Raw genomic sequence first — 57,671 nt, forward strand, 5'->3', positions numbered from 1 at the left:
ACAACCATTGCAGGAATTTTTGCTGATCCTCCAGTAAATCAAATTGATGCAATCTTTTCCCTAAATGCCAGTCGGCAGTGTGTAATATCTTCATAGCGGCTTTTTTCTTCCCAAAAACAAATTTTGCGAATTGGGTGGATCAAAGCAATTTTTGGGGCCGTCATTTCGCATCTCGGAATTACTCCTTTTTAAATCCCCTACAACAAACCGAACTATCCATGTTTAACACCCCATTTAGCAGTAAGGTCGGAAAAATGAAGGGACCTTTCCTGCTTCCAGTTTTTTTCAGGGAGTTCATTCACAAAGCAGAAAGCAAGTTCAGCTAAATTTGTGTTGTTGAAACTATAGAATTGATGCCAAAAATATATTATAGATAAGCTCTTTAGCTAGCATGCTTGTGTTTTGTGATTTATCATTCGGCTTAGAGCGTGTTTAAAAGCACATCATCCGGCTGCAAATTCGAATTATTGGAAGCGATTTTGGATAATTTCTCAACAATAGCGCTGCTATTCTCTCAAAATAACCCTGTATCGCTTCTGCAATACTTCAAATTATCGCTGCGAATTGTGGCTTTTAAACACGCTCTTACTTCGAATTTTCGGTTAGCTGGTGTGGGTTTAAACAGGCATTAAATCAGCTATTTATATATTTTCGAAGAACAGGGATTCCCTATGGTTTTAACTTTTCTCCCTTGTAAAGGAAAATTATAGTGAATTCCTTTCTTGATTTGATTTTATCCCCCAAAACCCACCTGATTTCGGGAAATTATTTTCCCTGTTTATAAAAGGGTTTAGGGATCTTTAGCACCTCCTGAAAAGATTTTTCGGATGCCTGAAGCAATCGGGTACCAGCATTTTCCTCCTGCCATTTTTGTATTACAATTTTTCATTGGAGGGGGGAAGTGGTTGTTTTTGGCGATATCAGATCTATTTTTTACTTATCTTCCTGTAAATCATATGAGGTTACACTTTTTATGCCTATTGCTGGTATTAGCGCCAGTTAAAAAGGCTTTGATGGCCGGGGATCGGCCCAATATCATCTTCATTATGATCGATGACCATTCCTACCAAACGATTGGGGCTTATGGAGGGCGATTGCAGTTTTTAAACCCTACCCCTCAACTGGACAAGCTGGCAGAACAGGGAATGCGCTTTGAAAGGTGTTATGTGGAGAACTCCATTTGTGCTCCAAGCCGCGCGACCTTACTGACCGGAAAGATGAGCCACCAACATGGCAAATATTCCAATAAGCAAAATGTGGTCTTTGATCACCATCAGCAACAATTTCAGAAGCTTTTGCAAAAAGCAGGTTATCAGACGGCCATGATTGGGAAGATTCATCTGGACGGAGATATGCAGGGTTTTGATTATTGGGATGTTTTGTTGCGGCAGGGAGAATATCTCGACCCTCAATTTTTGTCCCCTAATGGAGTGGAAGTCGCCAAGGGTTATGTGACCGATATTGTTGTGGATAAGGCTTTGGATTGGCTTCAAAATGGCCGTTCGGAGGAAGAACCTTTTATGTTGATGGTGCATCAAAAGGCCCCTCACCGGCCATGGATTCCGGCTAAAAAGTATCTGGACCTTTATGAGGAGATTGAAATTCCTGAACCGGATAATTTTTGGGATGATTATGAAGGGAAGGCTTCTGCCGCTGCTCAACAAGAAATGACCATTGCGCAACACATGAGGCTGTCTTCAGATTTGAAAATTGAACCGGAGACCAGTCCGCGTTACCAACGTATAGGGTTTGATGGTCGATTCTCACCACGTCATGAAAAGTATAGGGAATTATCCCTTTCTGAGGAGGAAAGCACCAGACTGTACTATCAGCTGTATATGAAGGACTATCTGCGTTGCATAAAGTCCGTGGATGATAATGTGGGTCGTCTGTTGGATTATTTAGATCATTCCGGTTTGGCCGAAAATACCGTGGTGGTTTACACTTCCGATCAGGGGTTTTATATGGGGGAGCATGGTTGGTTTGATAAGCGTTTTATGTATGAAGAGTCTTTCCGTACCCCTCTGATTGTGCGTTGGCCTGCTGTCATTAAGCCACAAAGTGTCAATCAGGAATTGGTCCAGAATATCGATTTTGCAGAAACTTTTTTGGACTTAGCCGGATTGGATATTCCCGCGGACATGCAGGGGCAAAGTATTGTGCCATTATTGAGGGGGAAGCAGCCCAATGACTGGCGTGATCATTTGTATTACCATTATTACGAATATCCAGGGCCACATGCGGTGAGAAGGCATGAAGGGGTGGCAGGTAAGCGCTATAAATTATACGATTTTATGGAAAAGATGTCCTGAATGGTGAGGAGTGGGAGTTTTATGATTTAAAAAAGGATCCTTCCGAGATGAATAATCTTTACGGGAAAAATTCCGCACAAAAAAAAGTAGATGCTCTGAAATTGGTGCTGAACGATTTAAAAATTAAATATCAGGTGCAGGAAGATCTGATTCCATAAGAAGAAAGGCGGGAGATATTAATTTTTGTTTTGTATTAATAGTGATCTCTCCCGCTTTTTCTCAAATTAAATAGCACCAATATAACTGGTCAGGTTGGAGTTGGAATCCAGTTCCATTTTTTTTCTGATCCTATATCGGGAAGTATGCACACTTTGAAGGGAGATGTTCAAAATTTTTGACATCTCATGACTATTAAAATTGAGTTTAATCAGTGCACAGTGTTTAAGTTCCGTATTGGATAAATTGGGGTGCTTTTTACAAAGGGTCTCGTAAAATTTGGTGTTTACTTCGGTAAACCTTCGGTTAAATTCCTCCCAGGAAGTATCATTTCCCTGAGCATATTTCATTTTTAAAGTGGTAAATTCTTTTGGGGATGTTTTTTTAACGGTTTCCAGCAGGTTTTGAATAGCATCTTCTTTTTCAATCATTTTGAGGGTGTAGGCTGTAAGTTCCTTGCTTTTTAACTCTAGTACCGCATTATTTTTCTCATTGTCCATCTTTCTTACTAAAGACAGCTGGTGGATTTTGTTTTTTTGTCGAGAGACAATATACATCGCCACAGCTGCTAAGGATATAAAGCCAAAAACCACCAAAATAGTCAGTAATTTCCTATTCTTATTTTCAATTAGTGCTTGCTGATTTTCAATTAGCTTTTTATTGTTGGCAATTTCTTCCAGGTATTTATTCTTGATCGAAAAAAGGCGTTGATTGTGCTTACTGCTGGCACTGAAAAGGTCCACGAAACTATCTTTGGAAGCTTCCAGGTATTGATAAGCTTTGGTCAAATCTCCTTTGGCTAAATATAAAGCGGATAGCTTTTCCAACAGCTCTGGCTTTAGTTCAAAATGTACTGATTTGGCATTCATCAGCTCCAGGCTTTTTTGATAATAGAATAAGGCACTGTCCAACTCCCCCAATTCCTTCTTTATATCACCCAGAAAAAACATATTCGTAATGATATAAGGCTCGTTTTTTTGTTTTAGGAGGGTTTTGGCCTCCAGCAGAATTTTTTCAGCGGCAGCCAAATTTCCCAATTTCATTTCACAAAAACCTCTGTCGGTCATGACATAGGGCATTTTCCTTTTGTTCTGATGTACCCAGGCACAGGAATCTAAATATTCCATGGCCAGGGTATATTCCCCGCGATTTCTCCAGAAGTTGGCATAACTGAAATAAGAAGAAACAAACTGACTTTTCTTAATCTTCTTTCCTTCGAAAAGGGTTTTTGCCAAATTTACCGAGGTCCTGAGATGGTACTGCGTTAGAGAATCTTTATTATAAATGTCATAAAGAATACCCAGGTTTCGGTGAATGGTCACCCGAAGGTTATGGTAGTTTTGTTTTTCCGCAATAATGAGGGCATTCCAAAGATGGTCAAAGGCAAGGTCATATTTTCCCTTGTATCGGTCTTTGTCGCTCATTTTGATCAGGCTAATGACGCGGTCCGCCGAATCATTGAGCGTTGTTTGATCTTTATAAATATCGAAAAAATCTGCCGGGCTGTCCTGATAGGTGCTGTCCACATTTGGGATTATACACCAGGCCTTTGGGCTGAAGGAAAAAAGCAGCCCTGAAAGGCAAAAAATGAAATAGCTAAATGCTGATAAAAAATTAGACATGCTTAAAAAATATGCTTTGCTCAAATCTAATGAATGATTGGAAGAATAAAAATTCATGAAATAAGAATGAATATATTTATTTTTTGGAATTTGTTGACATGGAGAGGGTTATGATTTTTTGGTTTGCACTCGTCTAGTTTTTGAATAATGATTATCCATCTTCTGATGGCGTAGGGCTTAGTGGAAAAGCTTAAAAAAAAAAGGAAGTAAGTTAGACAATACTATTTCTATTAAACTGAATTATACTTATTACTAAATTTAGGGAGTTAGAACATGTTTAAAACCGCACCATCCGACTGCAAATTCGAATTTTCGTTACGAATTTTGGCTTTTAAACACGCTCTTAGGCTATAGGGTATTTGGGAATTGTGATCATTTTTTACTGCTTTTTTAATAGTCCAAATTTGAGTGAGCTTGCTTTTTCCTCATTCATCTGTTTTGTAAGATTAAACGCGAAGCAGGTAAGATTCCTTTAAGTTTCTCGCTGCTAGCAAAAGTAGAATTTTACCCTAATTTTACACCGCTAGTTTTAGGGCGCACTATAAATTCCATTTCCTTGGGTGATTTTATTGCTGAGCCATTATGCTTCTCCACTATTTTGGCATTAAGTGGAGCCCTTCCTTTTGACGAAGCCTCGCAATGGAGTAAAAATTCTGTCCATTAATGAGGAAATGCCCCCTAGTACTTCTGAATATATTTAGTTGGGGATGAATCCCCCCGATTTCGTGCGCTTTTTTGGATGATCTCTTAGAGAGGAATTTCAAACTTTGTTGCCGTAATGCCTCCTAAGGGGTTTTTTTTTTGAGCATGCCACCATTGTTTACCAATAGGATGGGGCTCTTGAAGAGATAAAATTTTTGACTATGAACATCTTCAGAAAACTGTCATTACTGTTGATCTTGTTTTCGATCGGCGGTAAGTTGGCTTGGGCACAAAAGCAGCCCAATGTACTTTGGATCCTTACGGATGATCAGCGTTTTGATTCCATCGAGGCGTTTAATAAAATGCTCACTGGCAAGAAAGAAAGCAAGCTGGGTTATGTGGAGTCTCCACAGGTAGATCGCCTGACCGAAATGGGTACCACTTTTATTAATACTTATTGTCAGGCGCAGGCCTGTGCGCCTTCCCGTGCCTCGATGCACTATGGCCGTTATACTTTCCGTTCTGGTATTTATGAATTTGAATATCATAATAATAATGCCGAACACTGTCGCCCAACCTTGCCCGAGCAAATGGTGGATTTGGGGTATCAAACGATGCATGTTGGGAAACTGGGGGTAAGAGTTAAAACGGTAGAAAATGGTAAAGTAAAACCTCATAAGATTTACCAAACGGATATTGATTTTCGTGTTACACAGGATCAGGGTTTAACAGACTGGGGGAAGAATTGGAGAAGGGAAGTGGATGGTGAGAAGCTGGAGGAACCCAGGGCTTTGGAGTTCCTTGTGGAGGCGGACGGAACCGTGATTTATATGGATGAAAAGTTAGAGCAGGACAAGCCTGCCTATGAGGGGACGATGGAGAAGATGGCGGAAAAATATGATTTGCTTCGTCATTATGTTCCACGAAATGGAGGGACTTTTCAAAAGAAAATGGTGCTCTCGGGGGTAAGTTCCCAACCAGCGGGTAAAACCAGAGATGGTTTTTATGCTTCCGTTTTCGTGGATTATCTTAAAAATGCCGACCAGGAATTCAAGGTGGGCCAACAATCATATGAGGGAGTGGATTCCTCCAAGCCTTTGTTTGCACATATTGGTTTCGATTTCCCCCATACGCCCGTTCTTCCACCTGCTGATTATCGCGAACGCTTTCAAAAGAAAAAGTATAGGATTCCATCATTTGATAAAAGTGAATTCGATAACATGCCGGCACAATTAAAAAAACAGGTGAAGGCAGGTTATTCCGATCACTTTACGGAAGAGGAAAAGCAGAAAATGGTGCAGGATTATTACGCTTTTTGTGCCTATGGGGATGATTTAATTGGCCAGGCCGCTGATGCATTTATCGATTATAGTGAGCAAAATCAACAGGAATGGATGATTGTTTTTGTTTGTGGAGATCATGGCTGGAAGCTCAATGAACATGGGGCGGTCTCAAAGTTTTCGTCCTGGAAAGTGGACGCCCACAATCCTATTGTAGTGGTGTCTTCCGATAAAAAAGCCTATCCAGCTGGCAAAGTAGTACGAGATTTCACCGAATTTGTAGATGTGGCCCCTACTGTTTTGGCTGCAGGAGGAGCGGATTTGAATGCAGCGAAATATGATTATCTTGATGGTCTAAATTTGGCAGAAGTGGCAGCCTCAGAAGTGGCCACCAGAGATTATGTCATCGCAGAAAGCCATTCGGTGACGGGCCCACGCGCTTTTATTCGAACTAAAGACTATGTGTTTTCTATGCAAACTCGACCTCATAAAAAGAGAGGGCAGGATATGGAATGGGCACTAAATGCATCTTATAAAGACCTGGATCCCGCACTTTACCATATGCCTTCTGATCCGGAAGAAGTAAACAATTTGGCTTTTAGCAAAGCCCATCAGGAAGTAGCGGAAAAATTTAAAGAAAAACTGATTAGTATTATTTTTGGTGATCAAAGGGTTGAGGTCGATTGGGGGAAAAAGGCGGATGGAACAAAAGTGTACCGAAGTAATTTTGCGCCGGGATCTCATGATCGTAAACTTACCCTTTAATGGCGTTTCTTGATTCGGATGATGCACCGACAGCTTTAACCCGAATTTTTCACCGCTAAATTAAGTGGATCACCTTAACTAACTTTTTATTAGCTCAATAGACTCATTTCTGCTGATTTTTTTATAGCCCAAATTTGGGCAAGCTTGCTTTCTCCTCATTCATCTGCTTCGTTGGAAAAAACTCGAAATAGGAGACTATTCCTTCATTTTTCCCGCCTTGCAGCTAAAAGAGGATTGAAGCATGAATAATCCGGGTTAAGCCGAAATAATCACCGCTCATTTCACCAAATCAATTAAGGGGGGGGCATCAGTTTAATACAGGTGTTTAGCTTTGGTATTTAATAGCTCAAATTGGAGGAAGCTTGCTTTCTCCTCATTCTCTGCTTCTTTGGGAAAAAATGAAATAGGAAAAAGCCCTTCATTTTTTCCGCCATGCAGCTTAAGCAGGATTTAAATACACGCAAGGAGAGGTCGTATGAGTTTGTTTTTACACCCTTTCAGTAGATGATAATTGATAGATGATAGAGGAGTGTAAAATAGCGGTTTTATTGATAAGATTTTTATTATCGATAAGTGAGAATAATTTTAAAATCTCCTCATTAGAATGTTCTGTATTCAGACATCCAAAGCCTCCATTAGGAGGCTTTTTTCATTTTTGAAATCTAATAGGACCATTTTTAATAGGCGGTTGATCAGCCAAATTTGACTTCAGGGATGTAAAAATAGTGCTCTATTATTTTTTGAAATAATCCTCCCTGATTTCAGGGACAAAACCAATATAAGTTCCAATAACATGAATTTGGAGTCGTATTGCGTGGTTTTAAAAATGCCCTTTGGCCCTCACTAAGATAAAGCATAGTACGAGGCAATACTGATAATATGGTGAATCAAATTGAGGGAAAACTAGATTTTGCTATAAAAATGCCCCTCCTGAGCTGCTTTGATTTGGAAAAATAATGAACAGTAAAAACATCTAATTTTTTACCCCCCCTGACTATCGGCTTATTGTAGGAAATTCATCCATGAACAGAAAGGATTTTTTTATGAGAGCGCTATTTTTTGTGATATGGCTTTTTGCCAGTTTACCTCTTTTGGGAGAGGGGATTCAAAAGGAGACTTATCGGTCTACCATATCAACGAGCAGGTATGAGGTACTTGACTTAACTTTTAGGTCCAGCTATAACCGCCAACTTAACCCATTTATTGTTGATTTTGAGGCAATGGTTACCGCTCCCTCCGGTAAATCGATGAGGGTTCCCGGCTTTTATAATGGTGATAAGGAATGGATTATACGCTTTTCTGCTGATGAAGAAGGAATTTATAAATATGTGACTTCTTCCGAAATTAAAACTTTGAATAATAAGAAAGGAAGCATTAAGGTAGGCCCGAATACAGCGCCTGATAAAAAAGGAGGAGTGGTGATTAGTAAGCAGCATCCACGGTATTTTGAGTATCAGGATGGTAGCCCCTATTTTTTAATGGCCTACGAATGTGACTGGTTGTATGCATTAGACTATAAAAATGAGCAAGGGATTCCAAGAACCTGGAAATTGTTGGAGCAATTGGAGGAAAATGGTTTTAACCAGGTAGTGATGAATGTTTTTAGTTATGATATCGATGCCCCGCATGCCGCATGGACTAAAGATGAAAAACTAAAGGATTTTCCGCAATACGATTTTGGTGCCCCTCAAGACATTTTTCCTTTTCTTGGAAATAATGAGCAGCCTGATTTTTCCAGATTGAATGTGGCATTTTTTCAAAAACTGGACCGCACCATTTCAGCATTAAATGATAAGAATATAGTGGCGCATTTAATGATCTATGTCTGGAATAAAAAGGTGAATTGGCCCGATATGTATACGGAGGCAGATGATATGTACTATGATTACATCGTCAAGCGGTATGGCGCATTTCCTAATATGCTTTTTGATGTTTCCAAGGAAGCCATTTTGTATGGTAGAGCCGATGATGAGTATATATTGGAGCGGATTCAGCGTATTCGGGATAACAATCCTTTTGATCGCCTAGTAACGGTTCATGATTATGGCTTTTGTGTCAGACACAAGGAGAAGGTGGATTTTCTTTCTCGGCAGGATTGGAAATTCCGCTGTTATGACCACATGATCGAGACGCACCGAAAAGTGAAAGATAAACCCGTTTTCAATATTGAGCATGGAGGTTATGAGTATAGCGACTTTGAGGTGTTTCCTGGCAGTTATATGAATGCGGAATCCTGCTTAAGAAGAAATTACGAATGCCTTTTTGCAGGGATTTATTCCACCTATTACTGGCAAGGAGCCTCCTGGAATGTAATTGTATGGGATCCTGAGCAATTGCCGAAGGAATACTATCGTCCAAAGTATCAGTATTTTAAGTATTTGACGGATTTTTTCTCTACTTACAATTTCGCAGATTATGCTCCTTTGGAATTAAAAGGGCGTATTCAGGAATTTTGCCTCAAACATAATGATAAGGAGGAGTACCTTTTTTATATCCCTAAAGAGTTATACCGAAAGATGACCTGGGGAATAATGAAAGATGATGAAGAGGTGATTCACTATAAATGGTACAATACCCTGACCGGGGAAATGACTACTGAGTTTAAAAAGACTAAGGATACTTTTGGCTACCAGTCTCCATGGCATCAGGAGGCGGATGCTATTTTGATTTTGAGAAGGTCTTCAGAGACCGTGAATTAATAAATGAAACGAACTTACTGATTTTTAGCGAAAAGAAGGACTAAGGTCAAGCTGTTTTATGTCCTTTTAACTATTAAGACTATATATTTTAGACATCTTTTTTATCCCTACTATAATGAAAAGAATATTTTTATTGTGGATGTTTATAGCACCCTTTTGGGCGATAGCGGAAAATGAACATCGTGAAGCAGATTTTAATTTTGATTGGAAGTTTTACCTGACTCAGGATAACTCAAAAGATCTTAGTATTCCTATAGATGATGCACAATGGCGTGAAGTGCGCCTGCCACACGACTGGAGTGTGGAAGCGCCTTTTGATTCGACGCTGACAGGTTCTACCGGTTATTTACCGGGTGGGGTGGGTTGGTATCAGAAGCACTTTGATACCCCGGCTTCATTGGAGGAAAAAAGCGTTTATGTGTTATTTGATGGGGTTTATAACAATGCCGAATTTTGGCTGAATGGTAAAAAGCTCGGAGTAAACCCTTATGGTTATTCTCCGGTATATTTTGATTTGACTCCCCACCTGAATACCAACGGACAGGAAAATATCATGACGGTTTATGTGGACAGAACCCGTTATGCAGACAGTCGCTGGTATCCGGGAAGTGGAATTTACCGGAATGTGAAGTTGGTGACGGTGGATAAACTGCATATTCCGATTTGGGGAACTTTTATTAAAACCCCGGAAGTGAATCAGCACTCTGCGGATGTTTCTTTAGACATTAATATAAAAAATGATACTAAAAAGACGGCTCGTTTTTCCTTCGAAACAAAGGTTTTTGACCCTCAGGGAAGAATGGTGGCGCAGCAATCTTCAGCACATAAAATCAGCGGAAGGAAAGAAGGTCTTTTTCATCAGGAACTGAAAGTGGATAATCCGCAGCTGTGGAGTCCGGAGCAGCCGAATATGTATAAAGCGGTGACTTATGTTTTGAATAACGGCAAGCCGGTGGATGAGTATGAAACGCCTTTCGGAATTCGTACTATTCGCCACGATGCGGATAAAGGCTTTTTCCTGAACGGTAAATCCACTTTGGTTAAAGGAGTTTGTCTGCACCATGATGGTGGTTTGGTGGGTGCTGCCGTACCAAGAGGAGTTTGGGAGCGTCGTTTAGCACTCTTGAAAGAAGGTGGTGTGAACGCCATCCGTACTTCTCATAACCCCTTCTCCAAGGAGTTCTTAGACCTGTGTGATGAGATGGGCTTTTTGGTGCAGAATGAAATTTTTGATGAAATGGATTACCCGAAAGATAAAAGATATAATCTTACCTTACGGGAAGCCATGTACATTACCGATGGTTATGAACATCATTTTCAGGAATGGGCAGAGCGTGATTTGAAGCGCACTATTCGCCGTGACCGCACCCATCCTTCCGTATTTGAGTGGAGTATTGGTAATGAAATAGAGTGGACTTATGAAGGCTATCGCCATGTATCCGGTCTTTGGGATCCGGGGGTGAAAGGTTACTGGAACAGAATTCCGGACCTGAGCCCGGAGGAAATGAAGGCACGGTATGAAGCGCTGCCGGAGCGTAAATATAAATTGGCGGATACTGCCAAAAAACTCTCCGACTGGGTGAAAGAGATGGATACCAGCCGTCCTGTGACGGCCAACCTGATTATTCCGGTAGCGAGTTTAGCTTCCGGCTATGCGGATGCCCTGGATGTGGTAGGTTTTAGTTATCAGACGAACCAGTATAACTGGAGTAAATACCATTATCCGGATAAGCATTTTACCGGTAATGAAAATTCCGGTTCTTGGCATGAGTGGAATGAAATGCTGGAAAATCCAATGGTTTACAGTATGTATATGTGGACAGGGATTGATTATTTGGGAGAGGCACAGGATAAATGGCCACAAAAAGGCTGGGATGGAGATATGCTGGATTTTGGTGGTTTCAAACGTCAGGGCTGGGATCATTTTAAAAGTATTTGGATTAATCAGCCTCATATATCAGTTTATTCTTTACCAATAGCTGGTACTCAGTTTAAAGTGGATAAGTTGAGCGGGAAGCCCGTACCGAAAAAAGGAAAACTGTCTAAGTGGAGAAACCTGGCTAATAAACACTGGAACTATCAGGAAGGAGATACTATTTTAGTCGAAGTAAGTGCCAATCTTCCGGTAGTGGAATTATTCCTGAACGGCGAATCTTTGGGAGCAAGAAGTCTGGCCGAATGTCCTGATCATATTTACCGCTGGGCAGTGCCTTATCAGGAGGGAGAATTGAAAGCGGTTGGTGGTTTCGATGGTGCCCGTATTTCGGATCAGTTGAAGACTGCCGCAACTCCGGCTAAATTTAAATTGGAAGCAGACCATACTGTTTTAGCAGCGGATGGATATGAGGTGTCTCATGTAGTGGTACAGTTATATGACGCTAATGGTTTACCGGTAAGGTCTGAAGAACGAGAGATCATTTTCGAAGTGAAAGGAGAGGCGAGAGTACTGGGAGTAGACAATGGCTGGAATAAAAGTGTGACGCCATATTATTCCGATCGGATCACTACGCACGAAGGAAAAGGATTGTTATTATTACAATCTCTGAAAGGGAAAAGCGGAAAAGTGGAAGTGATTGCCCACTCGCCGGGTTTACCGGACCAGAAGGTGTTGATTAATGTACAATCCAATCATATCAATTAACCCGAATTATTCACCGCTAGATTTAGCAGGTCGTCTTAAGTGGCTTATTTTTAGCCTGAGAGGGTCGCTCTTGCTAAATTATTAATAGCCCAAATTTGGGGAAGCTTGCTTTCTCCTCATTCATCTGCTTCGTTGGAAAAAAATGAAATAGGGAACTATTCCTTCATTTTTCCCGCCTTGAAGCTAAACGAGGATTTAAGCATGAATAATCCGGGTTAGTACAGCATAAGCCGGGGCGTAAATCCCGGCTTTTAATTTTTTTAGCCATGAACAAATTTTTTCTCATACTCTTATGCAGCCTGTTTGCCGGGATATCATGGGCGCAAAAGCCCGCCGTGTGGATAATTAGTGACGGAGGAGATAATATCAACGATCCGGACGATATATCGGCTATTGCCGGCTATTTACTGATGTCTAATCATTTTGATACCAAAGGGATTGTCTTAGCCAGTTCGGTTTATAGCAAGCATCAGGAAACAGCAGATCAGGCGGCCTGGGCCCGTAAGACCTTTGGAGCGGCTTATCAGGCTGATCTTGCAAACCTGAATGCTACGATTGGAGGGTATCAGGCCGAAATTCCCTTCTATGAGTCAGCGATCAAAGGAATGGGGAAAAACTTTCAGTGGCAGGAGTCTTATGATCTGAAAATGTTCGCCAGTATTTGGGCATTGTTCAAAACGGTGGAAAAGAGTAAGGAAATCGTAAACGTTTTATGTTTTGGGCCATTGACGGAGCAAGCCATATTGGTGAGCTACTGTCTGAAGCAAAACCGGCAGGATATTTTGAGGAAATTAAGGTTCATCTCTCATTGGACCAGCTCCAATTATCATGTGGGTAATATGAGTCATCCGGAGAAAACTCACAATTGTCTGGGAGATCCTATTGCTTGTGATTATATAAAAAAAATGGCCCTGGATGGACATGTCGAATTTTATGAGTGTGGAGGTATTGGTCAAGCTGGTATCGTTGAAGGATCGACCAAGCATAAGACTTTTTATGATCAATTTGAGGAAAGTCATTTGGGGGAAATATATCGACATGGTAAGTTTATTGGTGGGCATGTGGATGATTCTGACGATGCGACCTATTGGGTGTTATTGGGGAATTATGGCGTGGGGCTATCTGATTTGGCCAACAATGGGCTGAATTTGGCCAAAGTTGAAAATCGAAATGAGCAAGCCTTTGCAAAAAATGCTGATTTTATGCGGGAGGAACTGCTGCGGCGTTCTGATGCGGCGGCAGGTTTTAACCCACACGCCATTTCCGTGGATTGTATCGTACCTGAACATGGAATGGCAGATCCCCATGCCTGGGTGCAGAATGACAGTTTGTACATTATTTGCGGACATGATGAATCCTGGGAAGGGAAGGGTTCTTTCCGAATGGACCGTTGGGAAGTATGGTCGACCACTGATCTGAAGAACTGGAATTATCACAGAAGCATTTATCCGAAAGATACCTATATCGGTGACCAACCCAATTGCTGGGCCGGGGATATCGTAGAGCGAAATGGTCAATATTATTGGTTTTTTTCTAATCGAAATATTAATACCGGAGTAGTAGTAGCAGATCATATTACCGGTGAATACAAAGATTTACTGGGCAAGCCTTTATTACCATCCGATATCATTCCCGGTCACCCCTATGATCCTGAAATATATGAGGAAGACGGCGTCTATACCATTATTTTTGGATCCGGCACCTATTATATGGCCACCCTTGCAGAAGATATGATGTCTTTGGAAACCGAACCGGTAGCCATTCGCATTGAAGATGAAAATGGAAAGGCATTGACTACACCGGATAAACCGACCCTTTTTAAACGCAAAGATTGGTATTATTTGGTCTATGGAGACCGATACGCAATGTCTAAAAATCTTTACGGCCCCTATTCATTTAAAGGCTCCTTCCTTTCCGGGGGGCATACCAGCTTTTTTGAGTGGCAGGGACAATTGTATGTGTTGCAAGAGAATCATGACATCAGTGCTTTCTTTCGTGGAGCCAGTCTGAAGCCCGTTTATTTCAATGAGGATGAAACTGTTCGGATTCCTAAAAACGATCAATGGTTTCCGGGACCTGGACGCCCCTGGAAATTTGAAAAAAGTACCATGGGCTGGAATGCATTAAATGGAACCACGCTGTATAAGGGAGAAAATCGCATTAGCGGCGATATTTCTGGTAAAAAAGCAATCATTCAAAGTGCGCCCTGGTTATTCACCAGTACGGATGGTTTGAGCCAGATAAAAATCAAACTAAAAAATAACACCAGAGCCAATAAAATGAAAGTGTCCCTTTTTACACGGGATTTAAGTCAACGTTTTTGGAGTGAATATACAGGTCAGGTAGACTGGGAGGGAGAAAAGTGGGTGGAGATTCCCATTAGTGCGATGGATTCCGATTACCAAACCTATATTATTCCTTTGGATCAATTTGAAGTGAAAGAAAAGCTGATGCAACTGGCGTTGATTCCGGCGGCTAATGCTTACGATGGTAAGTGGGAGATTGAGGAGGTAATTATTGAGTAAATGCGCGTAAGTAAAAGATTTGCCGCCAATCAGTTGTGGTTGGCGGTTTATTTTTAATTCTTTAGACGACGGAGCATTGCATATGCATTAAGCCGAATTATTCACCGCTAGATTTAGTGGTTCGTTGCAAATGTCTTTAATTCAAGGGGTTGTGATTGGTTTTGTCGAATGATCAATAGCTCAAATTTGGGTTTGCTTGCTTTCTCCTCATTCATCTGCTTCGTTGGGAAAAACTCGAAATAGGAAACTATTCCTTCATTTTTCCCGCCTAGCAGCTAAACGAGGATTTAAGCGTGTATAATCCGGGTTAATAATTCCATTAACTTATCACAGCTGTTGTTTTTAAGAAAAAATAGGAACAGACCTGTTTTATCATTTTAGATTCAGGGACCAGGAATGATCGACGTCTTATTATAGGTTATTTTATTGATTTATTGGGAGTTGTTAAAGTCGGGATTAATTTTTAAAAATAAGTAAAGTTCAAATTTATCTGTTCAGTTTCCTTGGCCTCCATTGTACTTTCGTTCAGAGGAAGACAATAAGACCACTATTCACCATTATGGGGATTAATCCCATCAATTTGCTTTTCAAACTTGATTCCAGCCCGGAACATACCTTTCAGAGTCGGGTGGATCTCCCGTCCCATAGCTGTCAGGCTATACTCCACTCGTGGTGGAACTTCCGGAAAAACAGTTCTGTTGATTAGGCCATCCTCCTCTAATTCTTTTAGTTGCTTGGTCAACATGCGTTCACTGATGTCATCAATCAATTTCACCAATTCACTATAGCGCTTATCTCCCTGAGAAAGGTGCAAAATTATGGTGGCTTTTCGCTTTCCCTTCACCACATCTATAAAAGTGTCTATCGGACAATAACCTTTTTTCATTTTTTTTCTTTCCTAACCCACTGATTCTGAACAATACGGAACAAAATGTTCGTTAACTTACAAAATGTTCGCTCTTGTTAAAGTGCTGATTTATTGAGAATTTCGAATTAAATATTAAACGTAAATATAAAGATGGGACAAAATAATCAAACATTCAAAGCATTTAGAGTAGAAGAGCAGGATGGCGCATTCAAGACCTCCATTCAGCAGATGCCTTTTCAGGAGTTGGCAGAAGGGGAAATCCTGGTAAAAGTACATTACAGCTCTTTGAATTTTAAGGATGCTTTGTCTGCTTCTGGTAACAAAGGGGTAACCCGTAACTTCCCGCATACGCCCGGCATTGATGCCGTAGGAATCGTGGAGCAATCCAATGCGGAGGCGGTTGCTGTAGGAGCAGAGGTGATTGTGACCAGCTATGATTTAGGAATGAATACGGACGGTGGTTTCGCCGAGTATATCAAAGTTCCGGCAAACTGGGCGGTAAGCTTACCGTCCGAAATGAGCATGAAAGATGCGATGGTTTACGGGACTGCAGGTTTGACTGCCGGAATGTCAGTTCAGCGCTTGATCGAGCAGGTGAAACCGGAAGATGGTAAGATTGCGGTATCTGGTTCTACAGGTGGAGTTGGGGCTTTGTCTGTAGCGATTTTAGCTAAATTGGGTTATACGGTTGCTGCGATTACTGGTAAGGCATCAGAGGAAGCTTATTTGAAAAATTTGGGTGCTTCCGAAATTATCCTGCGTGAAGATTTTGAAAACCTGGATAAAAAACCAATGTTGAGAACCGCCTTTGCCGGTGCGATTGATACAGTGGGGGGAGTTATTTTGGAAAATCTGATCAAAACGACACAGCCATTGGGTGCGGTGACAGCCTGTGGAAATGCGGCAAGCATTAAAATTGATTTGACCGTATTCCCATTCATTTTACGAGGTGTAAGTCTTTTGGGAATTGATTCTCAGAATTACCCAATGGAGAAAAGAACGGCCATTTGGGAAGCTTTGGCGACCACTTTCCGTCCGGACGCACTTATGGAAGTTTACGAAGAAGTTACTTTGGAGCAGTTGCAAGAAAAAATTGATTTGATTCTTCAGGGTAAATTGAGCAGAAGAGCGATTGTGCGCATTGCGGAATAATGATCCGAATATAAATAATCTAATTAGAGCCGTTCGGGGGAGTGCCTTCGAACGGCTTTTTTTTACCCCCGTATAACTTGCCAGGCTTACAGGTCAAGAGACCCAACGATACCACATAAGCCGGCTTATTCCTGCTTCAACTCTCGCGTAGCTGCTGGGCGGGAAAAATGAAAGAATAGTACGCTATTTCCTTTTTATTCTAACGAAGCAGATGAAGGAGGAGAAAGTAAGCATAGCCAAATTGGGGCTTTCAACAAATCAGAGATCACAGTATTATGAAATGAAATCACTTAAGTCGAACGGCTTCAATTAGCGGTGAATAATTGGGGTTAAAGTTTTTCTAATAAAGGGAGGAATAGGGAAGATAAATCTTTAATGGCGATCACTAAAAAAAGAAGGGTTAAGGATGTGAAAAAAAGGTGGGCCATGAAATATCTGAATTGAAGTTGGGGTCTTCCTTCTTTATTTTTCTTGCTTTTCCAGGCATTATACAAACCGGCAGGCGCCATAAAAAACATGACCAGAACAGGTCCGCCGATCAAAAGACCAAGCAGGGGGAATAAGGGGAAGGCCGGTTTGATGATCAAATTAGAAAAAAGGGAGAGTAACAACAGGCTACCATAAATCTTAAACTGACTTTTCGATTTTTTAAGGTAAACCGGGTCGGTGTAGGTCGCTGTCTTCATTGTTTTTATTCAAATATAGGGATTTTATTGAAAAATTCCGGATCTAAAAAAAGCCCATCGGGTATCCGACGAGCCTCAACATTTATTAGGAGTAATATTTAACCCGGATTATTCAGGCTTAAATCCTCGTTTAGCTGTAAGGCGGAAAAAATGAAGGAATAGTTTCCTATTTCGAGTTTTTTCCAACGAAACAGATGAATGAGGAGAAAGCAAGCTTGCCCAAATTTGGGCTATTATAAACTAAAGAAAATAAATTATAATAAACTAAAAACAAACCACTTACGCTTAGTCAATTAATTTAGCGGTGAATAATTCGGGTTAATTATTCTCAGGTTCTATCACGATCTCATCTGCAAACATCCAGCTGGCATTGCCAAAGCCCGGGTGCCATTCGGGTAAATCACCCATAGTGGTCGCGACTACTTTCAGGTAGCGGATGGTTTGCCCTACTTCCACCGCAAATTGGAAGCGACGGATGGTCTGATGGTCATCCGGAACCGCATTTTCCTGAAAACCTGCGGATTGCCATTTTTTACCATCTTCAGAGTAGAATACTTCATACTTTACCGGCAGGAATACCCAGGAAGAAGTATTTCGAAGGAAGCCAGTGGATACTTTAGCGATGTGCTGCTCCGTTCCCAAATCAATAACGGCCTCCAGGTCATGTCCGTCAGAGAAACCGGACCATTTGCCATCCCGCAGGTTCGCCGAAGCGGATACTCCATCCAGCAGAGCCCATTTGCCCGGGTTATAAGCTTTAGAATCCGGCTCATGTGTTAATTTCAAAATCGGATATTGCTTACCTTCTATATGGTAAATTGCTCTGTTAAAATCAGTTTTAAATACCGGGCTCACTTCTTCTCCCAATACGCTAATCGCCTGCAATTGGGCGCTGTTGGTCAGGTGAATCGGCAATTGGTAAAGGCTTGATGCCGTAGTCGGGCTGGACCCATCCAGCGTATAATAGATTTTCGCCTCAGGCTTAATACTCCCCAATTCGACTTTTAAATCATCAGTAAAGATACGTTGATCACTTGCGGTGTAGGGCATGAATAACTGATCTTCTGAATACAGCTCTTTTCCAAAAGCTTTCTCCACATCCGCTTCCGGAAGCTGAACATTCCCCCAATCAGAAGGCTGTGCCCCCATGACGAATTCCAGTGTTCCTCCGGCCATAATGTCGGCATGGTGGATGAAGGCTTTATGGTAATTTTCGCCGTTCAGTTTTGCCGACTGAATATAAATGTTTTCCGGGCTATTATTTTCTGCCTTAACCGTGAAAGTCTGTCCGTTTTCAAGCTTCAACTGAATTTCATTGAATACCGGAGAGCCGATCAAATAAATGCCGGAAGCCGGATTCACCGAATACATGCCCATGGCGGAAAGGGTGTACCAGGCAGACATTTGTCCGCAATCCTCATTACCCGAAAGACCATCCGGCAGGTTGGCATATTGCGTTTCCATGATATGACGCACCCATTTTTGCGTCTTCTGCGCCTGTCCGGCATAGTTGTACAAATAGGCAACATGATGGCTCGGCTCGTTGCCATGTGCGTATTGCCCGATCAGACCCGTCACATCACTGGCATGCTCATTATCATTCACCGCTTCCTGCTCCCACATATCATCAATTTTTTGAGCGAAAGCCCCAGGCCCGCCATAAAGCTCCATCAGCCCGTTTACATCCTGAGGAGCGAAGAAGGTATAGTGCCAGGCATTTCCCTCGGTATATTCTCCGGATCCCAGAGTAGTGATGGTCATCGGGTCAAAGTCTTTCACCCAGACACCGCTGGCGCTTCTCCCCCTAAAGAAACCCGTAGATGCATCAAACAATTTCCGGTAATTCAGGGCGCGTTTACTGAAAGCTTCATAGTCTGCTGTCTTACCTAAAATTTTAGCAGATTCTGCTATACACCAGTCATCAAAAGCATACTCGACGAGTTTAGAAACCGAGTTGGACTCCCAATCATAAGGAATGAAGCCCAGATCCATCAGGTGATCAATGCCGCGGTCCCGGGTGGTGGCGGAGTTTTTCATGGCTTCAAAAGCCAGTTCATAATCAAAGCCTTTAGTGCCTTTAATGATCGCATCGGCAATCACCGGAACAGCATGGTAGCCGATCATGGTGCCGGTCTCATTGGACGCCAGCTCCCAAACCGCCAGCTCGCCGCTCTCTTTATATTTTGCTAACAGCGTATTGATAAAGTCTACATTCCTGCTTGGTTCCACGATGCTGTACCATGGATGTGCCGCACGGAAGGTGTCCCACAGGGAAAATAATGTATAATAATCGAAACCTTCCGCAGTATGAATTTTCTGATCCATTCCGCGGTACTGATGATCCACATCCATATAAATGTTCGGATGAATCATCGTGTGATAAGCAGCCGTATAGAAAATACTTTGTTCGTCTTCCGTTCCGCCTTTTACCGTTGCCTTTTGAAGTTCTTTTTCCCAAAGGGCCTGTGCCTGATTTTTCACAGCTCCCCAGTCCCAGCCATTGTTCTCGGCTTCCATATTTCTGCGGGCCCCGTCCACGCTTACGGCAGATAATGCCACTTTGGCGAGTAAGGGATCATCAGATTTTTCGAATTCGAAAATGGCCTTAATATTTTGCCCCTTCAGGGATTTGATTTCACTGCTAACGTTTTGCCCATCGTTTAATAAGGCCGTCCTGATGGGTTGGCTGAATTGTAATACGAAATAAACGTACTGATCACGTGCCCAGCCCTGAGATCTTCTCAATCCGCTTACTTCGTGGTCTCCGGTGATGGTCAGTTCCAGTTCCCGGATATTATCTCCGATGCCATGCACCAAATCCAATATCACTTTTGGGTTTTCCTCCCCATTAAAGGTGTATTGATGGAATCCGGTCCTTGGGGTAGCCGTCAGCGCCACATCAATATTGTGCTGTTGGAGTTTTACACTGTAAAATCCCGGCTGCGCAAATTCTTCCTCATGGCTAAAAGCAGAGCGATAACCCGCTTCCGGCTTTTTTTTACTTCCCGCTTCCCAGTGATTAACTCCGGTGAAGGGCATCAGTAGAATGTCTCCATAATCTCCACCACCAGTACCACTCAGGTGGGTGTGGGAAAATCCCATAATGCTGCTGTCGGAAATATGGTAACCGCTTGACCAGTCCCAGCCTTCATTGCCGGTGTCCGGGCTTAGTTGCACCATGCCGTGTGGCGTGGTCGCGCCCGGGAAGGTGTGACCATGTCCGCCAGTGCCAATCATCGGATTGACCTTGCTCACCAATGCCGGCGCTTCCGGTAGGGATTGTTGTCCTTTAGGGCTGCAAAATTGGAGCAAAAGGAAAGAGGCCGCCAAAAATTTCAGCCCGGCCTTATTGCCGAAAAAATTCAACATATATGATGGGTTTAAGATTTTCTATACTGTAGCGAATTTGGATGTGCTCGTGTAAAAATATTAGTATTTCAGGCATACATCCCGCATACATTTTAAAATGATGTTAAAAATAGTGGCTTTTTATTAATTATGGCGTCTGAAATAATAAAAATAGGGGGAGTCGGAATTCATTTTCAGGAGGCATTCATGGGAATTCAATTTTGGGGCGACTACCTTTGTTAAGCCAATGAAAACTGTCGGACTGTTGGTCGTTGTGGTTTTCCATCAGCTGTTTTAGGTCGGACTTATTAAAAAAATACGATGCAATTACCTCAATTTATGATCGTCGAGGAACCCCGCCAACAAGCGCTCGGGACCTTTATCCTTTCCAATGCCAAACCGAAATTACTGGCACGCGCTTATTATCTTCCCATTGGGGAAAAGGGAGCCGCAACCCAAGCTCAGCTGGAGGCGCATTTCAATATTGGTTTTGGCGGTGTTTTTGGCGATAAGCGGATTTTTGTAGGTGCCGTGGATATTTACACCAAACTCAAAGGGAATGATGAAAATGAAAAGCTGTTTTTGAAAACGATGAAACAGATGGCGGAATGGTATGCGGATTTTCTGACCTGGGAGGAAGAGGTTTCAGCATAAGGACGAATATTTATTGCGCTTAGGCTTTCTTAGTAAAAAGGCCGCTTCTGTCTGAACCGCTTTGGCCTAGGATGCTGCAGCTGTATTTTTCATGGTTAAATCCTCCTTTTGCAGCAGGGGAAAGAGAAAAATCCCCTATTTCGAGTTTACTCCAAGGAAGTAGCTGAATGAGGAGAAAGGAAGCTTGCCCAAACTGGGGCGTTTAACCCTTCAGCATTCATAATTTTATTAAATTCAAAGCGAGTTAATTAATCTGGTGGTGAATAATTCAAATTTGCAGCCGGATGGAGTGCTTTTAAACATGCTCAATAGCGTTTTTTTTTAGGGGCTGTCCTTCGCTACACTCCGGCCGGGCTCGCGCTAGTCGCTCTTTGGGCGAGGGCGGAGGGGAACGAAAATTTGCCCTGCCCAAAGGAGCTTCACAATAGCTTGATCCCTCAGCCAGGCGGGCTTCCGCCCGCGGGGACATGTGCATTTAGCTTTGCCATATGGCTTTTGAGGGCAGTATGGAGAGTGATTTTTTTTAGGTTGTGATATTAAGTCGGATGGTGCATGCTTTATCCCTCATTTATTCGTAAGGCTAGAATTATGTGAGAATAGCATCTTGTTTCGAGTATTTCATAACCAAGCAGATGAAGGAAGAGAAAGGAAGCTTACCCAAGTTTGAGCTATTGAAAAAATCAGGAAAACACCTATAGCAATTATCCTAAGGATTTAGGAGCGGACAATCCAATGAAAGTGGGGCGTGGCAAAATGCTACGACCAGGGTTGGTGGTAGGGCCTGGTGGTCAAATGCTTCAGCCGGAATGGATCTGAAATACCCTTCCAGATAGGCCAAAAGTATTCATCATCACTAAATAATCCTGTCTGAAAGTGACGAATATTAGATGAATTTTGCTTATTGTATTGATATAAATAATTTAATTTTTGATGAGGATAGTAGTATGTCTGTGGTGTTTCCTGTATGGTATGAATGTCTTTGCTCAACAATTGAAAGACGGGAGGGGTTTTGATTCCTGTTTTAAAAATGAAAAAGACATTGAATTTCAGGGTAGTGTAAATGGTGTTCTTTTTTGTGTTTTGGAGGGTAAGGATTTAATTCTGGATTTTCAGGGGAGCAGGGCTCAACTCAATTTTGTTCCGGATCCGGAGGAAGTATATGACACTGGTAGTTATGAGTATTCGGGAGCTACTACCAGTGGAAAGACTATGGTGCGTTATAAAACCTATAGCCTCGCCAATCAATTTTCTGTTATTTTGAATAATAGGGAGTTTACAGCCTCGGCCATAGATGGAGGATGTGATCTGGTGTTGGGGCCTGTTGATTATTATTATCAGGCAGAAAAAGAAGCGGAATACTTGGTGCTTTTTTTTAGATCGGAGCTGAAACTTAGCGATGGGAATTCCGATATAATGGTGAAGAAAAACTCCACCCTTACGTTTGCGATAAATCGATAATTGGACATTAACCCATGGTCATAGCCTTTTGCTACGACCGGTCTTGGTTAATAGGTGACGGCCAGTTTTGTAGGATTTGGATAATCCTTAAGGCCTGGTTGAAGCTTCACTGTAGGTTAGTAAACGGCTTCAACTACTGTTGAACTAAAGCCCTTTAAAGCCCTGTTCCTTTAAAATTCCCAGCATTTTTCGGGCGTATCTTTTTCCTAAAGTCCTGACCCCTTCCGAATCAAAATGTACCAGATCTTCCTGCACGGTGCAGCCCGAGGAGGAGATGACATGGGCAGTCGGAATGGTTTCAGGTAATTGATTGATGATGGGGTTCATGGCTGCGCACTGGCCGTTTTGATCGGCATGGACCACCTCTCCGGCCAGTAAGGGTACTTCGCTGGCTTTTAGTGCCAGGTCTTCCAGCATATTGTCATAGACGGTTTTTACATATTGCGGCCATTGGACATCTCCGGTATTGGTTTCGCCCTGATGCAGCAAAACGCCTTTAATGAGCCCGTCTTTTTGCGCCATTTTTGCCAGTTGTATCAGGCGTTCATAAGGATTGCCTCCGAAGACTTCAATTTTTTCGCCGAACCAGGCTTCCGGGTAGGTGTCTGTAAATTGTTGATATTGTGCCCGGTCAAACAGGCGGATGTCACATCCGCCAATGGCAACGTTAATGACGCCAATTTTGATATGTTCTGGCAGGTTTTCCACCATCGTGCGGCCAAAATAATCGGCAGGAGATAAGCCTTGCCAGCATTGACTAAGGGGAGGATTAGCGGTTTGCCAGCTTTCCTTTTTTCCTTTTATGTCTGGGCAATCCATGGCACGCATTACCTGAAAACGAGGGTCCGCCACCTTATCCTGTTCTTCAACAGGGGCGGAGCCTTCCATATTCGATTGGCCGAAGCAGAGATAGATATGAAAGTTGGCATCTTGCGCCAAGGAAGATAGGGAGGTAAAGAATAATATTAATAATAGTATGAAAGAGTTACGCATAGGATTAAAAAATTATGTATTACTTATTTGTAGGAACACATCATATATTTTAAATATCTGGCCGGTTTATGAAAAAAGTTTTACCCCTTCCGGATATAAGGATAAGTGATCCTGAACGAATTTACTATTTATGCATAAAAAGCAAAAAGATGATGGTTATATTTGCCAAATGCTATCAGTATATAGCACGAAATGATTATATTCAGCTTTTAGTTTTGTTTTAGGAGAAGCTTATGTCGTTTGGTATAATATTTTTATTTTTTAGTAATGAAAGTCTATCCGGAAATTACCCCTGTTACCAAGAGTGATCTCTTTGTACTGCAGTATCATGAGAATGCAGATTTTGATTATCCTATTCACTCTCATGAGGAATATGAATTAAGTTTGATTATTAACAGTGGGGGAGATCGCTTTATTGGAGATTCTATTGATGCCTTTGGAGAGGTAGATTTGGTATTGCTGGGGCCAGGCATTCAACATTGCTGGGAACCAGCCGCTGATAAATTGGAAAATGTTACGGTTACCACTTTACAGTTCGGGCAAGAAATTTTTCAGAATAAACTTTTTGACAAAAAGGAATTCAGTCAGTTTGTAGCCCTGAGAACTCATGCAGATCGGGGAATTGCCTTTCATGGGGAAAGTGTGGCACCTATTGTAAAAGCCCTTAACCAGTTAAAGGGTTTGAGTGGATTTCCGGCGGTTATTGGTTTTATGAAATTATTGGATCGGATGGCCAATGCGATGGATTTTGACCTTTTATTAAGTGAAGGCTATTCCAATAGCCTGGATGAGAGCAAGAGCCGGCGTATAAATATAGCCTATGAGTATGTCATGAAAAACTTTGATAAAAAGATACTTATTGGTGATGTGGCGGCTTCCTGTAATATGTCGGAATCTGCTTTTAGCCACTTTTTCAAAAAGTGCACCAATAAGAGTTTTACCCAATTCTTAACGGATGTTCGACTGGGGCAGTCTTATCGCTTATTACTGGAGACGAAGAAAAACGTGGCAGAGATTTGTTATGAATGTGGCTTTAATAATTTATCCAATTTCAATCGGATTTTTAAAAAAGAAAAGGGGATGACCCCTCTTGCTTTTCGAAAATATTATGAGGAAAAAACTTTCTTTGAGATGAAAGAAGATTTCTGGGAGCAGTCCAGTGCTTCTTAGGATAGCCGTGTAATTTTTCAGATCAATTTATCGTAAAAAAAGCTGTCTTTTCGGACAGCTTTTTTTGGTTGACAGGGAATTGCGGATGGACTCCGTAAGCCGAATTATTCACCACTGAATATATTGAACCAATCCAAACGTCACGGTAATAAATAATCCCGGGCTTTTTTCGTTGGTTTTTAAATAGCCCAAATTCGGCTAAGTCTGCTTTCTCCCCATTCCTCTGTTTTCCTTGAAAAAAGCGACCAGGGGACTATTCCTTGTTTTTTCCCGCCCAACAGCTAAAGGAAGATTTAAGCATGCATAATTCGGCTTGGTTTCATTTTTCAAAAGTCTTTTAGCGTCGGTTTAAAACCGTAGCCTCCGAAGTAAATTCGAATGATCGGAAGCGATTATCGAAAATTTCTCAACAATAGGGATGCTATTCTCTCGAAATATGCGGGCTTCGCTTCTGTATTAATCAAATTTTCGTTCCGAATTCTGGCTTTTAAAACCTCCTTTTAGGCGTAAATCAGAAAGGAGGCAAAGCAGGCCACTGCCAGCAATAGTGCCAGCCAGCGGAAATTCTTATACCAAACCACGCCTTCCAATTCTTTGGTCTCGGCTTTCCATAAGCTTTTGTTCCAGGTGAAGGCCGCTACTTTTTCGGCAGGTGGCACTTCCGAGCGATAACTGATAATCAGTGTGGCCGAAACGTTAATGAACAATAAGAATGGCACCAATAGCAGGAAGTGAAGATCTGCGAAAAAAGGCAGCGAACTTTTGAATACTAATAGCAATACGGCCACAGCAAGACCGAAAATCAGCCCGAAGAAAGCGCCTTTGGCATTGACCCTTTTGTTAAACAATCCAAGGAAGAACACCCCCACCACCGGAGGAGCCAGATAACTCAACATTTCCTGATAGTAATCCACCAAAGAGCCGAATTTTTGAATTTGAGGTGCCCAGAATATCGCAATAATCAGAATGACTGTTGAGGTAATTTGGCCCACTCTCACCAGTTTTTTGCTGTCGGTATTGGGCGCAAATTTGGAATAAAAATCCATGGTGAAAAGGGTAGAAGCCGAATTCAGGGTAGCACTCAGGGTGGAGGTCAATGCGGAGATCATCGCCGCAATCACGATACCCACCAATCCAACCGGCATCAGCTCCATGATTAATCTTGGATAGACCTCATTTACATCCACGCCGTATTCGCTGACCACTTCATGTCCAAAAGCTTCCGCCGGAATTTGAACATGAAACAAATCCATTGCGCGCGCTGCCAATCCGGGGAAGATGAAGACAATCAGCGTGAAGATATACAATAACCCCACAAACAAAACCCCTTTACGGCCGTGGTCCACGGATTTGGCCGAAAGTACACGTTGCACCATGACCTGATTATTTCCCCAGAAGTAAAAGCCCAGCACGGGTATTCCGACGATCATGCCCAGCCATGGCACGGCGGGGTCATCCATGGAACGCGTCAGGCTCATCCATAGTCCGTCATTAAAACGTTCATGAAATTCTGCCCAGCCGCCAATATTATCAATCGCTAAAAAGGCCAGGATGATTGAGCCAATAATCAGAATAACCGCCTGAATTAATTCCGCATTGATGGCCGAAGAAAGTCCGCCAGGAATGGTATAAATACCAGCGGCTATGGCCAGGAAGAAGATAATCGTTTGTAGTTCTGCTTCCGGATAGATTAGTTTGATGATCATAGCACCGGCATACAAAGCAGCAGCAGCATCCAGGAATACATTGCCTAAAATAGTAATGGCGGAAAAATAGTATCTGGACTTTTTATCAAATCTTTTTTCCAGAAATTCAGGCATGGTATAAATGCCTGATTTAATGTAAAAAGGAAGAAAAAAAGTGGCAAATACAATCATCACCAGTATGGAAACCCACTGATAATTGTATACCGCTAATCCGGTTTTAAAGGCCTCAGCTGACTGCCCGATTAAAGTCGAGCTGGACACGCTGGCGGCGAACAGCGAAAGTCCCACCGCCGGCCATTTCATATTTCTCCCTGCGAGGAAGTAATCCTGGGAACTGTCATTGGAAGAGTTGAAAAGGGCCCAGGCGATGACCCCAATAACATAGACCACGATCAGGCCTAAATCTATCGTACTTAAAGTGATATTTAAATCCATATTTAGTCCTTAAAAGTTGTTAAAACCATCACCGATTTAGCCGGGATTTCAATCGCAATGCCATCTGCTGGCTTAACTTTAGCTAAAGTTTTAGCAGTGATCTCCGCTTTTTCTGTGGTAGGATGAGCACGGACATACTGATGAATCCGGAAATCTGTTTTTTTATGCATGGAAGGGATTTCCAAATGCAGGGCGTGGCTTTGTTCGCAGTTATTTGCTAAAAGCACGGAATAGTCTTCTTTAAATTTTCCGGCAGTAATCCGGAGACCTTCTATATTTTCAAATTCCGGCTTCAGGATGGTGGTGTTGGCCGGAAAGTATTTACAGGACCAGGACCAGGGGTAATACCAGGGCCGAATGGCTTCATCCGCGGGATTATCACAAATCTCGGTTCCAAGGATGTTCCAGAAGCCCCAGCGTTTTAATTGGTTTTTATTGCCCAAATCTCCGTAGGTATGCATGGCATCGTCCACATCCCAGGCGATCATTCCTGCCCCTCCGGCATTCATATACTGGATCACGGCATCGGTCATGTCCACTCCGTATTGATAATCGTAAACACTCATCTGCGAATCTTCGGGGGCCGTATGCGGATCTTGTTTAGCCCTTTCAATATTTTCATGATAGGCCGGCGTTCCCCATTCTTCTTTCAATCCGATCTCTCCCACAAAAAAGGGCTTTCCTTTGGCTTGTGTCAGTGGAAAATCCTGGTCAAAATGGGTAAACTCAACAGCTTTCCCTTTGCGGACCTCTTCCGCTGGCAGGTAGGCATGGATTTCATAAGCACCTAATTGTTGGTCCAGCTGTTCGGTGGACATTTTTACCCAGTCTTTACCGCTGTATTCCTCCTTATATTCCGGATAGGTGTAGTGCGGAACACTTCCTGGTCCGGCAATTTTTATCTGATGTTTCAGGCCTGCCTGGCGCAGGGACTGGTCCAGGGCTTTTACCCCTTGCTGCCATTCCCGGAAATTACCTAAGGTGCTGGCCCAGTCTCCGTTAGGTTCATTAATCAGGTTGTAATACTTTAGGCAGGTATATCCTTTTTCATGTATTAAATGATTTAAATATTGGATAATCATTTTCGTCCAGCGCGGGTCATCGGCCCCATCTAATCGGGCTTCTTTTTTCTCTACCTCATGCATATGGTGAGGTGTTCCCCATTCCCCGATTACCACGGTAATATTCCTGCTTTGGCAGTAGTCCAGTAAACGGTAGAGTGCCATCATTTCCGGGCGATCAAAATTCACTATCGGCATACCTGCAGCATCCAGCCCTTCATAATAGCGCCAGTTGGCTTGATCCATCACCCGGATAAATTGGGGTTGCATATAGTCCAGGCGCTGATACAGGGTGTCCCATTTGGCGGGATTGTCCATCAGGGCGCCCCATTGCGCATCTTCGCTGTCCGCATGGGGATAGGCCGACCATTGAACGCCGTTTCCAATGTACTGGTCACAGCTGATATTTTCAGGGGCTATGGTCACTAAGCTTCCCTGCGGGATATTGGAAGAGCAAGCCTGCATACAAAAAAGGGCGGCTGCCTGTAAAAAATATTTTCTCATCAGGATAGGATTATTTCTAACAAGTCAAAGCCTGATTTCGGCCCTGACTTGTTGGTTGGATGAACCTTTGAACAGGGTAGCCTGTCACGGTGGAATGCTGATCCACCAGCGGGCGAACCTGTCCGGAGCGTCCTTCATTTTACCATTAATTAAATGGAGTCAATAAGCTTATTGAGCGAAGTTACGATCATTTTCCTTAATAAAGCTCACCAATTCGTTCACATTGCAGGTGGCCAGTGCACAATACTGATCTGCCGCTCCATAATAAACAAAGAGGGTGTCATCTTTCACTACATTGCCCACCGGGAATACGCATCCTTTATAGATGCCGTCTGTTTCGTAATCAAATTCCGGTTCCATGATAAAGTCTTTGGTACGGGCTATAATTTTCGAAGGATTTTCCAAATCCAATAATGCCGCGCCTACCCGGTAAATTTTGTCATTACAAACCCCATGATAGAGCATTATCCAGCCTTCCGGTGTCTTGATCGGAGGGGTATTGCCGCCCACTTTTTGCTCCCACCATTCTTTTCCGTTTAATAATAATTCAGAAGGATTTTCCCAAACCATCATATCATCCGAATAGCTGATCCAGATAGAAGCGTGGTCTGTTCCATAGGCTTCTCCAACCCATTCTTTAGGACGGTGTAACATCACGTATTTTTCATTCACTTTCTCCGGGAAAAGAATAACATCTCGGTCATCCAATTGCGGACGGGTCATTCTCCCTACGCGTTCATAGTTTTTTAAATCTTTGGAGATGGCCAGACCGGTATTAGTAATATTTTTTCTTAAAACGGCTGGTGCAGATTCGGGAAAATCGGGTTCAATCACTTCATCATAAGCCAATTTCCAATATTGTCCGGGAGCTACTTTACGGTAGGCATAGGTCACAAAGAAAGTATCATCGAATTTGACGATTCTTGGATCTTCCACACAGCCCGCATCCGGGCCATCACTACTTGGAGAAAACACCGGCTCACTGGAAACACGCTCAAAATGAACGCCATCATTACTCTCTGCCAACCCCAGATGAATATAGTGCTCCTTATCGTCACCTGCTGCTCTATATAATAAGTAGAATTTTCCATCCTCATACCAGGCACCCGGATTGCAGGTTACTAAGCTTTCCCATGCATTCTCAGGATTAGGGGATAAGATTGGATTGTTTTCGTGCTTCTTCAGTTTCATCTCTTTGAAAATATATTAATAGAATAGATCTAAATCTTTTGATTTTTTTGATGTTTCAAAATTAGGGAGGACTTTCGGACTATTATAATACTTTCCTGTTCATAAATAATGAGATAATGAAATTGCTGGGACGGCTTGATTTTCTTCCCTATTATTGTTTCGTGAAAAGATTTTTAGTGCGGTGTGATAAAAAGAATAGAGGTAGTTTTTCCTGCATACTTAAATGAAATTATGCTTTATAGTAAGTGTATTGATTGAGGGAGGATCGTAAGCTGCCTGATGGAATCCAAAATGGGGGAGTCGCTTTGAAGAGGGCTCCATCCTTAATAAAGAGATAATAAATATTTTTATATGAGTAATTTTTTTAAACGTTTGGTTTTGACCTTGTTGATGAGCGGCACCATTTTTAATTTGACCGCAAAGGGCCATGAGGGTTTTGTCAAGGTCAAAGGCGCTTCATTTGAAATTGGTGGTGAGCCTTATCGATATATAGGTGCGAACTTTTGGTATGGAATGAATTTGGCTGCCCAGCAGACGGGTAATCGGGAGCGATTGTTAAGGGAGTTAGACGATATGAAGTCGGTGGGCATTACCAACCTGCGATTAATGGCTTCCACTGAAGGAACAGATGATCCCTGGCAGGTGAAGCCTACGCTGTTTCCGGAAGCAGGCAAGGTGAATCAGGACATGCTGGAAGGTCTGGATTTCCTTTTGGCCGAAATGGGCAAACGAAATATGAAGGCCGTGCTTTGTCTGAATAATTTCTGGACTTGGTCCGGGGGAATGCCGCAATATTTAAAATGGAGTAATCCGGACCGCAGTATTCCTTTTCCTCCTCCGGCCGAGCATGGAGATTGGTGGAAATATGCGGAATTTGCTAAAAGCTTTTACGGTGATGCCCGGGCGGTGGAAATTTTTCGTCAGCACCTGAATATTTTACTGGATCGTCAGAATTCGGTCAATGGCCGCTATTATAAAGAAGATCCCACCATTATGAGCTGGCAATTAGCCAATGAGCCACGGGCCAATGCGGAGGTAGAAGCTTATCTGCAATGGATTGAGGAAACGGCTGCGCTGATTAAGGAAAAAGCCCCCCGACAGCTGGTCAGTATCGGTTCTGAAGGTTATGGTCCTGATGCCAAGGCAGGAACAGATGCCTTGCGTGATCATGCCCTGAAAAACATTGATTATGTCACCACCCATGTTTGGATTGCCAACTGGGGCTGGTTTGATGCTGAAAATCCCGAGCTTACCTTTGATGCTGCCTGTGAAAAGGTATCCGCTTATTTTGAACGCCATCTTCAAGCGGCAGAGGAATTGAATAAACCTCTGGTGCTGGAGGAATTCGGTGTCGGTCGTGATGGGGATAGCTATGCCGCGAATAGCAGCAGCACTTATCGGGATCGTTACTATCAGTGGGTTTTTGAGTATATACTTAATGCACATCATAATGGCCGTCCATTTGTGGGTTGTAATTTTTGGGCCTGGGGAGGGGAAGGCAGACCTCGAACACCAAAATGTGTGTGGGAAGAAGGCGATGATCTGATTGGTGATCCACCACATGAATTCCAGGGTTGGTATTCTGTTTATAATACAGATAAGCGTACTAAGAAACTGATAAAAAAATATAATAAACAGCTGAAATAAGTGTTTCAGAGTGAATTTTTGATTTGATTTGCGAAATTTTTAGAGCCATGAGAAAGTTTTATTTTGTTTGGTGTGCCATTTTTTTCAGCACTACTTCCTTGTTCGCCCAATTGAATATCAGCGATTATGATTGGTTAAACGGGCAAGAGGTCGCTCAATTTGAAAAATTGTCTTTACGTGTAAAATTAGCCGGTGCTGATTTTACCAATCCCCATAATTCGGCTGATATTAAAGTAGATGCCAGTATTTTACTCCCATCGGGAGAAGCGCTTCATCATCCCATGTTTTATGAGGGAGCGGATGATCAGTTTTCCTATTGGATGCTTCATTATGCTCCTCAGGATAAAGGGGATTATCAGCTGCAGGTAAAAGCAGTGGATGGTGATGCATCAGCAGAGGGTCCGCAGGCCACCTTTAAAGTAAATAAGGGGAATGGTCACGGTTTTCTGAGAATGAATCAGGACAATCAGGCGGCCTTTCAGTTTGATGATGGTAGCTACTTTCGGGCAGTAGGCCAGAATGTGGGCTGGGAAGCGCGCCTGAGTATTGGGGATGACCCCAAATATACATATGATTACTGGTTTCCAGCCCTAAAAGCGGAGGGGATGAATTTTGTGCGTACCTGGATCAATGCGCCCTGGAATATTCCTTTGGACTGGAAAGCGCCGGTTTTTGGCCGTTATGATGCTTATGATGGGGAAGGTTTCCATCCGCAGGGAATTGAGCGAATGGATTTTATGTTAGAGGAGGCAAGGAAAAACGATATCTATTTGATGGTGTGTATGGATTATCATGGTGCCTTATGGGTAAATGATAATGACAATTGGGGGAATAATTTCTGGAAGGATAACGTTTATAACCGTGTGAATGGAGGTCCCTGCGATCTTCCGGAGGAATTTTTCACCCATGAAGAGGCGAAACGTATGTATAAAGACCGTTTGCGATACTTCATTGCCAGATGGGGCTATGATCCTACTATTGGAGTGATAGAGCTTTGGAACGAGGTAGATAATACCATAGTTTATGAGGGACAAAACATTAGTGAAGCAGCAGTAGTGGCCTGGCATCAGGAGATGGTAGATTATCTGAAAGCTCATGATCCTTACCAACATTTAATCAGTACAAGTATTTCTCACAATGAAGTATCCGGACTGTTTGGTGTAAGTGGATTAGATTTTTCTCAATTCCATACTTATGGTGCCTCTGATAAAGATTTTAGTAATACCTATAATTATTATAATGATAAATATCCAATAGGAACCGTGGCTGGTGAAATCGGGAGTAGTTTTTCCGGCGTTGCAGCTCCTTTCTCGAATGAAGTAGACTTTTTACATGCGAAATTGTGGTTGGGGCTTTTTCAGGATGCCCCTATATTGCCCATGACTTGGTGGTGGGAAGCCTATGATAAAGAAGAGGGAAATGGGGTGTTCGGCCCGATAGCGGCCTTTGTGGAGCGCATGGGATTAGGGGAAAAGGATCAAATTAGTGGTCAGTTGAATATTTCTACCAATGAACTGGTGGATGTTTTCAAGCTTTCTAATAATGAAGAAGTTTTCCTGTTGATTCAAAATCAAAATTCATCCATTCGGGATCTGAAGGTGATGCTGGGCAATATGCCCGGGGAAAATTTCAATTATCAGTTTTATGATGTTTACAATAATGAGTATAGCGAGTGGGCGGCGGTTTCCAGAACAGAGGCCGGTAATCTGTTCTTTACCGTGGATGAGCTGGCAGGGAATGAGCAGATCGTTATTATTTTAAAAACAGATCATGTTTTAGATCATGATGATCCATTGGGCTTGAATGATTTGAAAGTTTATCCTAATCCGGTGAAAGATTTTTTTCAGGTGCAATGGTATTCTTCCCTGGGAGGGAGCGCTAATATAGAGCTGTGGGATATGCAGGGCCGTCGTGTATGGGCACGGGATTATCAGATACAGGTAGGCCTGAATCAGCTGCAGGCAAAAGGGCTCAGTTTGTTTCCGGGTGCTTATATTTTAAAGGTGCGTAATGGAAAAGAAGTCCGGCACAAGAAACTTTTGGTGGGATGATAGTAAAGGCGGGCGTCGATGTCCGCCTTTTTGCAATTATTGAAAAATAGCACCTATAATTTTATTATTTCAAAATTGAAAAGTAAAAAGTGTGGTATGATTAAGAGGTCGGAAAAATAATGATTTTGAAAATTCATCAAAGTATCATCTTTGGGGTTGAAAGTGTAAGTTTATGCAGGTCTTGATTTCTATTTTTGTATAGTTAGAGGTTCAAAAAGGGCAATGATTTTTTAAACTCATCCACCCAATAAAATTTTAAACTATGAGTAAGAATTTTTTACTTTCATGGGTTTTTCTTTTTCTACACCTGCCATTAATGGCACAACAGAAAGAAATATCCGGAAGCATTTCTGATCCCAGTGGCATGAAGTTGCCGGGGGTGAATGTGATCATTCAGGGGACCACCAATGGGACGGTTTCAGACTTTGATGGAGCGTTTACGCTGGGCGGTGTAAGCCCGGAGGATAAACTCCTGTTTTCCTATATTGGTTATGCCAGCCAGGAAATTATAATTGGTGATACTGATTTTTTTGAAGTCGTTTTGGAAGAGGAACTGGAGCAGCTGGAGGAGGTGATTGTCGTGGGGTATGGTGCTGTCAAGAAATCTGATATGACGGGGGCCGTTAATTCTCTGAAAGCTGAAGACCTTCCGGCAAGGCCAGCGGTAAATGTGGAAGAATTATTACAGGGGCAGGCGGCTGGATTGCAAATTACCAACAGTTCGGGGCAGCCGGGTGCTGGCGTAGAAGTCCGACTCAGGGGGATTTCTTCTGCAGTGGGCGCCAATAGCCCACTAATAGTAGTCGATGGTTTTCCCTTGGGAGATGCCGGTGGGCTGAACCAAATCAACCCCGCTGATATTGCGACTTTCGACGTTCTGAAGGATGCTTCCGCTACGGCCATTTACGGTTCCCGCGGGGCAAACGGGGTGATTATGATTACCACTAAATCCGGAAAAACAGGTAAAATGTCGGTCAGCTTTAATGCGAGAACCTCGGTTTCCCAAATCGGTATGGATCCCAATATTGTTTCTGATCCGGAGGATTTTGCCATCTTTTCCAATGAGGCCAGAAGAAATGCAGGCTTAGCACAGTTTTATGTCGGGCAGTCCTTTAATGGTACATATTATCCTGCTGTGGCGGAGATTCGGGATGGTAGCTGGGGCCATTCCACTAATTGGGCTGATGTGGTTTACCGAAAAGCACTGACGCATGATTATTCTGTGTCTGCCAATGGGGGTACAGAGAAGTCTAAGTATTATTTTTCTTTAGGATATCTGGGGCAGGAAGGAATTAATATAGGAGATAAATTTTCTAAATATAATTTCAGGTTTAAATATGATGCGGAAGTCTATCGCAATCTTACTGCCGGAGCAAATGTGATTATCAACGTGACGGATCGTCAGAATAATGGCATGGGCGGTGCAGGACGTTCACCGGTTTTTCCGGTGCATGATGAGGAGGGCAATTATTTCTTCATCGGGGGGCAGGATTTCTGGCATCCACTGGTTTATGCTAATGAGGTGACGAATAATACGCAGGGTCGGGATGTTATTTCCAATTTATACCTGGAATATAAGATTACGGATGATCTGAAAATCAAAAGTCAGATGAATGCCAAGTTCGGCGCTTCCTTAACCGATATTTATGAGCCAATCGGATTGACCAGTAAAGGGTTTGAGTTTGAAGGTTATGGCGCGATCAGCAATTATTGGGATACGGATTTGCTGAATGAAACCTATATAACTTATGATAAAAGTATTAATAAGCATAGTTTCTCTGCCATGGTGGGGCAAAGTTATCAGGTGTATCATCAGCGTACCAGCTTCTTAGAAGCGCAGGGTTTTGTTAATGATAATATGGCCAATGAGGATTTGTCATCAGCTAAAAACACCCTTTCTTCCAATACCGGTATGACTACGCAGATGCTGTCCTATTACGGACGTCTGAACTATTCTTATGATAGTCGATATCTTTTGACGGCCACTTTCCGTGCGGATGGTTCCAGTCGACTGGCGAAAAAATGGAATGGTTTTTCTTCCTTTGCGGCGGGTTGGAATATTTCGAACGAGGCATTTCTGCAGGACGTTGACTTCCTGAGTGACCTGAAGCTGCGTGCCAGCTGGGGACAAGCCGGTAATCAGTCGGTAGCGCCTTATTCTGCCCAGCAAAGATATGGCAGCAGCAGATATTATAATGGAAACGATTGGTCTGTAGGCTTTGGCCCGGGGGTTTATCAGTATGATAATGAGTTTGTGTATAAGATTTGGAGTGGATTAGGTAATGGTGATTTACATTGGGAAACCACCGCTACCACCAATATTGGCCTTGATGCTTCCATCCTTGACTCCAGGGTGATGTTGACTGCCGAGTATTACCATAAAGTAACGGATGGCTTATTGCGATCGGAAAAAATTCCACCAAGTTCGGGTTATGATGAGGTGATGGTCAACAGCGGTTCCATGTTGAATAAGGGTTATGAGATCAGCATGGATGTGGCCCTGTTCACTGCAGATCGTGGAGATTTTGAATGGAATGTAAAAGGAACATTCTCCCGCAACCGGAATGAAATTCTTGATATTGGAGATGAAGATTTTGTCTGGTGGGGCGGAAATGTGGAGCAATTCCGTTCACCCCTGACGGTATTGGTGCCCGGTCAGCCTTTTGCAGCTTTCTATGGTTACCGAACCAATGGCATCATCCAAACGGTGGAAGAAGGAATGGAATCCGGATTGTCCGGAAATCTGGCAAATCCCGGAGAAATTAAATATGTGGATCTGGATGGCAATGGAACTGTTGGGCCGGAGGATCGGGAAGTAATCGGAGATCCGAATCCGGATTTTATCTATTCGATTAATTCCCGAATGAGCTATAAAAACTGGGATTTCAGCTTTTTGTTGAATGGTGTGCAAGGCAATGATGTTTTCAATACCACTAAATTTGACGGGGCTGCCCAGTATTACCGATGGACACCGGATAACCGGACGGATGATTATCCCAGCCTGTACGACGGCCGTGGATATATGGCTTCTGATTGGTGGATAGAAGATGGCTCCTTCCTGAGGGTACAGAACATTACCCTGGGTTATCGCCTGAATACACAAAATATCAATTGGTTACAGAGCTGTCGTTTCTATATGTCGGCAGATAATGTGGCCGTCTTCTCCAAATTCCAGTATGGTTATGATCCGGAAGTGGGAGCAGATGGGATGCATTGGGGAGGTTACCCTCAACCCCGTACTTTTTCTCTTGGCCTTAATCTTACCTTAAATTAGTATCGGTTATGAAGCGAATTTTTAGAAATATATTATTAGCAGTAACGTTAACATTTTCTGCGGCTTCCTGTAGCCTTCGGGAGGATCCTTATGGATTTATTTCAGAGCGTAATTTTTATGAAACTCCGCAGGATGCCCGATCTGCTCTGGTGTATGCTTATTCCATTCTATCGGATATTGAATATTATTCCCGTCATTATATTATCGCGACGGAGGTGCCTGGTGAGGCCCTGACGATTAAACCGGATGCCGGCGCGGATCAGCATGAGCTGGATCGCTTTGAGCAGCAGAGCAATAACCAGATTATTACCGATATGTGGCGATATGCTTATATCGGTATCAACCGCTGCAATTCTGTTATCGCTAATGTAAAAGATATCCCGGGTCTTGGAGAGGAAGAGGAAAAGTCCATCTTAGCAGAAGCAAAATTTCTGCGGGCTTTACACTATTTCAATTTGGTTCGCTTTTTCGGAGATGTCGTCCTCCGTACGGAGCAGGTAAGCAGCAAGGATGATACTGCCAAAGGGTTGAGCCCGATGTCTGAAGCCTATGAGCTGATTGAACAAGACTTGCTGGAAGCAGAAGCGGACCTGAGGGCAGAGCGTTCTTTCGGACGTACGAATCAGGTGGCCGTGCAGGCTTTATTGTCAAAGGTTTATTTGCATATGGCCTCTTCCGCGGATACGGGTGTGCCCGGTTATGAGTGGGCAGGGAATGCGGCAGCACTTTATCAAAAAGCGGCCGAATATGCCTCCAAAGTGGTTTTTGAGCAGTCTGTTTATGAATTTGAATATGATATTCAGGAAAGCTGGAACGTCGCCAACAGGTTTAGTGCAAAGGAGCTGATTATGGTGTCGGCTACCAGTCGGGATGGTCAGGTGGAAGGGGAGTATTCCAAATTACCGATCATGTTTACCCCATATGCGGATGGTGCGAAAGATTTAATCCTTCCTAATGGGATGATGATCCGGGGCGGTGGTTTTGAGCATTTTTTTATAGAGGATGCTTATTTTAAAGCCTTTGAAACAGCGGACAAGCGTAAGTCAGAGATGATAGTGGACACCGTAGTGATTCCTGCGGAAGGTGATGATGAAGAGGACCGCATTATGAAATATCCGGGGGATTTGCAGTCGCCATTTCCGACCAAGTTCCTGGACCCGGAACAAAGTGGAGCGCAGACCACTTGCGATACGCCTATTCTTCGTTTTACCGACATTATGTTGGTTTATGCTGAGGCGGTGGGCCCTACGGCCGATGCTTACCGACTGGTGAATATGATCCGAACCCGGGCGGGCTTAGCGGATTTGAAGCCTGGACTGGGTGTTGCAGAATTCCGGAACGAATTGATCCGTGAACGCGGATGGGAGTTGGCTTTTGAAGGACATCGGTTGTTTGATTTACGCCGGACGCACAATGTGGAAGCCGTCTTAGAAGGCGAATACGGTAAGACTGTTACCCGCGGAGCCTACTATTACGATATTCCTCAGATTGAAGTAGATACCAATCCGGAAATCAATTAAGAATTGGCAGGATGAGGGAGTTTAACTTCCTCTCCGCATAATTCATTTTTTAAAATTTTTGCTAAAAAAATGAGGTATGAAAGTTTTTAACTTATCTTATATTTTCGCGCTCTTGTTGTTATTGGGCTGTATGCCTGAAGATCCACGCGACCTGGTGAGCAATGAGCGGGCCATCGAATCTTTTTTTATTCCCGGCTATCAGGTAGGACCGGCAGAGATTGATCGAAAAACCACCCGATCCGAAGTTTATATATACCTGGTGGAGGGGATGGATCTTTCTGCGGTTAGCCCAAAGATTGAGGTCTCTCGTGGATCCACCATTATCCCGGCATCAGAGCGCCCGGTAGATTTAACTAATAAAAAAACAACCTATACGGTAACCTCTGCTTCGGGAGAGAATCGGGAGTGGACGGTATTTGCCCGAACCTTCTCCAATGCCATTGACGGAAAGTGGTTTTTGAGTAATCCGGTGCAGTTATTCTACCATATCGGAGAAGGGGAAAGCTGGGGCTGGTCCGGGCAGAAAAATCTGGAGTGGAGCATTCCGGGTTTTGAATATGCCAATGACAATAGCCTGACTTTTAAAACGCTGGGAGTAGATGAAAAAGGGAATGTTTTTGGTGAAGGTCGTTACGATGAGGGTGCAGACGGACAGTTTGAAACCTTTGAACGTGGTGATTGCGATGATAACCCTTTCGATTATGCGCCCTATTATGGCCATATGGTGCAGGGAGATTTTGAGTGGGTACATGACCTGTCGGATGATGTCATTATTTTCACTCAGGGAGATCATGTCGTACGTACTATGCCATTGGAATGGAGTGATGATAGTAAAATTGCCTTTAATCTGGCTTTTTCGCCGGAAGCCTATGACCTGGGCTGGTGTGCTGCGGTAAATGATGTGTTGGAGCTGAATTTTGGAAAGCGCTATTTCTATCCCTTTATAAAAGAAGGGGAGAATCCACCGGTTGTGGACCCTGAAGAGCCGACTATTCCGGCTACTTCACCCATTAGCTTAAATGGTGATTGGGGTATTACTGATATTGGTTTTTGGCCTAGTGCGAGTAATGATATCTGTGCTGATCTGGACAATATTCTGAAATTTTCCAACGAATCTTATGATGCTGTTTCGGGCATTTTGGCTGGTGATTTTGTTTATGATGCCGGGGAGGATGGGGTGTTGACCGATGTTTCCCAAGACGCCTGGAGGGTATTCCCGGAACGCGGTACCTTTGAGCTGAAAGTACTGGAAGACCCGGAAGATGCTACCAGCCGGAAGCATTGGGCCATGACCTTCCATGGTAATGATGGCAGTAGTTTGGAAGTGGATGGCGCCATTGAAGGAGAAGGGGCAGATGACCTCGTTTTCAAATTTAATGGAGGGAAAGATCTTTCTACCGGAAATGAGGTAGATGCTCATTGGTATAAATTCCAGCGAAATCATGTCGGTAAAAATCCTTGTAATGATGATTCCGGTTTTGGTGATTTTATCTCCGGTAATTGGGGTCGATACGGTGGTACCGCTGTTTTATCTTATTACGATGGAGATCATAAGCAGTATCCGGGTGCTGAAATTGATAATGATAATACTTACACTTTCAGTAATGTGGTAGAAGACGGGAAATATCTTCGGGGAGATATTACTGTGGACGCCGGAGCTGATGGACAGATTTTTGATGCCGGTACGCATACCCTGAGGAATGGCACCTTTACTTTTGAGGCAGATCGTCTTGGTGAGTGGGGAGAACAGTATGGATTTTTTACCTTGCATACTGCTGATGGTCAAACGGTACAGTATAAAAATACGGCAAACTGGTTCGGAGATTTCCAGATCAAGTTTGATAAAGACGGAAAGGAAATCTATTATCGAATAGGCAAACAGTAAAGACTACTTTTTATATCCAAATTCAACATTAGGGCCTTCCTCAACTTTGGGGAGGGCTTTTTTTTGTTTAATAGCCGTTGAAGGGGCAGGGATGATTTACTTTACATGATTTACGCTCCACCTCAGGTATTCCCTGAAATCTCCGATAACCCGCTTTATTTTCGCCTTCCATCGGGAAGCAGAACATCAGGATCAGCCCATCTTTTAAATGAAGTCCTACAGCCGGTATTTTGCAAAAGATATCACTTCTGTAATGCCTTGTGTATTAAGCAGTAAACGATGAATGAAAGCCCGTCGCTTACTGCTTAAAATTGGTTTGAAAAGGGCCTTATTCAGGCGTTGGACTGTTGGTGTATGACCTCAGAGAAAATGGGCAGGCATCCTTCTTTTAGCGCTTGTTTAAAACGTGCCTCCGAAACATATTTGAAATATTGGAAGTGATTTCGAAAAATTTCTCTGCAATATCGATGTTATTTTTTCAAAATAATCAGCTATCGCTGCTCCAGTATTCAAATTTTCGTTATAAGTTTTGGCTTTAGAACCCGCCTTATTGATTCCGGTAATGAAGCGTTTTGATCTGAAAGTGGTCAGCCAGTTTTTGGGCCATCCAAAAGAGAGGGAAGCAAAGGATAATTTCAATCACCGTCTCAGCAAATAAAATGGCAGGATAGTCCATTGAAGAAATACCTAAATAAAAATATTCGAACAATGTATACCCATTTATCACCACGATCATCAGGATAAAGTGACGTCTGAAAAGCTTTATGCAGGTTTGGATGGTCACGCATTTTTGTTGTGAAATGGTTTCCATGGGCACAATCACAAAACAGTAAAAAGATAGAAAGTATTGAATAGCCTCTTCGGCAATATGGAAAAAAGGAATGTATTCCAGTCCTAAAAAGCCAAAGTAGCGGATGGCTAAGCCCATGAAAATGAGTATTAGTACTCCCTGGATGAAAACTGGGCCTTGTTCGTCCGATAGTTTTTTGTCTGCCTCTGAAGGAGTAGCTGTTTCGTTGATGGAGGGGGATTTACGTTTATTATGGGTAATGGATTTAAAGATAAAATGGATACATGCCAGGGCCAGCAGGAATTTGGGGAGTATTACCAGGAGGAAAATTTCCAGAAAATGATCTTCCGGATAACTACCGCTTTGGTAAATTTGGTCAGAGCTGAAGAAAAAAGAATTCAGAGCATTGTAGGTAATGGCTATAAAATTAAAACAGTAAATATATCTGAATGCGATTTTCTTACCGAAAGCATAATCAAAAGCTTCCCTTTTTCGTTGACTCCAGAGCAATAAAATTGCCAGAGGAAGGAGGTTTTGTGTGATAAAAAACAGTCCGTCAGTGAGTTTGTGGAAAATCCCCTGTCCTATGCTCATTGTTAAGCCGTAGGAAGTGGCGAAACCAAGGAATAGTTGGGTAAGAAAAGCAAGAAGTGATAGCGTGAATAGTGCTTTCCAACTGTGTTGGGTCGAGGGCATTGTTAAAGAAGCCTGCTGCATGTTAATTCAATTTGTATTAATTTTATTTTAATATCAAAATTCTTTTTTAGGATGCGAATATAGTTTTCGTTTTATTAATAGAAAAAATATACGACTTTATATTTTTTACGGCTTCAGTACTCTGAGAAATAAACAAGAGCATTACGATAGGTTTTCCTTTTTTTTAGGCGGTTCAAGCCACCTAATAATGGGCAGATTTATTGCACAGGCGAATCACTGTCCTCCTTTCGATTGTCTCTTTATAAGCCTGTTTGAATCAGCTGTAGTATTAATTATGATACCCCGGCTTTTGAGCATATTGCTGGAACCTGAAGGGGGTGAAAGCGGATCTGGTGCTGGATGCACACTTTAAGTCCATGAAAGTAGAGGAAATTAAAGGGAAGTATAATGCCCTTCTGTTTTTAAATCAGAATAAATATTATGAAGAAACCAAGGGTACAAAAAAGAAATACTATGATCTGACCAAAGAAGGTGTCGGGATGGTTTTTCTGCATTTTACCTTGTCTTCGCAGCCCGGGTGGCAGGAGTATCATGATATTATTGGAGGGAAGTGGTTTTTAGGAAAGTATACTCCTGACAAAAGTAAGGTCTCTACCTATTTCACGGACAGAACGATGGATTTGAAGGTGGAGCCGCAGGATCATCCGGTGGCCAAAGGGGTGAATGGTAAGCTGTTGAATGATTACTGGAGTGACGGGATCATCATTTCCACCCCGACGGGTTCCACCATTTACTCCATGAGTGCGGGCGGTCCCATTGCGATTCCACAATCCCATAATATCATCATCCCCCACCATTGCACCACATAGTTTTACGGTGCGGCCCATCATTCTTACCGACGATGTGGAGCTGGAAATTACCGTGGAAAGCCGGAGTGAGAATTATATGCTGACGATTGATTCCACCTCCAATGTGCTTAATACCGCAACCAAAGTCTGGATCAAAAAGGCGGATTATAATGTGAAGGTGATTCAACGGGCTTCCTTTGATTTTTTTGAAACGCTGCGGAAGAAGTTGTTGTGGGGAGAGGATATCCGTACCTATAATCAATAGGACTTTAAACCCACTCTTAAGCCGGATAATATATCGCTGAATTTAATGATGATGGCTAATCGACTCATTCATAGTTTGTGGGTGGTGTATATTTTGGGGCTTTTAAAAAGCATCGACAACCGCTTCAATGCATTGAAAATAAGGTTCTGGCTTAGGTTAATGGAATCTTGTGGTGCATCATCCAACTTAACCCGAATTATTCATGCTTAAATTCTTGTTTAGCTGTAAGGCGGAAAAAATGAAGGAATAGTTTCCTATTTCGAGTTTTTTCCAACGAAACAGATGAATAAGGAGAAAGCAAGCTTGCCCGAATTTGGGATACTATAATTCAAAGAAATAAGTTTTAAAAGACAGGAAAAAAGTCGATTACACTTGGTTAATGAATTTAGCGGTGAATAATTCGGGTTAAACCGTACGGTGGACCGGTTCCTGTTTGCAAAGTGTAGGGATGAGGTTTATTTGGAATCAGAAAATGGAATAAGTAGCTCCTGCTGGTATTGGATTTGGTAGGTTTAGGGATAGAACCGTAATCAATTATTCGCATGCAGCAAGCATATAGAGTTGTCTTTTTAGGGGCTGTCCTTCGCTACACTCCGGCCGGGCTCGCGCTAGTCGCTCTTTGGGCGAGGGCGGAGGGGAACGAAAATTTGCCCTGCCCAAAGGAGCTTCACAATAGCTTGATCCCTCAGCCAGGCGGGCTTCCGCCCGCGTGGACATGGACATTTTTCTTTTTACAGCAGTATGGAGGAGGAGCCTTACAGGTGGTGAAATGAAGCCGAATTATCTTTCCATAAACTCTCCCTTGGCGCTTGGAGGAATGAATGTGTTTTTCCAATCTTAGTTTTAGCAAAGAAGTAGATGAATCAGGAGAAAGCAATCTTTCCCAAGTTGGGCTTATAAAAAATACAATGCAAAAGTCTGTAAATGATGAAAAGTTTATACTTTCAGCATGCTCAATTCCGGCGTTTACACGCTTTGATTTCTATCTATCCCGGTCATGAGAGCCAGTGGTCATTTGAAAGTAATTTTACCATGTGTTTAAGTAGGCTTGTCCAATAAAAGTCTATTGACTGAAAGGGTGTTAATAGGCTTTCCCCGCTACCTTTGAAAGCTCTAATTTGGGGGAAATGAATTATTCACCGCCCCAATAAATCGGAATTTGTTACAATAGCCCCCCTACAATTTTTATTTATACCGCTTTTTTTCGATCTATAGAGTGGATATTTATTAGGGTGGTTCACTTTAACCCGAATTATTCACCGCTAAATTTATTAATTAAATGCAAGAGGTTTGTTTTCAATTTATTACCATTTGTTTTCTTTGATTTATAATAGCCTAAATTTGGGTAAGCTTGCTTTCTCCTCATTCATCTGCTTCGTTGGAAAAAATTCGAAATAGGCAAATATTCCTTCATTTTTTTCCGCCTTACAGCTAAACGAGGGTTTAAGCATGAAAAATCCAGCTTAAATCATTGATTTTTTTCCAGCATATCCATACCTATTTTTTGACCCAAAATTTGACTACATGATGCGATTTTTATTCCTTTTACTTTTTATAAGCTTTGATTTTTTGTCTTTCGCCGATTCGTCGGATTTATATTTTGAGGCCGCGGCTAAACACACCAATATTTCCGGGCAGGGGATCAATGCGATGTTGGAGGATGAGGATGGCTTTTTTTGGCTGGCCACCTGGCGGGGTCTTTATCGATATGATGGCTATGAGGCGATCAATTATTCGCTTAAAATTCCTCAATTAAATAAGGCCAGAAAAGTAACCTGCCTATTGTATGATCAGGACAAAATATGGCTGGGCACCTTTGTGGAAGGCTTGTTTTGTTATCATTTAAAAACGGGGATAGTCGAACATTTTGCTCCTGAAGCATTGGTGAAAGATGTCATCACTTTGACGCTGGATCATCAGGGGAACTTATGGGTAGGTTCGGAGGCGGATGGTTTGTGTAAAATCAAGCCCAATAATGAGGTGGAAAAATTTGATCCTGGAAACACCACCGGGATGAAGGATCCTAAAATATCTCAAATAATCGAAGATCAGCACCAACGGCTTTGGGTGGCCTCCGAAAATGCGCTCTCTTTTTTTGACCAGGAGCATAAGGAGCTTGTGCAAGCATTGGAATTTGCAAAGGGAGGGTACGTGTACAGCGCTTCTTTAAGGAAAGATAATCGGGTGATTTTAGCAACCAGAGAAGGTTTGTTGGAGGTGCCTTTACCAGCGGATAGTTTACCATCTGGTCAGACTTTGGCGGCCCATCCCCTGGACTTCAAAGCTTATGAAAAGTACAATAATTTTTGTCACGCCCTGCTTTCTGAGCGGAATGAATTATGGATTGGTACGGCTAATGGATTGTTGTATCAAAACCAGGACAAAGTCATCCACTATGGTTATCAGCAAGGCTTGCATTCGGAGGTGATTCAATGTTTAATGAAAGATCGTTTTGGTAATTTGTGGCTGGGAACCGGAGAGGGTTTGTTCAAAGCCATATCCAAGAACCAACATTTGGCATTCCTGCCTTATGCTTCCGATTTTAAATCCATTAAAAATATCATTAGCGGACAGGGAGAACTGATACTGGGTTCTTTTACCAATGGACTTTTTCGGGTTCGCGAAAATGGTTCACATGAGTCCATCAATCTAAAATCAGCCAGCCCCTTTTTGGAGGATGCCAAGAGCATCATTTTTGATGTTGCTTTTGATGCCTCTCAGGCTTTGTGGGTTTCTACCAAGGGTGCTGGGGTTTTTCGACTGAGAAGAAATGCGCAGGGGGAATATGAACAAACGGATCACTTTTTTGCCAAGGGGCAGTTTTCCGAATTTCGGGACAATCATTTATTATGCATTACTTCATCCCCAGATGGGAGAGTTTATTTTGGCGCGTGGGAGGGGATTATTTACTATTTCGATCCGGTAGCGCATAAAGTAAAAGAAATGCCTATTGTTGGTGCATTTAAGAATTATCCCATCACTCAGATATTGATTGACCAAGAGGGAATTTTCTGGGTCGGAACCAGAGGCGGTGGCGTTTTCTCAATGGAAGAAAAAGGGCAACAATTTCAGGTCCTGCAGCAATTTAATGGGACAAAAGAACCGATGGACATCTATATTAATGAGATGTATGAATCCTCGAATGGGAAAATATGGGTGGGAACGGAAAATGGTTTGTTCATGATAAAAAAGGGGAAGGCTAAAAGTATTCCATTAATCCCTTTAGGGCGTCAAATCACCGAAAAGGTGATCAATGGCATTTCTGAGGACCTTCACGGCTTTCTTTGGATCACCTCCGAAAGCGCTATATTTCGCATTAATAGCAATCGAACTGAAAAGGATCATATCAATATCATAGACAGTTCGGATGGACTTAGAAATCACTATTTCTCCAATGGTATAGTATCAGGGGGGAAGCAGGGGAAGTTTTATATTTCCGGTGATATGGGGCTGGATATTTTGTCGCCCTATGATTTAAAAATAGACTACGACCTTCCGCAGCCAAAAATTACTCGTCTGATGATTAACGGGCGTGAAGTAAAGGCGCCAATAGAAGGCTCAGGGGAAAAACTGATCAATTATCGCTCGTCTCTGGAATTGTCCAATGAAGATCGTACCTTCTCTTTTGAATTTTCCGCCCTGCAATTAGAGAAACCTGATAAGTGTCTTTATGCCTATCAATTGGAGGGTTATGATGCTGACTGGATATTCTCCAACGCTTTGAATCGAAGAGCACAATACACCAATGTGCCGGCTGGCCGATATGTTTTTAAGCTAAAGGCGGCTAATCCCGATGGTGTTTGGAATGATGAGGCGAGCCGGTTGGAGATCATCATTTACCCTCCTTTTTGGCGATCTGACTGGGCCTATGGTATTTACTTGTTATTATTGCTTTCGTCCTTAGTCGGATTATATTTTTATTATCGCTCCAAGCATTTAGATGCCCTAAGAAAAGTAGAACAGCGAAAAGAGGGAGAAATCAATACGATGAGGTTGAATTTTTTCGCTAATATTTCGCATGAATTCAGAACACCTCTAACCTTAATTTTGGGTCCCTTGGCGAAGTTAGTTCAGGAGCATCCCGGTGGCCAGTATGGTGATTTGTATGGGATGATGTACCGAAATGCCAATCGACTATTACTTTTAGTGAATCGATTACTGGATTTTCAAAAAGCAGAAAATAGTGAGTTGAAATTACAGGTGCAACACTCCGATTTGTCTGTTACGGTAAGGAATCTTGCGGAATTATTTAAATTTCAGGCCACGCATCAAAAGGTGAATTATGAAATATATATTGCCGAGGATCTGCCGGATGCGCTTTGGTTTTCTCCCGATTTTATCGAGGGCATATTGTTTAATTTATTGTCGAATGCTTTTAAATACACGCCTTCCGGGCAGACTATTCGGCTAAAATTAAGTAAGGAAATTCATCCTTCCCATAAGGGAGGGGAATGGATTCAGATTAAAGTCGCCGATACGGGCTCTGGTATTTCAGAAGAACATTTGCCGAGGATTTTTGAGCAATATTATACGGCTGCCCGAGCGGGAGGCAATAGTGTCGGGATCGGATTAAGTTTCACCAGGAAATTGGTGGAATTGCATAAGGGCATGATTGAAGTCAGCTCTCAGGTAGGGGTTGGGACTGAATTTCGTGTTTACCTTCCGCTGGAAGATGTTTATAAGCGTGCGGAAAAAGCTCATCATCCGAGCCGGCCACATTTACCAAAAATTGATTTGCCTATGCCCGAGGAGTTAATGCTGGAGGGAAATGACCAGAAGCCGGTGGTTTTGATCGTAGATGACCATGCAGATGTTTTGTCCTATTTAAAAGAAATGCTGAGCCCCTATTTCCAGCCTCTAACGGCCATGAATGGGCGAGAAGCCCTGCTGTTGGCTCAGGAGCAAATTCCCGATATCATTATTTCCGATGTGATGATGCCAGAGATGAACGGTTTTGAGTTTTGCAAGGAATTGAAAACACATCCCAATACTGACCATATTCCGCTAATACTGGTAACAGCACTGAATAGTGAAAGGGATAGGATAGAAGGGCTGAAGGCCGGGGCAGATTCATTTATCCCCAAACCCCTGAATACCGAACATTTATTGGTGAGAATTGATCAGTTGCTTAAGCGGCAAAAGAAGCTGCAGGAAAAACATATTGGCAGGGGAAGGGCCTATGATGCGTCAGGCAATCACCAAGACAACTCCCATGGCTCGGAAGTAGATAATTTTGATGAAATTTCCGAAGTAGTGAAAAAGTCCCCCTTACTGGAGAAGGCGGATAGGATTATCCTGGAGCAGATGGATGATCCGGATTTTGGAGTAGACAAATTTTGCGAAGCCCTGGCAATTTCTCGCATGCAATTATACCGTAAACTAAAGGCCATTACAGGCATGAGTGCCAATGCCTATATCCGTAAGGTCAGGATGCGGCGTGCGGCTGAATTATTAGAGGAGGGGGAGTTGAATATAAAGCAGGTGACTTATGATGTAGGCTTTACAGACCTGAAATATTTCAGGAAGTGTTTCAAGGAAGAGTTTGGCGTTAATCCTTCTGAATTTTCGGGGGATAAAGTCTCTAATAGTTAAGCCGAATGAGGCCTACTTAAATGCTCGTTTAGCTGCAAGGTGGTAAAAGGGTGAATGGTACTATATTGAACTTTTTTTAAGGAAGCTAGGAAGAGAGGGGTGGGCTGGCTTCTCATAATTTGGGCTATTCAATTATCATGAAAATACTTATTCAATGGAAAGGATTCTCTTGCTTCAAATTGCTTAAAATGGCAGTGAAGAATTCATGTTATGAGTTGTTGATAGGTTAGTGAAAGAAAGAGAAGAGACAGAAAAAGAGATATCAATCTTGATGCTATAGAAAAATGAAGATGTTAATAATACTTTTTTTTATTTTATGCTTTCGATTTGATCTCTATCATTCCTTTGATAAGGTTGAGATTTCGAATTTAGCCTCTACGGTCTCAGAGGTTTTGTGCCACCCTGAGGCGGTTGAAATACAAAATGATGATCTTTTTAGAGTATCCTTCACTGATTGGGAGTATGGTGATGTCTTTATCATTGTTTTTGCTGCCTTATTATATGTTTTTTTAAAACACATAATTTCATTTTTTGGTTGTCATAGTTTTAAAATATGTAAATGCCCTCTTAGTCCTGATGTGGAGAAGTTAGAAGGTTTCAAAGTTAATAGATGTGGTCCTGCGGAAGCAATGAACTCTGTAAAGGTTAAGGAACTTAAGCGTAAGGATGAGTTTCTGATACAGGTGGAAAAAATTATCGTAGCAAATATCTCAAATCCTAATTTTGGCGTTAACGATATCACCAAAGATATGGGGATTAGCAGAAGTGTTTTTTATAGAAGAATAAAGAAACATACTGATCGTTCGGTGGTGGAGATCATCCATGGTATTCGTTTAGAAAAGGCCGCAATATTGCTAAAGACCACCGGCATGCAGGTGGCTGACATTGCTTCTCATACAGGTTTTAATGATACCAGTTATTTTATCAAACTTTTTAAATCTCATTTTGGAACCACACCAGGGGAGTATAGAGGGTAATATGATTTTAACCCGAGTTATTCGCCTTCAGATTCAGTTAGGTGTTATAACCCAAATTATTCGCTGATAAATTTATCGGTCCTCCTGATGTGGCTTTCTTTTAGTTTGTGGAATTATAATTGACCCTAATTGGGGAGCGCCTGCTTCTCCTCGTTCATTCATTGGCTTACTTGAAAAACTCGAAAGAGGAAACAATTCCGTCGTTTATTCCCCCTGCCATTAAAAAGCATATTAACATCCCTGATTTGGGTTAGGTGCGTTTCTAAAAGCCAAAATTCGCAACGAAATTTTGAAGTATAGCAGAAGTGATACCGGGTTATTTTGAGAGCGTCGCATCCCTATTGTTAAGAAAATATCTAAAATCGTTTCCAATAATTCGAATTAGCGGCCGGATGGTGTGGTTTTATACCGACTCTTAAGAATTTAGCTGATCAAGTAGGGGGTTATATCTACCCACCCTCGGTTTATATTACAGCTATTTTTTAAATATATATACATCCATCCCCCTAAATTAATAAAGGGACTTTTTTACCACTCTGCTGATACAATTTTTTTACTCCTCATAATACCTGAATACTATATTGAAATGTATTTCAAAATTTTTATAAAATATAACCTATTTTTATGATGAGAAAAGTATTGTTCAAGCGATTAATTTTCGCGTTTTTTTTAATGCTTTGTGCCTATGATACTTTTGGGCAACAAGCAGCCCACCTGCCCGAAGGATTTGTATATCCCAGCGGCAGGACTTTTAGAATTAGTGACGGGGCCGGAGGGGGAAACCCTTACTATTTCTCAGGCACTAATAATTATTATCTGATGTACAAGCCCATGAATATGGTGGAGGATGTACTCAATGATATGCTTTATTTGGGTCAAAAGGCCGTCCGAATGTGGATTTTCATGGATGGGCGTTCTCATGATGGCTATGTATTACAGCCAGAGGCGGGCGTCTATGACGAAGCCTCAATGCAACATATCGATGAAATTATGGTCGCTTTGCAACAGCGAGGACTCAAGGCGGTGCCGGTGTTCATTAACTATTGGAGTGATTTTGGAGGTATGGCGCAATATGCCAATTGGGCCGGGACTTCCACCACTAACTTCTATTCTGATCCTACTTGTAAGCAATTATTCAAGGATTATATGAGCATGTGGGCCAACCGGGTCAATACCATTACCGGTGTGGCCTATAAGGATGACCCTACCATTCTTTCCTGGCAGCTGACCAATGAGGCCCGGGCGACCTCTCAAAATCTTCCGGATATGTTGGCATGGGTGCGGGAAATGAGTGATTATTTACGTACTCAGGATGCCAATCATATGATTACCCTGGGAGACGAGGGTTTAATGAACCTGGCTTATGATGACGTGTCGGCGATTAATGGCACTTTAACGGATTATCAGATCAACACCAATTGGCCTTATACTGGCTCCTATGGCGACTGGGAAACCGTGATTCAAATGCCTAACATTTCTTATGGGACGATTCATAATTATGCTACAGACAACTGGGGGTATGATTTGGACTGGGGGATCGCCTGGACACGCTACCATATCGATATCGCTAATAAATATAATGTCCCTTGCGTAATGGAAGAATATGATAAGGCCTATAAGGGAAATTGGGATACGCAGGCGGATCAGGAACGAGCGGTGGTTTTGGAAGCCTATCAACAAATCATTCGGGATTATGATATGGCAGGTGATATGTCCTGGATGCTGGTGGGCAGGAATTATTTTGATCCGGTGGAGCCTGGTTATACCCTGGATAATACCGCACCGGTGGATCAAATTTGGTTGTATCGTGTGAAATGGCCTGGTGATGGACATCAGTATTCTCGATATGATCCCTATACCGGACCGGCGCTGAAGAATCATTGTACTTTAATGAATCAAAAAAGTGGCAATACCGGTCCGCTCAAACCTATCGCTAATGCAGGTGAAGATTTGGTTGTCATCGATACTGACGGAGACGGTAGTGAAAGTTTGAGTCTGGATGCTTCAAAAAGCTTTGATCCGGATGGTACGATTGTTTCTTATTCATGGACGCTGGAAAATGAGGTGATCGGAACGGGAGCAACTCCCTTGGTTACGCTCCCCGTGGGCAACCATATTATCACCCTCAGCCTGACGGATAATGAAGGGCAGGTAGGTACGGATATTCTGGCCGTTAATGTACTTAAAGGAGGATCCCGAATTTTTGAAGCAGAGGCTGCAAGCCTGACAGGTAATACCAGCGTCAGTGCAGATGCTACGGCGAATGGTGGATCACTGGTGAAAATGTCTTCTGCGGCAGCGACCATTGCTTTTGATATTGACAATGTCCCCGCCACCTCAGCAAATTATCCGGTGACCATTTTTTTCCGTTCCTGGGAGGCAAATTCCTCCAACGGCACGCGGAACAACTGGGTGATCTCCAGTGCAGATGGAAAAAAGCATGATGTTGCTTTTGCACCATCAGATAATTGGACGAGTATTCAGCTGAATCTTCCCTTAAATGCAGGGAGTAATACGATTACCATAGAGGCGAATTGGGGCTATATGGAGTTTGATTATATTGCAGTTGAGGGCATATTGGGAGATGGTACAGCAGCCAATCAATTGCCGATTGCAAACGCCGGGGAGGATCAGGTAGTCAATGATACGGATGAAATTGGAAGTGTTGCCGTTACTTTGGATGGCTCGGGCAGCCATGACCCGGATGGCAGTATCACGGAATACTTATGGGTAGAGGATGGAATAGTGATTGGAACCACCGTTAACCCCACAGTAGAATTAGCAGTGGGCTCGCATACCATTATTTTAACGGTAACTGATAATCGGGGTGGTACGGCAGCAGATCAGGTAGAAATAACGGTCAACTCCGGGGCGACCGCCAACCAACCGCCGGTGGCCGTAGCCGGATCTGATCAGACCGTTGTAGATTTTGATAATGACGGCATGGCGACCGTTACGCTGGATGCTTCTTCCAGTATAGATACTGATGGGTCCATTAGTGCTTTCAGTTGGAAACTTAATGATGTGGAAATTGCTACCGGGCCTACTGCTTCGGTGGAACTGCCATTGGGCATACACCTGATCCAGCTGACCATCACCGATGATCAGGGCGCCAAAGCGACGGATCAGGTAGAAATTACGGTGGTGGAAAATAGCGGGCAGCCTTTGGCAAGCTTAATTGAGAGCTTTGAATCCTATGGCACCGATGCCGCGCTGGCAAGTAAATGGTCCAGTCAGAATACAGGATACCTGAGTGTTTCCCTGTCTGAGGAACATGTGACAGCGGGAACTCAAAGCATGAGGATGGACTACAATATCGACCAACCTATAGGGGTGATCAACTGGAATATTCATGAAAATTTTGATGATGATTTCAATGGTAAAGATGGTCTTGCTTTCAGTTTTGTGGGTGACAATTCCGGTAGAACGCTCAAAATCGATATCAAAGAACAGTCTGGGGAACATTGGGAAGCTTCCACCCTGATCCGCGGTAAGGAGGAGGTATTCTTCCCTTTTGCTGATTTTGTGCAAGCGGCAGGAAGTTCAGGTGATGGGACTTTTGAAGCTCATAACATGGTCAATATGGCCTTTTATGTCAGCGGTGAAGCCGGAAGTGGGACACTTTATATAGATAACATTCGGGCAGACGTGGGCGCATTTGTTAATAGCCTCCCGGTGGTTAAACTCGGTGGGGATAAAACCGTCAGAGACCCCGATGGAAATGGCTCCGAATTAGTGACCCTGGATGCTTCCGCCAGTTATGATCCTGACGGGACAATTGTGTCCTATGCCTGGACAGATGAAGCGGGAGTGGAGTTAGCCAATACTGCTATCGCTACTATTGAGCTTGCTTCAGGAGTTCATCAAATTACCCTGACCCTTACCGATAATGAAGGCGCAATGGCCTTTGAGAATTTGACGGTTACTGTTTTGGCTCCCGGGGAAACATTGGGTGGATTCAAAGTGGCAGGAACTCAAATTATTGACGCCTACGGTAATCCATTCGTCATGAGAGGGGTTAATGTAGCGCATGCCTGGTACCGCCCAAGAACCCATCAATCCTTAATTGATATTGCCGCTACAGGTGCCAATGCAGTCAGAATTGTCCTGACTACCGGGGACCAATGGGCAAGAGTGGATGGCAATGAAGTAGCCGATATCATCAAAGCATGTAAAAATCTATCCATGGTTCCGATCCTTGAAGTGCATGATGCCACCGGTTGGAATGAAAAAGAGGGAGCAGCCAACCCAGACCTGATGTTGGATTATTGGTTGAGCGCGGATATCCGCGAGGCCATTGATGGTCAGGAGGAATATGTGATCATCAATATCGCCAACGAGCCCATGGGCAATAGTAAAACCAATGAGTGGGAACCCTGGCACATTAATGCCATCAACACCTTAAGAACCGCCGGTATTCAACATGCGCTGATGATTGACGCACCCAATTGGGGGCAAGACTGGTCCTCGACTATGGCTTCAGCAGCCCAGACCATTTTCGATAGTGACCCTGATAAAAATGTGATCTTCAGTGTACATATGTATGAAGTCTATGAAAGTGCGACTACCGTACAAAACTATCTGCAGGAATTTGTGAATATGAACCTTCCTTTGGTGGTTGGAGAGTTTGCTGATACTCATGGGCCATCGGCGCAGGTGGCGGAGGACGCCATCATGCAATATTGTGAAGAAATGGGCTATGGTTATTTGGGTTGGTCGTGGTCCGGTAACGGATCTCCGCTTGAAGAACTTGATATCGTAGAGGGTTTCTCCACCAATTTAACGGTATGGGGTGATAAGTTGATCAATGGAGTAAATGGCATTACGGCCACCTCTGTGACAGCTTCCATTTTCGAGGATTTCAACCCTATTCCTATAGCAAATGCAGGAAAAAACCAATCTTTAGTGGATTTTGACGATGATGGATTTGAATTAGTTGCCTTAGATGGAAGTCTGAGTACGGACGATAAAGAAATAGTATCCTATATCTGGACCTCAGGTGCTTTCTCTGCTGAAGGCGCAATAGCAACGATGGAATTGCCGGTGGGAACCCACATCGTCACATTGACGGCTATGGATGCGGAAGGTGCGTCAGGGACAGATGAAGTGACCATTGTCATTAATGCGCCAACTGATAGGTTTAATGCCGCATTGAATAAACCTGCGACCGCCTCCTCAACAGATGGCTTTGCCGGGGAAGCATATGCCGCGGTAGATGGAAACATGAGCACTCGTTGGGCGAGTGAATGGGCCAACAATCAATGGCTGATGGTCGATCTTAAAGCCGTATTTGAAATCGATCAGGTAGTAGTGGAATGGGAAGGAGCTTATGCGAAAAATTACAGTATTGAAATGTCGGAGGATGGTACCGACTGGACCAGCCTGTTTGCCACCGCCGAGGGAGATGGTGGGACGGATGTTATTTCGTTAAATGGCACAGGACGCTTTATCAGATTGAATTGTGAGCAAAGAGGAACCGGTTGGGGGAATTCCGTTTGGGAATTTGAAGCCTATGGAACCATTGTCAACCCGGGAGGTAACTTTGCACCAATTGCAGATGCTGGAGATAATATCCGCATAATTGATCAGGATGAGGACGGCTTCGAGCAAGTCACTTTGGATGGAAGTAATAGCAAAGATCCCGACGGTGATATCGTCTCTTACCTTTGGACCAATGCGAATGGTGAGGAAATCGCCAATGAAGCATTAGCGACAATAGATTTGCCTATCGGGATTCATGAAATTACCCTAACGGTCACAGATAATGAAGGCACGACCTCCACTGCGAAAATCACAGTAACGATCAGTGCCCCCGGGCAACCGGTCAACGGCTTCTATGTAGAGGGTAAGCAATTACTGGATGCTAACGGAAACCCATTCGTGATGAAGGGAATCAATGTACCCCATGCCTGGTTTGCTTCCCGTACCGAACAATCCCTTATTGATATTGCAGCAACCGGAGCCAATGCCGTTCGGGTGGTATTGACAACAGGTGACCGATGGACAAGAGTGAATGGGGAAGTCGTGGCCGACATTATTGAACAGTGTAAAAATAATGCCCTGATCACAATTTTGGAGGTACATGATGCCACCGGTTGGGATGAACAAAACGGTTCGGTGAATCCGGATTTAATGCTGGATTACTGGCTGAGTCCGGATATTCGCGCCGCCATCGAAGGACAGGAAGCCTACGTGATTGTGAATATTGCCAATGAACCTTTTGGAAATACAAAAACCAATGAGTGGGAAGGCTGGCACGCAAATGCGATCAGTACTTTGAGAAATGCAGGTATTAAGCATTCCTTAATGATTGACGCTCCAAATTGGGGGCAGGACTGGAGTGGCACCATGCCACCTGCCGCAGAAGGTTTGTTTAACAGTGATCCGGAGCAAAACATTATTTTCAGTGTACACATGTACGAGTCCTATGGTAATCCCAATGCAGTGCAAAATTACTTGCAACAATTTGTGGAGATGAATTTACCTTTGGTCGTAGGAGAATTTGCCGATACCCATGGTGGTTCCGGAGATGTGGCCGAGCAAGCCATTTTGGAATATACCGATCAATTGGGTTATGGATTTTTAGCATGGTCATGGTCGGGCAACGGGCAGGGCCTCGGAGCGCTTGACATTGTTGAAAACTTCTCGACTACTTTAACCGTCTGGGGAGAAAAACTCATCAATGGCACCTATGGTATTGCTGCCACGGCCGTCTCTGCTACTGTATTTGAGGGCTATAATCCGGCACCTACAGCCCGGGCGGGAGGTAATCAATCCGTTGTGGATTTGGACGAGGATGGTGTCGAACTCATTAGCCTTGATGGGTCAGGAAGTTTTGATGATGGTGCCATTATTTCCTATGACTGGAGTTTAAATGGGATCTCCATTGCAAGTGGAGTATCACCAATGGTTGAACTCCCCGTAGGTACGCACGAAATCATGCTTACGGTTACCGATGACTTGGGGGCGACGGGTATGGATCAGGTAACGATAACGGTTAATGCTGCCGATGGCAGATTCAATGCGGCATTGAATAAACCCGCGCTTGCATCGTCTACCGATGGATTTGCTGGTGACGCCAATGCAGCCGTGGATGGAGATATGAGTTCGCGATGGTCAAGTGAAGCCATAGATCCTCAATGGTTGGAAGTAGATTTAATCGATACTTTTGTGATTGATGAGGTAAACATCCATTGGGAAGCTGCCTACAGTCGTGCCTATGATATTCAGATGTCGGAAGATGGTGAAAACTGGGAAACTTTGTACACTACGTATAGTGGAACAGGTGGCGTAGAAACCATTGCTGTCGTAGGTACAGGACGTTATATCAGAATTTTCTGTAACCAGCGGGGCACGCAGTGGGGCAACTCAATATGGGAATTTGAGGCCTATGGAAGAATTTTTGACCCAAGTAAAAATGAAGCTCCAACGGCCAATGCAGGGGAAGATTTCGCCATTACCGACTATGACAATAACGGTTATGAAACGGTCAGTTTGAATGGCTCGGCAAGTGAGGATCCGGATGGAGCCATAATGGCCTATAGCTGGACAGATGCCTCCGGAGAGGAAATTGCTACGGGTATTTCTGCCGCTATTGATCTTGAAGTGGGGACACACATTATTGGTTTAACAGTTACAGATAATATCGGTGCTGTTTCTACCATGGATTATGTTTCCATTACCGTATTGCCGGCTAATGGCCTGGAAAATATTGCCTTGTTAAAGCCTGCCACGGCCTCTTCAGTAGATGGCTACGCCGGTGATGGCGACGCGGCAGTGGATGGCAACCCCGGCTCACGCTGGTCAAGTGAATACTCAGATCCGCAGTGGCTTGAGGTAGACCTGGAAGCCAACTATAATATCTCTGGGGTGGTCATTTCATGGGAAGCGGCCTACAGTTCCGATTATCAAATTCAGGTATCCTCGGATGCGGTCAATTGGACGACTATTTACGTCGTGACGAATGCAGGAGGAGGAAAAGAGAACCTCGGACTAACCGGATCAGGAAGATACATCAGATTGTACAGCACTGCTCGTGGAACAGACTGGGGAGTGTCCATTTGGGAATTTGAGGTCTATGGTACTTTGAATACCGGCCCCAATCAACCCCCTGTTGCTAATGCTGGAGCGGACCAAAGTCTGGAAGCAAATTTTGACACTGGCATGGCTTCTGTTAACCTGAATGGTGCGGCAAGTACGGATGATCAGGGGATAGCAACTTATGTATGGACCCTGGAGGGTACCGAAATCGGATTGGGGGTTTCTCCAACGGTGGGCCTATCTGTCGGAACGCACAT

The 57,671-nt window shown here is 43.1% G+C and carries 29 protein-coding genes (1 of these 29 running past the window's edge); 20 read left to right on the forward strand and 9 right to left on the reverse strand.

Annotation, left to right across the window (positions count from 1 at the left end):
• Positions 1–956: 956 nt before the first annotated feature.
• Together AAA970_RS15050 and AAA970_RS15055 are read left to right on the forward strand one after the other, a co-directional pair.
• Complete coding sequence (locus tag AAA970_RS15050; protein WP_338237727.1) at positions 957–2,312, forward strand: sulfatase family protein; 1,356 nt, start codon at positions 957–959, stop codon at positions 2,310–2,312.
• A gap of 47 nt (positions 2,313–2,359) precedes the next feature.
• Positions 2,360–2,470, forward strand: a complete 111-nt coding sequence (locus AAA970_RS15055; protein WP_420916728.1) for a hypothetical protein — start codon at positions 2,360–2,362, stop codon at positions 2,468–2,470.
• A 66-nt stretch (positions 2,471–2,536) separates the two neighbouring features.
• On the opposite strand, the gene AAA970_RS15060 is transcribed toward AAA970_RS15055, so the two are convergent.
• Entirely contained in the window at positions 2,537–4,090 is a 1,554-nt protein-coding gene (locus AAA970_RS15060) for a tetratricopeptide repeat protein (protein WP_338237728.1), read from the reverse strand.
• 863 nt (positions 4,091–4,953) lie between these two features.
• Here AAA970_RS15060 and AAA970_RS15065 point away from each other — a divergent pair.
• The 4 genes from AAA970_RS15065 to AAA970_RS15080 all read left to right on the forward strand — a co-directional run bounded on the left by AAA970_RS15065 (position 4,954) and on the right by AAA970_RS15080 (position 14,642).
• Positions 4,954–6,777, forward strand: a complete 1,824-nt coding sequence (locus AAA970_RS15065; protein ID WP_338237729.1) for a sulfatase-like hydrolase/transferase — start codon at positions 4,954–4,956, stop codon at positions 6,775–6,777.
• Between the two features lie 1,043 nt (positions 6,778–7,820).
• Positions 7,821–9,476, forward strand: coding sequence for an apiosidase-like domain-containing protein (locus AAA970_RS15070; RefSeq protein WP_338237730.1), 1,656 nt, complete (start codon positions 7,821–7,823; stop codon positions 9,474–9,476).
• Between the two features lie 115 nt (positions 9,477–9,591).
• Entirely contained in the window at positions 9,592–12,117 is a 2,526-nt protein-coding gene (locus AAA970_RS15075; RefSeq protein WP_338237731.1) for a glycoside hydrolase family 2 TIM barrel-domain containing protein, read from the forward strand.
• 266 nt (positions 12,118–12,383) lie between these two features.
• Complete coding sequence (locus tag AAA970_RS15080) at positions 12,384–14,642, forward strand: family 43 glycosylhydrolase (protein WP_338237732.1); 2,259 nt, start codon at positions 12,384–12,386, stop codon at positions 14,640–14,642.
• A 547-nt stretch (positions 14,643–15,189) separates the two neighbouring features.
• Here the strand turns inward: AAA970_RS15080 and AAA970_RS15085 are convergent.
• Positions 15,190–15,528, reverse strand: a complete 339-nt coding sequence (locus tag AAA970_RS15085) for a winged helix-turn-helix transcriptional regulator (RefSeq protein ID WP_338237733.1) — start codon at positions 15,526–15,528, stop codon at positions 15,190–15,192.
• Between the two features lie 132 nt (positions 15,529–15,660).
• On the opposite strand from AAA970_RS15085, the gene AAA970_RS15090 reads away from it, so the two are divergent.
• Positions 15,661–16,662 carry a YhdH/YhfP family quinone oxidoreductase gene (locus AAA970_RS15090; RefSeq protein WP_338237734.1) on the forward strand — a complete coding sequence of 334 codons (1,002 nt, stop codon included), beginning with the start codon at positions 15,661–15,663 and terminating at the stop codon, positions 16,660–16,662.
• A gap of 329 nt (positions 16,663–16,991) precedes the next feature.
• Here the strand turns inward: AAA970_RS15090 and AAA970_RS15095 are convergent, their stop codons facing one another.
• Both AAA970_RS15095 and AAA970_RS15100 read right to left on the reverse strand, forming a co-directional pair.
• Positions 16,992–17,348, reverse strand: a complete 357-nt coding sequence (locus tag AAA970_RS15095) for a hypothetical protein (protein WP_338237735.1) — start codon at positions 17,346–17,348, stop codon at positions 16,992–16,994.
• A gap of 318 nt (positions 17,349–17,666) precedes the next feature.
• Positions 17,667–20,717 carry a GH92 family glycosyl hydrolase gene (locus tag AAA970_RS15100; RefSeq protein WP_338237736.1) on the reverse strand — a complete coding sequence of 1,017 codons (3,051 nt, stop codon included), beginning with the start codon at positions 20,715–20,717 and terminating at the stop codon, positions 17,667–17,669.
• A gap of 300 nt (positions 20,718–21,017) precedes the next feature.
• Between AAA970_RS15100 and AAA970_RS15105 the strand changes: the two genes are divergently transcribed.
• Both AAA970_RS15105 and AAA970_RS15110 read left to right on the forward strand, forming a co-directional pair.
• Positions 21,018–21,350 carry a hypothetical protein gene (locus AAA970_RS15105; RefSeq protein ID WP_338237737.1) on the forward strand — a complete coding sequence of 111 codons (333 nt, stop codon included), beginning with the start codon at positions 21,018–21,020 and terminating at the stop codon, positions 21,348–21,350.
• Between the two features lie 930 nt (positions 21,351–22,280).
• Positions 22,281–22,808 carry a hypothetical protein gene (locus AAA970_RS15110; protein WP_338237738.1) on the forward strand — a complete coding sequence of 176 codons (528 nt, stop codon included), beginning with the start codon at positions 22,281–22,283 and terminating at the stop codon, positions 22,806–22,808.
• Positions 22,809–22,952: 144 nt separating this feature from the next.
• Here the strand turns inward: AAA970_RS15110 and AAA970_RS15115 are convergent, their stop codons facing one another.
• A complete protein-coding gene (locus AAA970_RS15115; protein ID WP_338237739.1) occupies positions 22,953–23,801 on the reverse strand; it encodes a sialate O-acetylesterase in 849 nt (282 codons plus the stop codon).
• A 267-nt stretch (positions 23,802–24,068) separates the two neighbouring features.
• Here AAA970_RS15115 and AAA970_RS15120 point away from each other — a divergent pair, with 267 nt between their 5' ends.
• Positions 24,069–24,971 (forward strand): AraC family transcriptional regulator, encoded by a 903-nt coding sequence (locus tag AAA970_RS15120; RefSeq protein ID WP_338237740.1) that lies wholly within the window; start codon positions 24,069–24,071, stop codon positions 24,969–24,971.
• A 500-nt stretch (positions 24,972–25,471) separates the two neighbouring features.
• On the opposite strand, the gene AAA970_RS15125 is transcribed toward AAA970_RS15120, so the two are convergent.
• The 3 genes from AAA970_RS15125 to AAA970_RS15135 form a co-directional block, all read right to left on the reverse strand.
• Entirely contained in the window at positions 25,472–27,112 is a 1,641-nt protein-coding gene (locus tag AAA970_RS15125) for a sodium:solute symporter (RefSeq protein WP_338237741.1), read from the reverse strand.
• A 2-nt stretch (positions 27,113–27,114) separates the two neighbouring features.
• Complete coding sequence (locus AAA970_RS15130) at positions 27,115–28,677, reverse strand: cellulase family glycosylhydrolase (RefSeq protein ID WP_338237742.1); 1,563 nt, start codon at positions 28,675–28,677, stop codon at positions 27,115–27,117.
• Between the two features lie 168 nt (positions 28,678–28,845).
• Complete coding sequence (locus AAA970_RS15135; RefSeq protein WP_338237743.1) at positions 28,846–29,868, reverse strand: glycoside hydrolase family 130 protein; 1,023 nt, start codon at positions 29,866–29,868, stop codon at positions 28,846–28,848.
• Between the two features lie 351 nt (positions 29,869–30,219).
• Between AAA970_RS15135 and AAA970_RS15140 the strand changes: the two genes are divergently transcribed.
• The 5 genes from AAA970_RS15140 to AAA970_RS15160 all read left to right on the forward strand — a co-directional run bounded on the left by AAA970_RS15140 (position 30,220) and on the right by AAA970_RS15160 (position 40,245).
• Positions 30,220–31,515, forward strand: coding sequence for a glycoside hydrolase 5 family protein (locus AAA970_RS15140; RefSeq protein ID WP_338237744.1), 1,296 nt, complete (start codon positions 30,220–30,222; stop codon positions 31,513–31,515).
• 47 nt (positions 31,516–31,562) lie between these two features.
• Complete coding sequence (locus AAA970_RS15145) at positions 31,563–33,566, forward strand: T9SS type A sorting domain-containing protein (RefSeq protein ID WP_338237745.1); 2,004 nt, start codon at positions 31,563–31,565, stop codon at positions 33,564–33,566.
• A 262-nt stretch (positions 33,567–33,828) separates the two neighbouring features.
• Positions 33,829–36,840, forward strand: coding sequence for a SusC/RagA family TonB-linked outer membrane protein (locus AAA970_RS15150; RefSeq protein WP_338237746.1), 3,012 nt, complete (start codon positions 33,829–33,831; stop codon positions 36,838–36,840).
• Between the two features lie 8 nt (positions 36,841–36,848).
• Positions 36,849–38,360: a RagB/SusD family nutrient uptake outer membrane protein gene (locus AAA970_RS15155; protein WP_338237747.1), complete on the forward strand. Its 1,512-nt coding sequence runs from the start codon at positions 36,849–36,851 to the stop codon at positions 38,358–38,360.
• 76 nt (positions 38,361–38,436) lie between these two features.
• Complete coding sequence (locus AAA970_RS15160) at positions 38,437–40,245, forward strand: hypothetical protein (protein WP_338237748.1); 1,809 nt, start codon at positions 38,437–38,439, stop codon at positions 40,243–40,245.
• A 547-nt stretch (positions 40,246–40,792) separates the two neighbouring features.
• Here the strand turns inward: AAA970_RS15160 and AAA970_RS15165 are convergent.
• Positions 40,793–41,629: a hypothetical protein gene (locus AAA970_RS15165; RefSeq protein WP_338237749.1), complete on the reverse strand. Its 837-nt coding sequence runs from the start codon at positions 41,627–41,629 to the stop codon at positions 40,793–40,795.
• Between the two features lie 440 nt (positions 41,630–42,069).
• On the opposite strand from AAA970_RS15165, the gene AAA970_RS15170 reads away from it, so the two are divergent.
• From AAA970_RS15170 to AAA970_RS15190, 5 genes are all read left to right on the forward strand, one after another.
• Positions 42,070–42,561 carry a hypothetical protein gene (locus AAA970_RS15170; RefSeq protein ID WP_338237750.1) on the forward strand — a complete coding sequence of 164 codons (492 nt, stop codon included), beginning with the start codon at positions 42,070–42,072 and terminating at the stop codon, positions 42,559–42,561.
• 7 nt (positions 42,562–42,568) lie between these two features.
• The gene (locus AAA970_RS15175) at positions 42,569–42,805 is read left to right on the forward strand and encodes a diacylglycerol kinase catalytic domain-containing protein (protein ID WP_338237751.1); all 237 of its coding nucleotides are present in this window, start codon (positions 42,569–42,571) and stop codon (positions 42,803–42,805) included.
• Positions 42,806–44,329: 1,524 nt separating this feature from the next.
• Positions 44,330–48,397 (forward strand): two-component regulator propeller domain-containing protein, encoded by a 4,068-nt coding sequence (locus tag AAA970_RS15180; RefSeq protein ID WP_338237752.1) that lies wholly within the window; start codon positions 44,330–44,332, stop codon positions 48,395–48,397.
• 290 nt (positions 48,398–48,687) lie between these two features.
• Entirely contained in the window at positions 48,688–49,374 is a 687-nt protein-coding gene (locus tag AAA970_RS15185) for a helix-turn-helix transcriptional regulator (RefSeq protein WP_338237753.1), read from the forward strand.
• A 624-nt stretch (positions 49,375–49,998) separates the two neighbouring features.
• Positions 49,999–57,671, forward strand: the 5' portion of a protein-coding gene (locus AAA970_RS15190) for a PKD domain-containing protein (protein WP_338237754.1). It continues 1,501 nt past the right edge of the window; the window shows 7,673 of its 9,174 coding nt (coding positions 1–7,673); the start codon lies at positions 49,999–50,001; its stop codon lies off the right edge, out of view.

The sequence above is a fragment of the Persicobacter diffluens genome, from assembly GCF_036244895.1.
In the GTDB taxonomy this organism is placed as follows: Bacteria; Bacteroidota; Bacteroidia; order Cytophagales; family Cyclobacteriaceae; genus Persicobacter; species Persicobacter diffluens.

Excerpts from the sequence above, each read along its gene's own strand:
- AAA970_RS15105 (WP_338237737.1), top strand. The coding sequence starts at position 21,018 with ATGCAATTACCTCAATTTATGATCGTCGAGGAACCCCGCCAACAAGCG.
- AAA970_RS15055 (WP_420916728.1), top strand. The coding sequence starts at position 2,360 with ATGAATAATCTTTACGGGAAAAATTCCGCACAAAAAAAAGTAGATGCT.
- AAA970_RS15155 (WP_338237747.1), top strand. The coding sequence starts at position 36,849 with ATGAAGCGAATTTTTAGAAATATATTATTAGCAGTAACGTTAACATTT.
- AAA970_RS15065 (WP_338237729.1), top strand. The coding sequence starts at position 4,954 with ATGAACATCTTCAGAAAACTGTCATTACTGTTGATCTTGTTTTCGATC.
- AAA970_RS15135 (WP_338237743.1), bottom strand. The coding sequence starts at position 29,868 with ATGAAACTGAAGAAGCACGAAAACAATCCAATCTTATCCCCTAATCCT.
- AAA970_RS15180 (WP_338237752.1), top strand. The coding sequence starts at position 44,330 with ATGATGCGATTTTTATTCCTTTTACTTTTTATAAGCTTTGATTTTTTG.
- AAA970_RS15120 (WP_338237740.1), top strand. The coding sequence starts at position 24,069 with ATGAAAGTCTATCCGGAAATTACCCCTGTTACCAAGAGTGATCTCTTT.
- AAA970_RS15125 (WP_338237741.1), bottom strand. The coding sequence starts at position 27,112 with ATGGATTTAAATATCACTTTAAGTACGATAGATTTAGGCCTGATCGTG.
- AAA970_RS15110 (WP_338237738.1), top strand. The coding sequence starts at position 22,281 with ATGAGGATAGTAGTATGTCTGTGGTGTTTCCTGTATGGTATGAATGTC.
- AAA970_RS15060 (WP_338237728.1), bottom strand. The coding sequence starts at position 4,090 with ATGTCTAATTTTTTATCAGCATTTAGCTATTTCATTTTTTGCCTTTCA.
- AAA970_RS15145 (WP_338237745.1), top strand. The coding sequence starts at position 31,563 with ATGAGAAAGTTTTATTTTGTTTGGTGTGCCATTTTTTTCAGCACTACT.
- AAA970_RS15150 (WP_338237746.1), top strand. The coding sequence starts at position 33,829 with ATGAGTAAGAATTTTTTACTTTCATGGGTTTTTCTTTTTCTACACCTG.
- AAA970_RS15140 (WP_338237744.1), top strand. The coding sequence starts at position 30,220 with ATGAGTAATTTTTTTAAACGTTTGGTTTTGACCTTGTTGATGAGCGGC.
- AAA970_RS15070 (WP_338237730.1), top strand. The coding sequence starts at position 7,821 with ATGAGAGCGCTATTTTTTGTGATATGGCTTTTTGCCAGTTTACCTCTT.
- AAA970_RS15115 (WP_338237739.1), bottom strand. The coding sequence starts at position 23,801 with ATGCGTAACTCTTTCATACTATTATTAATATTATTCTTTACCTCCCTA.
- AAA970_RS15050 (WP_338237727.1), top strand. The coding sequence starts at position 957 with ATGAGGTTACACTTTTTATGCCTATTGCTGGTATTAGCGCCAGTTAAA.
- AAA970_RS15090 (WP_338237734.1), top strand. The coding sequence starts at position 15,661 with ATGGGACAAAATAATCAAACATTCAAAGCATTTAGAGTAGAAGAGCAG.
- AAA970_RS15085 (WP_338237733.1), bottom strand. The coding sequence starts at position 15,528 with ATGAAAAAAGGTTATTGTCCGATAGACACTTTTATAGATGTGGTGAAG.
- AAA970_RS15075 (WP_338237731.1), top strand. The coding sequence starts at position 9,592 with ATGAAAAGAATATTTTTATTGTGGATGTTTATAGCACCCTTTTGGGCG.
- AAA970_RS15080 (WP_338237732.1), top strand. The coding sequence starts at position 12,384 with ATGAACAAATTTTTTCTCATACTCTTATGCAGCCTGTTTGCCGGGATA.
- AAA970_RS15185 (WP_338237753.1), top strand. The coding sequence starts at position 48,688 with ATGTTAATAATACTTTTTTTTATTTTATGCTTTCGATTTGATCTCTAT.
- AAA970_RS15100 (WP_338237736.1), bottom strand. The coding sequence starts at position 20,717 with ATGTTGAATTTTTTCGGCAATAAGGCCGGGCTGAAATTTTTGGCGGCC.
- AAA970_RS15095 (WP_338237735.1), bottom strand. The coding sequence starts at position 17,348 with ATGAAGACAGCGACCTACACCGACCCGGTTTACCTTAAAAAATCGAAA.
- AAA970_RS15130 (WP_338237742.1), bottom strand. The coding sequence starts at position 28,677 with ATGAGAAAATATTTTTTACAGGCAGCCGCCCTTTTTTGTATGCAGGCT.
- AAA970_RS15160 (WP_338237748.1), top strand. The coding sequence starts at position 38,437 with ATGAAAGTTTTTAACTTATCTTATATTTTCGCGCTCTTGTTGTTATTG.
- AAA970_RS15165 (WP_338237749.1), bottom strand. The coding sequence starts at position 41,629 with ATGAGCATAGGACAGGGGATTTTCCACAAACTCACTGACGGACTGTTT.